50 protein-coding genes and 2 pseudogenes (1 of these 52 cut by a window edge) are annotated in these 57,671 nt (G+C 50.6%); 37 read left to right on the top strand and 15 right to left on the bottom strand.

Annotation, left to right across the window (positions count from 1 at the left end):
* The 5 genes from P3339_RS20355 to P3339_RS20335 all read left to right on the top strand — a co-directional run.
* A protein-coding gene (locus tag P3339_RS20355; protein WP_353056942.1) for a mannose-1-phosphate guanylyltransferase/mannose-6-phosphate isomerase crosses the window boundary here: on the top strand, positions 1-964 show its 3' portion. 443 nt of this gene lie to the left of the window's left edge; the window shows 964 of its 1,407 coding nt (coding positions 444-1,407); the start codon falls outside the window, past its left edge; its stop codon occupies positions 962-964.
* Positions 965-1,054: 90 nt separating this feature from the next.
* Entirely contained in the window at positions 1,055-1,927 is an 873-nt protein-coding gene (locus P3339_RS20350) for an MFS transporter (RefSeq protein ID WP_282951735.1), read from the top strand.
* Positions 1,915-2,235 (top strand): MFS transporter, encoded by a 321-nt coding sequence (locus tag P3339_RS20345; RefSeq protein WP_282951734.1) that lies wholly within the window; start codon positions 1,915-1,917, stop codon positions 2,233-2,235. The genes P3339_RS20350 and P3339_RS20345 overlap by 13 nt, the downstream gene beginning before the upstream one ends.
* Positions 2,236-2,382: 147 nt before the next feature.
* On the top strand, positions 2,383-2,991 hold the full coding sequence (gene ssb / locus P3339_RS20340; RefSeq protein WP_282951733.1) for a single-stranded DNA-binding protein: 609 nt from the start codon (positions 2,383-2,385) through the stop codon (positions 2,989-2,991).
* A 9-nt stretch (positions 2,992-3,000) separates the two neighbouring features.
* Complete coding sequence (locus P3339_RS20335) at positions 3,001-3,849, top strand: sugar nucleotide-binding protein (protein WP_282951732.1); 849 nt, start codon at positions 3,001-3,003, stop codon at positions 3,847-3,849.
* A gap of 50 nt (positions 3,850-3,899) precedes the next feature.
* On the opposite strand, the gene fabB is transcribed toward P3339_RS20335, so the two are convergent.
* Both fabB and fabA read right to left on the bottom strand, forming a co-directional pair.
* Positions 3,900-5,123: a beta-ketoacyl-ACP synthase I gene (fabB, locus tag P3339_RS20330; protein ID WP_020411422.1), complete on the bottom strand. Its 1,224-nt coding sequence runs from the start codon at positions 5,121-5,123 to the stop codon at positions 3,900-3,902.
* A 68-nt stretch (positions 5,124-5,191) separates the two neighbouring features.
* On the bottom strand, positions 5,192-5,716 hold the full coding sequence (gene fabA / locus P3339_RS20325) for a 3-hydroxyacyl-[acyl-carrier-protein] dehydratase FabA (protein WP_020411423.1): 525 nt from the start codon (positions 5,714-5,716) through the stop codon (positions 5,192-5,194).
* 274 nt (positions 5,717-5,990) lie between these two features.
* Here fabA and galU point away from each other — a divergent pair, with 274 nt between their 5' ends.
* Both galU and P3339_RS20315 read left to right on the top strand, forming a co-directional pair.
* Positions 5,991-6,839 (top strand): UTP--glucose-1-phosphate uridylyltransferase GalU, encoded by an 849-nt coding sequence (gene galU / locus P3339_RS20320; RefSeq protein ID WP_020411424.1) that lies wholly within the window; start codon positions 5,991-5,993, stop codon positions 6,837-6,839.
* Positions 6,840-8,189: a phosphohexomutase domain-containing protein gene (locus P3339_RS20315; RefSeq protein WP_282951731.1), complete on the top strand. Its 1,350-nt coding sequence runs from the start codon at positions 6,840-6,842 to the stop codon at positions 8,187-8,189.
* Between the two features lie 1,005 nt (positions 8,190-9,194).
* Here P3339_RS20315 and P3339_RS20310 read toward each other — a convergent pair.
* Positions 9,195-10,157, bottom strand: a complete 963-nt coding sequence (locus P3339_RS20310; RefSeq protein ID WP_282951730.1) for a polyprenyl synthetase family protein — start codon at positions 10,155-10,157, stop codon at positions 9,195-9,197.
* 252 nt (positions 10,158-10,409) lie between these two features.
* On the opposite strand from P3339_RS20310, the gene rplU reads away from it, so the two are divergent.
* The 4 genes from rplU (at position 10,410) to proB (ending at position 13,643) form a co-directional block, all read left to right on the top strand.
* Positions 10,410-10,721 carry a 50S ribosomal protein L21 gene (gene rplU / locus P3339_RS20305; protein WP_020411427.1) on the top strand — a complete coding sequence of 104 codons (312 nt, stop codon included), beginning with the start codon at positions 10,410-10,412 and terminating at the stop codon, positions 10,719-10,721.
* A gap of 17 nt (positions 10,722-10,738) precedes the next feature.
* A complete protein-coding gene (rpmA, locus tag P3339_RS20300) occupies positions 10,739-10,996 on the top strand; it encodes a 50S ribosomal protein L27 (protein WP_020411428.1) in 258 nt (85 codons plus the stop codon).
* A 192-nt stretch (positions 10,997-11,188) separates the two neighbouring features.
* The gene (gene cgtA, locus P3339_RS20295; RefSeq protein ID WP_282951729.1) at positions 11,189-12,394 is read left to right on the top strand and encodes an Obg family GTPase CgtA; all 1,206 of its coding nucleotides are present in this window, start codon (positions 11,189-11,191) and stop codon (positions 12,392-12,394) included.
* 112 nt (positions 12,395-12,506) lie between these two features.
* Positions 12,507-13,643, top strand: coding sequence for a glutamate 5-kinase (proB, locus tag P3339_RS20290; RefSeq protein ID WP_282951728.1), 1,137 nt, complete (start codon positions 12,507-12,509; stop codon positions 13,641-13,643).
* A gap of 65 nt (positions 13,644-13,708) precedes the next feature.
* Here the strand turns inward: proB and rpsT are convergent, their stop codons facing one another.
* From rpsT to P3339_RS20260, 6 genes are all read right to left on the bottom strand, one after another.
* Positions 13,709-13,975, bottom strand: a complete 267-nt coding sequence (gene rpsT / locus P3339_RS20285) for a 30S ribosomal protein S20 (protein WP_020411431.1) — start codon at positions 13,973-13,975, stop codon at positions 13,709-13,711.
* A 143-nt stretch (positions 13,976-14,118) separates the two neighbouring features.
* On the bottom strand, positions 14,119-15,357 hold the full coding sequence (locus P3339_RS20280) for an ATP-binding protein (protein ID WP_282951727.1): 1,239 nt from the start codon (positions 15,355-15,357) through the stop codon (positions 14,119-14,121).
* A gap of 5 nt (positions 15,358-15,362) precedes the next feature.
* Positions 15,363-16,151 (bottom strand): DOMON domain-containing protein, encoded by a 789-nt coding sequence (locus P3339_RS20275; RefSeq protein WP_282951726.1) that lies wholly within the window; start codon positions 16,149-16,151, stop codon positions 15,363-15,365.
* A gap of 41 nt (positions 16,152-16,192) precedes the next feature.
* A complete protein-coding gene (pdsR, locus tag P3339_RS20270) occupies positions 16,193-16,882 on the bottom strand; it encodes a proteobacterial dedicated sortase system response regulator (RefSeq protein ID WP_020411433.1) in 690 nt (229 codons plus the stop codon).
* 218 nt (positions 16,883-17,100) lie between these two features.
* Complete coding sequence (locus P3339_RS20265) at positions 17,101-17,787, bottom strand: OmpA family protein (protein ID WP_020411435.1); 687 nt, start codon at positions 17,785-17,787, stop codon at positions 17,101-17,103.
* Positions 17,788-17,947: 160 nt separating this feature from the next.
* Complete coding sequence (locus tag P3339_RS20260) at positions 17,948-18,085, bottom strand: hypothetical protein (RefSeq protein ID WP_157533299.1); 138 nt, start codon at positions 18,083-18,085, stop codon at positions 17,948-17,950.
* Positions 18,086-18,260: 175 nt separating this feature from the next.
* Here P3339_RS20260 and murJ point away from each other — a divergent pair, with 175 nt between their 5' ends.
* The 14 genes from murJ (at position 18,261) to P3339_RS23645 (ending at position 32,403) form a co-directional block, all read left to right on the top strand.
* Complete coding sequence (gene murJ, locus P3339_RS20255; RefSeq protein WP_020411437.1) at positions 18,261-19,871, top strand: murein biosynthesis integral membrane protein MurJ; 1,611 nt, start codon at positions 18,261-18,263, stop codon at positions 19,869-19,871.
* A 37-nt stretch (positions 19,872-19,908) separates the two neighbouring features.
* Complete coding sequence (ribF, locus tag P3339_RS20250) at positions 19,909-20,973, top strand: bifunctional riboflavin kinase/FAD synthetase (RefSeq protein WP_282951725.1); 1,065 nt, start codon at positions 19,909-19,911, stop codon at positions 20,971-20,973.
* 33 nt (positions 20,974-21,006) lie between these two features.
* Entirely contained in the window at positions 21,007-23,811 is a 2,805-nt protein-coding gene (ileS, locus tag P3339_RS20245; RefSeq protein ID WP_282951724.1) for an isoleucine--tRNA ligase, read from the top strand.
* Entirely contained in the window at positions 23,804-24,340 is a 537-nt protein-coding gene (gene lspA / locus P3339_RS20240) for a signal peptidase II (protein ID WP_282951723.1), read from the top strand. Before ileS ends, lspA begins: the two co-directional genes overlap by 8 nt.
* Positions 24,337-24,777 (top strand): FKBP-type peptidyl-prolyl cis-trans isomerase, encoded by a 441-nt coding sequence (gene fkpB / locus P3339_RS20235; protein ID WP_020411441.1) that lies wholly within the window; start codon positions 24,337-24,339, stop codon positions 24,775-24,777. The genes lspA and fkpB overlap by 4 nt, the downstream gene beginning before the upstream one ends.
* Before the next feature lie 54 nt (positions 24,778-24,831).
* Complete coding sequence (gene ispH, locus P3339_RS20230) at positions 24,832-25,821, top strand: 4-hydroxy-3-methylbut-2-enyl diphosphate reductase (RefSeq protein WP_282951722.1); 990 nt, start codon at positions 24,832-24,834, stop codon at positions 25,819-25,821.
* A gap of 266 nt (positions 25,822-26,087) precedes the next feature.
* Positions 26,088-26,624, top strand: a complete 537-nt coding sequence (locus tag P3339_RS20225; RefSeq protein WP_282951721.1) for a GspH/FimT family pseudopilin — start codon at positions 26,088-26,090, stop codon at positions 26,622-26,624.
* Positions 26,617-27,087, top strand: coding sequence for a type IV pilus modification protein PilV (pilV, locus tag P3339_RS20220; RefSeq protein ID WP_282951720.1), 471 nt, complete (start codon positions 26,617-26,619; stop codon positions 27,085-27,087). The genes P3339_RS20225 and pilV overlap by 8 nt, the downstream gene beginning before the upstream one ends.
* A 3-nt stretch (positions 27,088-27,090) precedes the next feature.
* The gene (locus P3339_RS20215) at positions 27,091-28,068 is read left to right on the top strand and encodes a PilW family protein (RefSeq protein WP_282951719.1); all 978 of its coding nucleotides are present in this window, start codon (positions 27,091-27,093) and stop codon (positions 28,066-28,068) included.
* On the top strand, positions 28,068-28,412 hold the full coding sequence (locus tag P3339_RS20210; RefSeq protein WP_282951718.1) for a PilX N-terminal domain-containing pilus assembly protein: 345 nt from the start codon (positions 28,068-28,070) through the stop codon (positions 28,410-28,412). Before P3339_RS20215 ends, P3339_RS20210 begins: the two co-directional genes overlap by 1 nt.
* Before the next feature lie 8 nt (positions 28,413-28,420).
* Entirely contained in the window at positions 28,421-28,597 is a 177-nt protein-coding gene (locus tag P3339_RS20205; protein ID WP_282951717.1) for a hypothetical protein, read from the top strand.
* Entirely contained in the window at positions 28,581-31,346 is a 2,766-nt protein-coding gene (locus P3339_RS20200) for a PilC/PilY family type IV pilus protein (RefSeq protein ID WP_282951716.1), read from the top strand. The genes P3339_RS20205 and P3339_RS20200 overlap by 17 nt, the downstream gene beginning before the upstream one ends.
* Positions 31,298-32,050: a pilus assembly protein gene (locus tag P3339_RS20195; protein WP_282951715.1), complete on the top strand. Its 753-nt coding sequence runs from the start codon at positions 31,298-31,300 to the stop codon at positions 32,048-32,050. The genes P3339_RS20200 and P3339_RS20195 overlap by 49 nt, the downstream gene beginning before the upstream one ends.
* Positions 32,051-32,121: 71 nt before the next feature.
* The gene (locus P3339_RS23645; RefSeq protein ID WP_353056852.1) at positions 32,122-32,403 is read left to right on the top strand and encodes a type IV pilin protein; all 282 of its coding nucleotides are present in this window, start codon (positions 32,122-32,124) and stop codon (positions 32,401-32,403) included.
* Between the two features lie 167 nt (positions 32,404-32,570).
* Here the strand turns inward: P3339_RS23645 and P3339_RS20185 are convergent, their stop codons facing one another.
* From P3339_RS20185 to P3339_RS20175, 3 genes and pseudogenes are all read right to left on the bottom strand, one after another.
* On the bottom strand, positions 32,571-33,167 hold the full coding sequence (locus P3339_RS20185; protein WP_020411449.1) for a GspH/FimT family pseudopilin: 597 nt from the start codon (positions 33,165-33,167) through the stop codon (positions 32,571-32,573).
* A 69-nt stretch (positions 33,168-33,236) separates the two neighbouring features.
* Positions 33,237-34,645 (bottom strand): annotated as a pseudogene (locus tag P3339_RS20180) (sigma-54-dependent transcriptional regulator).
* A gap of 131 nt (positions 34,646-34,776) precedes the next feature.
* Positions 34,777-36,357 carry a two-component system sensor histidine kinase NtrB gene (locus tag P3339_RS20175; RefSeq protein WP_020411451.1) on the bottom strand — a complete coding sequence of 527 codons (1,581 nt, stop codon included), beginning with the start codon at positions 36,355-36,357 and terminating at the stop codon, positions 34,777-34,779.
* Positions 36,358-36,449: 92 nt separating this feature from the next.
* Here P3339_RS20175 and P3339_RS20170 point away from each other — a divergent pair.
* Positions 36,450-38,075: pseudogene (locus tag P3339_RS20170) on the top strand (NAD+ synthase).
* Here P3339_RS20170 and P3339_RS20165 read toward each other — a convergent pair.
* On the bottom strand, positions 38,039-39,082 hold the full coding sequence (locus tag P3339_RS20165; RefSeq protein ID WP_282951714.1) for an outer membrane protein assembly factor BamD: 1,044 nt from the start codon (positions 39,080-39,082) through the stop codon (positions 38,039-38,041). The pseudogene P3339_RS20170 and the gene P3339_RS20165 sit on opposite strands and share 37 nt — an antisense overlap.
* Before the next feature lie 100 nt (positions 39,083-39,182).
* Between P3339_RS20165 and rluD the strand changes: the two genes are divergently transcribed.
* The 5 genes from rluD to P3339_RS20140 all read left to right on the top strand — a co-directional run bounded on the left by rluD (position 39,183) and on the right by P3339_RS20140 (position 48,335).
* A complete protein-coding gene (gene rluD, locus P3339_RS20160; RefSeq protein ID WP_020411454.1) occupies positions 39,183-40,136 on the top strand; it encodes a 23S rRNA pseudouridine(1911/1915/1917) synthase RluD in 954 nt (317 codons plus the stop codon).
* A gap of 84 nt (positions 40,137-40,220) precedes the next feature.
* On the top strand, positions 40,221-40,988 hold the full coding sequence (gene pgeF / locus P3339_RS20155) for a peptidoglycan editing factor PgeF (RefSeq protein WP_020411455.1): 768 nt from the start codon (positions 40,221-40,223) through the stop codon (positions 40,986-40,988).
* 281 nt (positions 40,989-41,269) lie between these two features.
* Positions 41,270-43,873, top strand: coding sequence for an ATP-dependent chaperone ClpB (gene clpB / locus P3339_RS20150; RefSeq protein ID WP_020411456.1), 2,604 nt, complete (start codon positions 41,270-41,272; stop codon positions 43,871-43,873).
* Between the two features lie 226 nt (positions 43,874-44,099).
* Positions 44,100-45,239, top strand: a complete 1,140-nt coding sequence (locus P3339_RS20145) for an efflux RND transporter periplasmic adaptor subunit (RefSeq protein WP_282951713.1) — start codon at positions 44,100-44,102, stop codon at positions 45,237-45,239.
* An 18-nt stretch (positions 45,240-45,257) separates the two neighbouring features.
* The gene (locus tag P3339_RS20140) at positions 45,258-48,335 is read left to right on the top strand and encodes an efflux RND transporter permease subunit (protein WP_282951712.1); all 3,078 of its coding nucleotides are present in this window, start codon (positions 45,258-45,260) and stop codon (positions 48,333-48,335) included.
* On the opposite strand, the gene P3339_RS20135 is transcribed toward P3339_RS20140, so the two are convergent.
* On the bottom strand, positions 48,325-49,413 hold the full coding sequence (locus tag P3339_RS20135) for an AraC family transcriptional regulator ligand-binding domain-containing protein (RefSeq protein WP_282951711.1): 1,089 nt from the start codon (positions 49,411-49,413) through the stop codon (positions 48,325-48,327). The two genes, P3339_RS20140 and P3339_RS20135, sit on opposite strands and share 11 nt — an antisense overlap.
* A gap of 251 nt (positions 49,414-49,664) precedes the next feature.
* Between P3339_RS20135 and P3339_RS20130 the strand changes: the two genes are divergently transcribed.
* Together P3339_RS20130 and P3339_RS20125 are read left to right on the top strand one after the other, a co-directional pair.
* The gene (locus P3339_RS20130; protein ID WP_282951710.1) at positions 49,665-50,882 is read left to right on the top strand and encodes a hypothetical protein; all 1,218 of its coding nucleotides are present in this window, start codon (positions 49,665-49,667) and stop codon (positions 50,880-50,882) included.
* A 21-nt stretch (positions 50,883-50,903) separates the two neighbouring features.
* Complete coding sequence (locus tag P3339_RS20125) at positions 50,904-51,980, top strand: hypothetical protein (protein WP_282951709.1); 1,077 nt, start codon at positions 50,904-50,906, stop codon at positions 51,978-51,980.
* Between the two features lie 19 nt (positions 51,981-51,999).
* On the opposite strand, the gene P3339_RS20120 is transcribed toward P3339_RS20125, so the two are convergent.
* A complete protein-coding gene (locus P3339_RS20120) occupies positions 52,000-52,596 on the bottom strand; it encodes a DUF4124 domain-containing protein (RefSeq protein ID WP_282951708.1) in 597 nt (198 codons plus the stop codon).
* 338 nt (positions 52,597-52,934) lie between these two features.
* Between P3339_RS20120 and P3339_RS20115 the strand changes: the two genes are divergently transcribed.
* The 4 genes from P3339_RS20115 (at position 52,935) to pssA (ending at position 57,210) form a co-directional block, all read left to right on the top strand.
* Positions 52,935-54,671: an acetolactate synthase 3 large subunit gene (locus P3339_RS20115; RefSeq protein ID WP_282951707.1), complete on the top strand. Its 1,737-nt coding sequence runs from the start codon at positions 52,935-52,937 to the stop codon at positions 54,669-54,671.
* Positions 54,672-54,682: 11 nt separating this feature from the next.
* On the top strand, positions 54,683-55,174 hold the full coding sequence (gene ilvN, locus P3339_RS20110) for an acetolactate synthase small subunit (RefSeq protein ID WP_020411464.1): 492 nt from the start codon (positions 54,683-54,685) through the stop codon (positions 55,172-55,174).
* 24 nt (positions 55,175-55,198) lie between these two features.
* Positions 55,199-56,224, top strand: a complete 1,026-nt coding sequence (gene ilvC / locus P3339_RS20105) for a ketol-acid reductoisomerase (RefSeq protein ID WP_282951706.1) — start codon at positions 55,199-55,201, stop codon at positions 56,222-56,224.
* A gap of 110 nt (positions 56,225-56,334) precedes the next feature.
* The gene (gene pssA, locus P3339_RS20100) at positions 56,335-57,210 is read left to right on the top strand and encodes a CDP-diacylglycerol--serine O-phosphatidyltransferase (RefSeq protein ID WP_020411466.1); all 876 of its coding nucleotides are present in this window, start codon (positions 56,335-56,337) and stop codon (positions 57,208-57,210) included.
* Positions 57,211-57,671 lie beyond the last annotated feature (461 nt).

Raw genomic sequence — 57,671 nt, 5'->3', positions numbered from 1 at the left:
TGAAACGGGATATGGCTATATTCGCCGTGGAGAGCTCTTGACAGCAAAGGCCTGGAAAGTGGCGGAATTTGTCGAGAAGCCTGACTCCCAGGCGGCTGAGTCTTATCTGACAGGAGGTGAGCATTGCTGGAACAGTGGCATGTTCTTATTTCGCGCTTCCCGTTACCTGGAAGAGCTGGGGCAGCACCGTGGAGATATACTCACCGCCTGCCGAGAAGCCTATAAAGGTGCTGTTAGGGATTTAGACTTTACACGTGTGAATAAAGTCGCTTTTGCTGCCTGTGCTGATGAGTCCGTGGATTATGCGGTGATGGAGCTCACTGAATCTGCCGCGGTGGTGCCAATGGATGCGGGCTGGAGCGACGTAGGTTCTTGGCTCGGACTCTGGGAACTGGCAGAACGGGATACCGATGACAATCTGCTACATGGAGATATCCTGCTGGAAGAGAGTGAGGGTTGCCTGGTGCGATCAGAGAGCCGTTTGGTAAGCCTGTTGGGAGTGAAGGATCTGATAGTTGTAGACACTGATGATGCTTTGCTGATCGCTGAAAAACAGCGGGTTCAGGAGGTTAAGAAGCTGGTTAACAGTCTCAAGCGCTCTGGCCGCAGCGAGGCCCAGCGCCATCGCAAAGTCTATCGTCCCTGGGGCTATTACGACTCTATTGATGCCGGACCGCGCTTCCAGGTCAAGCGTATTGTAGTTAAGCCGGGACAGCAGTTGTCCTTGCAGATGCACCACCACCGCGCCGAGCATTGGATCGTAGTGCGGGGTACCGCCAAGGTAACTCGTGGTGAAGAAGAGCTGTTGATCACAGAAAATCAGTCCACTTATATCCCCTTGGGGGTGGTGCACAGATTGGAAAACCCTGGAACCATTCCCCTGGAATTAATTGAAGTCCAATCCGGCAGTTATCTTGGAGAAGACGATATAGTCCGCTTTGATGATGACTATGGTCGCGGTTAGAAAAGCCCGAAAGTTGTACGCCTTCCACTACAGCCTGGCGGCTGCTCGCTGTACAATGCGCGCCCAATTTAACGCTGTTCCGGGAACTGCATGAATTCCACTGAGCGCCGGGCCCTGGGCGGGCTGGCTTCCCTTTATGTCTTTCGCATGCTCGGCCTGTTTATGGTATTGCCGGTTCTCACAATTTACGGTGAGGGTTATCGCGATAGCACACCGATGCTATTGGGATTGGCGATGGGTGCCTATGGGCTGAGCCAGGCACTGTTACAGATTCCTTTGGGCCTTCTGTCCGACCGCTGGGGACGTAAGCCGGTTATTTATACTGGCCTCGCAGTTTTTGCCTTAGGCAGTGTTATTGCCGCGCAGACAGACTCTGTTTATGGCCTGATTGTGGGTAGGATTCTACAGGGATGTGGAGCGATTGCCGCAGCAGTGATGGCGCTGGTTGCTGATCTCACCCGGGATGAGAAGCGAGGCATTGCCATGGCTATCATAGGGGCCTCTATAGGGGTGGCATTTATGCTGGCGGTAATATTGGGCCCTGCTCTCGCGGGAGCAGGGGGACTCCCGGTTATCTTCTGGGTGACAGCAGGGCTGGCAATTCTGGGGATGTTGCTGGTCTGGCGAGTGGTGCCCACTCCCCAGGTGGCAAGGCGCCCAGCGGTTTTCAGCGGTGGTTTTCGTAAGGTTTTGGTTAGTGGCCTTACCTGGAGATTGGTTTCAGGAGCGTTTTTTTCTCATCTCTTATTAACAGCTATGTTTGTCGCCCTTCCATTGGTGTTGGTCGACAGGCTTGGCTGGCCGGCGGGAGAGCATTGGAAACTATATGGCCCGCTGATGCTGGGTACTTTTATCCTGATGCTGCCTCTGATGCGGGCGGCAGAGCGCAGCGATAGAGTGGGGCTCGCTTTGAATTTTGCCTGTGTTGCCCTGGTGGGGGGAGCGCGGCATTGCTGCCTATAAATGGCCCCGTAGCTGTTGTGCTACTGCTAGGTATTTTCTTTACTGGTTTTAACCTGCTTGAAGCTCTGTTGCCAGCCCAGCTGACTCGCAAAGCACCTGAGAATGCCCGTGGCGCAGCTTCAGGGCTCTATGCCACACTGCAGTTTTTCGGCACTTTTGTAGGCGGTAGTCTGGGGGGATACCTTTTTGGCCTTGGGGGTGCCAGTGCCGTAGCATGGCTCGGTTTTTCCGTTCTGTCTGTTTGGATTCTGCTTTGGTGGTTGTTGCGGGAGCGGGAGGCAAAAGCTCGAGAGGGTAGTGCTTACTAACTGGTAGTGTCTGTTGTATGCTGCTGGATAAAAATACACTGGTCGCCAATCTGGGCGGTCGCGCATTGTTGGTGTGAGTCACCTCACATCTTAAATATTGAATGATTATTGCCTGGGTAGGACCTGGGTCGAAGAGAGGAGAGGGCCATGGCCAGGGGGATCAACAAAGTAATTCTGATTGGTAATTTGGGTAATGATCCAGAGACCAAATATATGCCGAGTGGCGGTGCGGTCACTAATGTGAGCTTGGCAACCAGTGAGAGCTGGAAGGACAAGCAGACCGGTCAGCAGCAGGAGCGCACTGAGTGGCACCGGGTGGTATTCTTTAACCGCCTGGCCGAGATTGCCGGTGAGTACCTGCGCAAAGGCTCTAAGGTGTACATTGAGGGCTCTCTGCGCACCCGCAAATGGCAAGATAAGAATACTGGTCAGGACCGTTACACTACCGAGATTGTTGCCAGTGAAATGCAGATGCTCGACGGCCGTGGGGAGCAAGGAGGTTTCGGACAGGGTATGGGTGGTGCCGGAATGGGTGCTGCTGGCATGAGCGGCCAATCTATGGGCGGTAGCCAGGGTGGCTACGAGCAACAACAGAGTGGTTTCCAGGGCGGTTATCAGCAGGGAGGTCAGGATTCCTTTGCTCAGGGGCGCACGGCGCCATCACCAATGGCACCGTCCAGCAAACCGCAGCCGCAGCCTAACCAGGGGCCAGCGGGTGGTTTCGATAACAGCTTTGAGGACGATATTCCCTTCTAAGCCCATCCAGTGTCTGATCTACATACCGGTTATAAGCCGGACACGGTAGCGGTCATTACTGCTGGTAACGATATCGACAGCGCTCTGCAGAAACGCCTGCAGCGCGCTGGCTTTCGTGTTCAACAGCTTTTACCCGCAGAGCTCGACCAGCTGCGACCAAGCTCGATTGTTATCAATGCCTCGGCCTGCGCAGACAGCCAGGGCATGCCAGAGTCTCTGCAGGTGGCTAAGCAGCTCGCGAGAGGACTCTGTCAACATGTTATTCACCTTTCCTCTTATCAGGTATTCGCTGGAGGTGAACAGCGGAGATATGATGAGGATGAAGTGGCGGATCCACAGGCTCGAAGTGGTCGCCAGTGGTTGGCTTGTGAGCGTGCCCTGAGTGGATTAGAAAACCTGACTATCCTGCGATTTGGCTGGATGGTGGATAGCAACCTGGAAGCCCTGCTTGCGCGGGTATTACGGGGCTTTATAACTGGTGAACCGCTCGAACTGGATGGTATCAATAACGGTAATCCGGTTACTGTTCTCGATTTGTCTCGTGTGACGGTAGCGATAGCACAACAGCTAGCCAGTGGTGCCTTTGCTCCAGGGGTTTATCATTACGGAAGTTCAGACAGCTGCACCGCTATAGAGTTTGCGTTAGAGGTTGTGGAGCGGGCACAGTCATTTCACGATGAAGAGCGGTTTGTGCAACTCAGTGCATTAGAGGATTCTGGTCAAAAGGATCGCAGTGTTGTGCTGGCCTGTGGAAAATTGAGGGATGTGTTTGGCATTCAGCAGCACAGCTGGCGCCAGGGGCTCACCCGACAGGTAGAGCTTTGGTTAGAACGTTTGGGTGCAGAAAAGTCTGGTTAGGTTTCTATCAGCAAAGATAAAAAAGGCGCCTATATGGCGCCTTTTTTTGTTTAGATCTTGTCGAATACTAGGCAGGCGTTAGTACCACCAAATCCAAAACTATTAGACATGGCCCGCTTGATCTCACTGTCGCGAACTTCGGTCACCAGATCCATACCCACAGCTGCAGGGTCCAGATTCTCTACATTGGCAGATGCAGCGATAAAGTTGTTTTGCATCATCAGTAGACTGTAAATCGCCTCTTGTACGCCAGCGGCGCCGAGGGAGTGGCCTGTAAGGGACTTGGTAGAGGCAAATGCTGGAACTGTGTCACCAAAGACTTCACGCATAGCCTTCAATTCAGCCACGTCTCCAACTGGGGTTGAGGTGCCGTGGGTATTAATGTAATCCACGTTACCTCTCAGTCCTTTGCCGTCCATTCCCGCTAACGCTTGTTGCATACAGCGGGTTGCACCCTCACCACTGGGGGCGACCATATCGTAACCATCAGAGGTTGCGCCGTAGCCGGTCAGCTCGGCATAGATGGTGGCTCCACGGGCTACAGCGTGCTCCATTTCTTCCAATATCAGGCAGCCGCCGCCACCGGCGATAACGAAGCCATCCCGGTCGGCATCGTAGGGACGTGAGGCCTTCGTTGGGGTATCGTTATATTTGCTCGATAGGGCGCCCATTGCATCAAAAAGGTGAGTCAAACTCCAGGCTAGCTCCTCACCACCACCTGCAAAGACAATGTCCTGCTTACCCATCTGGATCAGCTCGGCTCCATTCCCTATACAGTGCGCACTGGTGGCACAAGCGGAAGAAATGCTGTAGTTCACTCCCTTGATCTTGAATGGGGTGGCTAAACAAGCGGAAACGGTACTGTTCATTACCTGAGGCACCCGGTAGGCGCCCACGCGCCTTACGCCCTTTTCCTTGAGGGTATGGGCCGCATCAATAATTTGCTGGGTGGATGTGCCGCCTGAGCCCATCACAATACCTGTGCGCGGGTTGGATATCTGATCCTCCTGCAGGCCTGACATATCAATGGCCTCTTGCATGGCTATATATGCGTAGGCGGCTGCATCACCCATAAAGCGGAGCTGCTTTCTATCGATATGTTCCTTGAAGTCGATATCGACCTGGCCCGCTACCTGGCTGCGCAGGCCGAGCTCCCGGTACTCCTCCTGAAAGCGGATTCCGCTGCGTCCTTCTCTCAACGAGGCGGTGACTTCTTTTGTATTGGTGCCGATACAGGATGTAATACCCATTCCGGTAATGACTACCCGACGCATAGTGGTCTCCAGCATAGCTTGTCGGTAGAGGACTACATGATTTCTACCGACAATGGTTTACGGTGTGTTTAAAAATTATCGGTACGGGTAAATAAGCCTACGCGAAGATCCTTAGCTGTGTAAATTTCACGGCCGTCTACAGCAACGGTACCATCGCCAATTCCCATAACAAGCCTGCGCTCAACAATACGGCTCATCTGGATGTGATAGGTGACTTTCTTGCTGGTGGGCAAAATCTGACCGGTAAATTTGACCTCGCCACAGCCGAGTGCGCGACCGCGCCCGGGGTTACCTTTCCAGGCCAAAAAGTAGCCGAGTAGCTGCCACATTGCATCTAACCCGAGACAACCGGGCATTACCGGATCGCCTGGAAAGTGACAATCGAAAAACCAAAGGTCGGGGTGAATGTCCAGTTCCGCAATCAGTTCTCCCTTACCGAAGGCTCCGCCTTCCTTTGAGATATGTGTGATGCGATCCAGCATCAGCATATTGGGAGCGGGCAGTTGTGCATTGCCAGGGCCAAACATCTCGCCCCGGGAGCAGGTCAGTAGCTCCTCTCTGCTATAGGTGCTTTTTTGAACAAAATTACTCATTTTTTCCCCGTTGGTGGGTGGTTACGCAATCCATACTGGGCGTTTTTGTAAGAGCGGGCATTCTAAGGGCTCTGTGTCGCTTGTCTAGTCGGTCAGGGCTGTTTTTGTGACTGGCGCTGGAATTGCTTTCACAATCTTAGAGCATTCAGTAGTAGATTTTATGGTCCAATAAGGGATTTTAGCGTCATTATCTGTAAGTGAATGACCCTAACAACTATGATAAGTTGCCGGCCAAGCACTGGGTGCGCTCGTTTCAAAATTATGGGGGAGCATAATGCTCAAGAAATGTTTATTCCCGGTTGCCGGTTACGGCACCCGCTTCTTACCTGCTACGAAAGCCATGCCCAAAGAGATGCTGCCTCTGGTGAATAAGCCACTGGTGCAGTATGGCGTAGAGGAAGCGATAGAAGCCGGGCTGACGGAAATCGGCTTTGTCACTGGTCGGGGCAAGCGCGCCATCGAAGATCATTTCGACACCAATTTTGAGTTGGAACACCAGATAGCGGGTACTGGTAAGGAACGATACCTTGATTCCGTTCGCAAAGTCATTGATAGCGCCAGTTTTTCCTATACGCGCCAGGGAGAAATGCGCGGTTTGGGGGACGCAATTCTTCAGGGGCGCCGCTTGGTAGGGGACGAACCATTCGCTGTAGTGCTGGCAGATGACCTGTGCCTGAATGAGGAGTTAGGCGTACTTGCGCAGATGGTGCAGTTATACAAGCAGTTTCGCTGCAGTATTGTTGCTGTCGAAGAGGTGCCTACTGAACATATCCACAAATTTGGTGTGATTGCGGGCAATGAGATCAAGCCCGGTTTGTACCAGGTTACCGATATGGTGGAAAAGCCGACGGCCGAAGAGGCGCCAAGCAATAATGCGATTATTGGTCGCTATATTCTGACTCCAGATATCTTTGACCTGATACGCGATACTCCTCCCGGCAAGAATGGAGAGGTACAGATTACCGATGCGCTGCTAGCCCAGGCCCGTCAGGGCTGCGTTTTGGCCTACGCATTTAAGGGGCGCCGATTTGATTGTGGTTCGGTTGAAGGCTTTATCGAAGCTACGAACCATGTCTATGAGAATGTTTACCTGCCCAAGCAGGCTGCCCAGGAGAAGAAGTAAGTGGCTGAGCTTACCTGTTTTAAGGCCTATGATTTACGCGGTCGTGTGCCGGAAGAGTTAAATCCAGATGTTGCGTATCGTGTGGGGCGTGCTTTTGCCCAATTCCTCGGAGCGCGACGGGTTGTAGTTGGGCATGATATTCGTTTGACCAGCCCTGAACTGACCGATGCTCTGGCGAATGGTTTACGCGATGCCGGTGCTGACGTATTTCATATTGGCGAGTGTGGCACTGAAGAAGTTTATTTTGCCACTTCCCATGGGGATTTTGATGGCGGCATCTGTGTAACCGCGAGTCATAACCCTATGGATTACAATGGTATGAAATTTGTCCGTGCAGGAAGTAGTCCAATTAGTGGCGATACTGGTCTGTTGGATATCAAGCGATTGGCAGAGCAAAATAACTTTGCCTCAGCACCAAGGCGAGGTGATCTATATCGCTTTGAACACCGTGTCGATTTTGTAAAACATTTGCTGTCTTATATCGATAGCACGGCTTTGAAGCCACTCAAGCTAGTGGTAAATGCTGGTAATGGCGGCGCTGGTGCAGTGGTTGATGCCTTGGCACCGCATCTGCCATTTGAATTTGTACGAGTACACCATCAGCCGGATGGTAACTTCCCCAATGGTATTCCCAATCCAATTTTGCCGGAAAACCGTGCAGCGACTGCGGAAGCTGTGAGAGAGTGTGGTGCCGATTTCGGGATTGCCTGGGATGGCGATTTCGACCGCTGTTTCTTCTTCGATGAAAAAGGTGAATTTATCGAAGGTTATTATGTGGTAGGCCTGCTTGCAGAGGCATTTTTGCTCAAAAATGATGGTGCGAAAATTGTTCATGATCCACGCCTGCTGTGGAATACCGAGGACATTGTCCATGCAGCTGGCGGGGAGCCCGTGCAGAGCAAGACCGGTCATGCATTTATCAAAGAGCGCATGCGTAAAGAAGACGCTATCTATGGCGGTGAAATGAGTGCGCACCACTATTTCCGTGACTTTGCTTACTGTGACAGCGGTATGATCCCCTGGCTTTTAGTGGCAGAGCTGGTAAGTCGCAGTGGTAAATCTTTGTCTCAGTTGGTGAGTGAGCGTATGGCTGCTTTCCCCTGTTCTGGGGAAATTAATTCTAAGGTGAACGATGCCGCTGAATTACTAAAAATGGCCGAAGCAAAGTATGCTCCGGGAGCTGAGAGCGTTGAGCATGTAGATGGCTTGAGTGTGGCTTATCCCGATTGGCGCTTTAACTTGCGTATGTCCAATACCGAGCCCGTAGTACGCTTAAATGTTGAGTCCCGTGGGAATGAGGCGCTAATGCGTGAAAAAACTCAAGAGCTTCTTGATTTAATTCGCGCTTGAAAAAGATAGAGTAAATACAGTAGTTAAAATTTAAGAGACCTGTTTAAGGTCAGTCAAAAATTTGGCTGGCCTTCCCTGCCTAAATTAATAATATAATTACTAGTAAATAAAATTTCATATTTTAATCTGTTGTCCCGTAAGTCTAAAGCGGGCGGATATTTCTGGTAATAGAGTTTTGCATGGTATTTAAATATTGTGCATAAATTTTCCACCGTTCATGGACGCATGCAACAATTGCTGTCGCATAGACCAAATATTCATACTGATGCCTGTTCAATTTGAACCGTCCAAATGACCTTCTGACTTTACCAAAAAACCAAAGCTTCCTTTGTTGATTACAACTGTATCCAGTATTTTTTTGCAGCTATAGGGTCCTTAGTATACATAGAGGAATATTGTGTATTTGCAAAATTAAAAATTCCAGCTTATTGCTGCAAGGATTGTTGTCATGCAGGAATTTGTAATCCACTACGTATGATGAAGTTAATTCACCTCTAGTGATCACAAGGTTATTTTGTGGGAATATTTCAGGTGCTAATCTAAATTGATATAGGGCAGTGGATGGCCTCATAATTTTTCTTCTGGGTATTTTCCATTGGAGGAAACTTTGAAGCTGTTTTCCTTCAAACTGATGGTGCTAAAGTTTCGTTTGGTATTTATGGGCCAAAAATAATAAATGCCTAAATCTTTGATATGGCTAAGTTTTTGGTCCTGCTTATTTAATTTTTCGGATAAGTAGTGCAATAGCTTGGCTACAAATGGCGGTGTTGCATTTATAGGGAAGTAACCTGGCTCGATTTTTGTAAAACTGTGATTAAGAGTTATAGAGGCTGCAATTTGGAGGATGACTCTTTAATTCGCAACGTATTGTTACAAATATTGCCCACCTTGTAAGTGAGGGGAGTGCACTCAGGTATGGGGAGTACTTATGTTCCTGGAGGCGTATTTGAGTGATAGGGCCACTAACTAATATAGTTGGTGGCCCGGCTGCTGTAGCTAAAAGTGCTATACGCTTCTCTCTACGGCAAAGCTGGCCAGTTGTTGCAGAGCCAGCTTTTGTTCGCAGTTGGGTAGGAACTCCAGCTGCTCTTTAGCGTTGTTAACAGTGGCACGTGCACGCTCCATGGTGTAGTCCAGGGCGCCGCAGGCTTCAATCGCGTCGACTATCTCGGATAGTTTTTCCGCGCTGCGTTGCTCTATCGCTTCTTTTACCAATTGGGCCTGATCTTTGCTGCCATTGGCCATGGTATAGATTAGTGGCAGGGTTGGTTTGCCCTCCGCCAGGTCGTCACCTACATTTTTCCCAAGTTCTTCTGGGTTGCCACGATAGTCGAGAGCATCATCCACAAGTTGGAAGGCAAGGCCCAAGTGGCGGCCATAGAGTTTCAGGGCCGTTTGTTCCCCGTTGGTGCAGTTAGCCATTACGGCGGCAGTTTCACAGGCGGCTTCAAACAGGGCGCCGGTCTTTTTGTGGATAACCGTAAAGTAATTGTCCTCGCCCACCGCGGGATCACCAGCATTTACCAGCTGCTGAACCTCACCCTCAGCAATAGTATTGGTGGTGTCGGAGAGGATTGCCATGATATCCATATCCCTGAGGGCTACCATCATCTGGAAGGCGCGGGAATAGAGGAAGTCCCCCACTAGCACGCTAGGAGCATTGCCCCATTTTGCGTTAGCTGTGAGGCGGCCACGACGCATGTCGGATGTGTCCACCACATCATCGTGCAGTAATGTGGCGGTATGGATGAACTCGATGATAGTCGCGAGGTCAATGTGGCTCTCCCCCTTATAACCACAGGCACGTGCACAGAGAAGCACCAGAAGAGGGCGCAAGCGCTTGCCGCCGGCTTCGACCAGATAGTGCCCTATGTTTTCCACCAGAGGAACGTCCGAGTGCAGTTGATCGAGAATGCGCTGGTTGACCGCGGCAAAGTCTTCGGCGGCGACCCGGTGAAAAGGCAGCATGTGAGAGTTCCTTATACGACTAGACTGGCGCCCCCCGGGGCCCGGGCAGCAAAGGGGCGCTATTGTATCAACCCGACGAATTGATTAGAATCTGCGCCCCGTCAATTGCGGGCTTCATGTGGCTATTCAGCTACTTTGGGGTCGTTTGGCGAATATAGATGTTAAACAACACGGCGCAAGCTCCCGAAATGCGGAGCAGTGACTCAATAGTCCTCCCGCTGCTTCGTGTCGTCCATATCGGAGCATAGAAATATGTACGCTGTTTTTGAGAGCGGTGGTAAGCAACACCGTGTAGAAGAGGGCGAAGTTCTTCGCCTGGAAAAGCTGGAAGTAGCTACCGGCGAAACCATTGATTTCGACAAAGTGCTGATGGTCGTTAATGGCGACAAGATTAACATCGGCGCCCCCGTTGTAGAGGGCGCTAAAGTATCGGCTGAAGTAGTGAGCCACGGCCGCGGCGAGAAGGTGAAAATCATCAAATTCCGTCGTCGCAAGCACTCCATGAAGCGCCAAGGCCACCGTCAGTGGTATACCGAAGTCAAAATCACTGGCATTAAGGCATAACAGAGGAGTAACGACTCATGGCACATAAGAAAGCTGGCGGTAGTACGCGAAATGGTCGCGATTCCGAGAGTAAACGCCTGGGCGTGAAGCGCTTTGGCGGCCAGTCTGTAGCAGCAGGCAATATCATCGTTCGTCAGCGTGGCACCAAATTCCACGCAGGTATTAACGTTGGTATGGGCAAAGACCACACCCTGTTCGCCACTGCGGACGGCGTTGTGAAGTTTGAAGTTAAGGGCCCCAACAACCGCAAGTTTGTTTCTATCGAAACTGCTTAAGCGGTCATTAGCCCAAGCTTCATAAAAAGCCCCGCTATTGCGGGGCTTTTTTGTTGGAAAAGTCGCAGAAAAGCGGCGACGGGAAGTTAGGGTGGCAGGTGCCCACAGGGGGCGGCTTGTCGGCTGGTATGATGATAGGGGTGCGCGGATGCGCGTACCGGATAAGGCAACCGCTATAGCGGTGGAGAGATTATGAAGTTTGTCGATGAGGCGCCCATCGTTGTCCAGGCAGGTAAAGGCGGTAACGGTTGCTTGAGCTTCCGTCGGGAGAAGTTTGTAGAAAAAGGAGGCCCGGATGGCGGTGATGGCGGCGATGGCGGTTCCGTTTACCTGGAAGCCGATGATTCCCTCAATACCCTGGTAGATTACCGCTATCAACCTCGCTATGCAGCTGAAAGTGGACAGCCGGGCCGCGGGCGCAACTGTACGGGGGCCAAGGGAGAAGACCTAGTGCTGAAAGTCCCCGTGGGAACCACTGTGATTGATGTGGATAGTGGCGAAGCGGTCGGCGACATGACTGAGGCCGGCGAGCGCCTTCTGGTTGCCCAGGGCGGCTTTCACGGTCTGGGTAATACTCGCTTTAAGTCCAGTACCAACCGCGCTCCCAGGCAGACAACAAATGGTACTGAAGGGGAGGTGTGCAGTCTCAAGCTGGAGCTGAAGGTTCTCGCCGATGTAGGCATGCTTGGACTCCCCAATGCGGGTAAATCCACCTTTATTCGTGCAGTTTCCGCAGCCAAGCCCAAAGTGGCCAACTATCCCTTTACTACCCTGGTGCCTAACCTCGGTGTGGTACAGGTGCAGAAGCACCGAAGCTTCGTGATTGCCGATATTCCCGGCCTGATTGAGGGGGCAGCAGAGGGGGCGGGTCTTGGAATTCGCTTCCTCAAGCACTTGACCCGCTGTCGTGTGCTGTTGCACTTGGTGGATTTGGCACCATTTGATGGTTCTGATCCGGTGGAAAATGCCCGAGCTATTGAGCATGAGCTCTCCAGCTTCAGTAAGACACTGGCTGGACGTGAACGCTGGTTAGTACTGAACAAAACTGACTTGGTACCGGCGATAGAACTGGAGGAGCGTTGCCAGGCAATTGTAGATGCGCTGGGTTGGACCGGTCCTGTTTTCCGTGTGGCAGCAATCCGCAAAGAGGGCACTGATATCCTCAGTGGTCGTCTAATGGATTACCTCGAGGAGCGTCAGGAAGATGAGGACCGTGACCCTGAGTTGGCGCAGGCAGAACTGGAGTCTCAGCGCCAGATGCAGCGTGAGGCCCGTGAGCGTATTGAGGAGTTGCGTGAGAGCCATAGGGCTAAGCGCAAGGCAGCCAGGGAGCATGTGGATGATGATGAGGATTGGGATGACGATGAACACGATGTCGATATTGAGTATCGCCCCTGAGTTATCTCATTTGGCAAAGTCCCTCCTGAGCTGCCCCAGGTTCTAATTATTGTGGGCTTCTGAATAATAAAAATGGTTTAAATGACCCTTAGGGGCGATATCCAGGGGGAGCATGGGCTCTAATTCAGATTCCCGTCGTGAGCTGGCGAATAGCCAGCGCTGGGTTGTCAAGATTGGTAGTGCCCTTTTGACCGATAACGGTCGAGGTGTAAATAGCGTGGCTATCTCTGCCTGGGTTGAGCAGATAGCCGAACTGCGACAGCGTGGTATTGAGGTGGTACTTGTATCTTCTGGCGCCGTCGCTGCAGGTATGGATCGTTTAGGTTGGGGGCGAAGACCGGAGTCTATTCATCAGTTGCAGGCCGCTGCGGCGGTGGGGCAAAGCCATTTGGTGCAGGTTTATGAGCAGGCTTTTGGGCGCTTTGATTTACGCAGTGCACAGATTCTGCTGGACCATGATGACCTTTCCAACCGTACCCGCTACCTCAATGCACGTAGCACCCTGAAAACCCTGCTTTCTTTGGGTGCCGTGCCCATTGTCAACGAAAACGATACGGTCGTCACCGATGAGATTCGTTTTGGTGATAACGATACGCTTGCTGCACTAGTCGCCAATCTAGTGGAGGCTGATACGCTGCTGATTCTGACGGATGCGGATGGGCTGTTTACTGAGGACCCCCGTGATAATCCCCAGGCGGAATTAATCGAGAAGGCCTCTGCCCTGGATCCTAGCTTGCTGGCTATGGCGGGGGGTTCGCGCAGTGGGCTTGGGCGCGGTGGCATGACTACCAAGGTGCGCGCTGCGCAATTGGCGGCTCGCTCCGGTGCCTGTACCGTGATAGCTGGTGGGGCACAGGAAAAAGTAATCATGCGTACATGGGCAGGGGAGTCTCTGGGTACCCTATTGTTGCCAGACGCTGATCCTTTAACAGCTCGCAAACGCTGGCTCGCCGGCCAACTGCAGGTGCGCGGTACCCTGGTGCTCGACAGCGGGGCGGAAAAAGCTCTTTGTGAGAGTGGCGGCAGCTTACTGGCGGTGGGGGTGACTGAAGTGGAAGGGCGTTTCCAGCGGGGGGATCTGGTTTCCTGTCGCAGTGGTGAAGGGCGGGAAGTTGCCCGCGGGCTGGTCAATTACGATAGCAGTGAGAGTGCCAGGATTCTTGGTCGCGCATCGGAGAAGTTTGTTGAGTTGCTCGGTTACCGCGATGATGATGAGTTAATTCACCGGGATAATCTGATCTTGCTTTAGAGTTAAATGACAGATACAAAAAAGCCCCACAATGCGGGGCTTTTTTGTATCTGTTGCCTAAAGAATTAGGCTGCCAGAGCTTTAACCTGTGCGTTCAGGCGGCTCTTATGGCGAGCGGCTTTATTCTTGTGAATAATGCCTTTGTCTGCCATGCGGTCGATAACAGGCACCGCTTCTGCATATGCAGTTTTTGCTTTTTCAGCGTCGCCTGCATCGATGGCCGCAACTACCTTCTTGATGTAGGTGCGCACCATGGAGCGCAGACTGGCGTTATGCATGCGGCGCTTGTCGTTTTGGCGCGCGCGTTTCTTCGCTTGAGGTGAGTTGGCCACCGGTTGCTCCTGTCTGGAATCTGTAAATCTGTAACTAACAGGCCCTGGGGCCCGATCGGGACGCGACATTATCCCCACAGTTGGTTGTTTGTCAACCATAGCCGGTTGCGTCTTGTGGATATGGCTAGAAACTCTGGTATGTGTCAGCGGTTTGGTAGCTTAAGGCTGAACTCTACGCCGCTGTTATCGGTGCGGTTGCGAGCCTGCAAGCGACCGCAATGATAGTCAGCGATTAGCTTGGCGATATGTAATCCGAGACCAAGGTGGCCTGCATTATCACCATCCTTGCGCACAGACACGAGGGAATCGAATAGTTTGTGCGCATAGCCGCTGGGTAGCAGTGGGCCATCATTGCTCACCGTGATCAGATAACTGTCATCATATGTGTGAGCGGACAAGTGGATATCACTGCCTTCCGGGGCGAAGCTACAGGCATTGTCTACCAGTTTGTCCAGTAGTTGCGCAAGTAACTCCGGGGCGCCGTGACAGTGTAACTCTCCCGGGGGCTTATCCAGCGTGAAGTGGTGTTTAGGGTGAGCATCGCCATAACACTGGACCATAACTTCAAGGAGGTCGGCGAGATCAAACGTTTCGCGCTCAGCTTGATGGATACTGGCCTCGAGGTTGCTCGCGGCAGAGAGGCTGTTGAGGATGCTGGAAAGGCGTTCACTGCCGTCTAATGCGCGCTCAGCGTAGCGGCGGCTGTGGGAATCCAGTTCGCCAGCAGTAAGGTTATCCAGGGAAGAGCGAACTACAGCCAGGGGTGTGCGCAGCTCATGTGAGAGCTTGCTGGCTAATGTGCGCAGGTACTGATGATATTGGTCCAGTTCACCGAGCAGGCTGGCAAAGGCGCGATTTAGGGCGCCCAGCTCATCGCTGGCCTTTGAATGAGGGAAGTTACCGCGCAACTTGCCGCTTGCGTCTACGGCGTGGCGTGCGGCGCGGTTCAGTTTGCGTATACGCCAGGATAGCCAGCTGGCATAGCCAAGTAGAAACATCAATGCAGTGGCTGCGGCAGCACAGCTAATCAGCCAAAGCCGGTGGGCAGCGCCCTCTGTCATGGACTGTATGGCTTCGCCGGATTGAAGCACCAATACCCGACCTAGCATTGGCCGCTCGATTACTTCGTCGGCTCGAGTGACAACCGGGACGCTGACAACACCAATGCGTGACTGTAGGGGACCGCCAAACCACTGCTCTTCGGTATCGCGGTTAGGTGCATGACTCAATGGCAACCTATCCACAGGTAGTGGCGGTAAAGTTTCCCGCGCCAATAACTTGCGGTAAATCCAGCTGCGCAACCAGGGAGTGGTGGTTACCTTCTCGGAGGGCTCTGGCTGCAGCTGCCCGCTGCTTGCGAGAAGGAATCCTTCGTTATCCACTACGGCTAGGCGCAGACTCGGGCGGGCAAAATGATCCAGCTCGGCCTGTAGTTGAGGCAGGGGGCTGTCAGGCGACCGGGCTGTCCATCGGAGGGCAATGTGCTGGAACTGCGAACAGGCGCTACACCGTCACTGCGGTTGCGATCCAGGATGCGAATTGAAAGGCCTCCCTGAGTTAGATCGTAGGGAAGGGTTAATTCGAGCTGGTAGCCATCAGGAGAGGAGGTCCAGCGTCCGCGCAGGCGCAGCTCACGTTCGTATCGCCCCTCTCTTGGATTATGCCACATGGCGCTTGTGGTGCCCCGGCTTGCCACTGGCAATATGTAATGCCGGCCACCAGTGAATAGTTCGACAGTATCACCACCGGCCAGCAGGCCGGTTCGGGGGTCGCGGTAAGCCGGCGTGGAGTCACTGACAGTCAGAAGCATGAAAACCTGTTCGCTATATTGCCCGAAGGTTACCTGTGCCAGCGGGTTAAGCTTTTCGTCGAGTAGCTCTCTGGGTTTCAGGCCCAAGGGGCGCCAGTCATCGCCATAGCCATCGACCATAGGGGGCTGTGAAAGCGGGTTTAGGTAGAGTTGAGCGCCAGGAGGGCGAGCGTGGCGCAGGGGATCAGGGGCAATCAACTGCGGTGCACTGGCTAAACGGGCGGCAATTGCCGCGGCGGTCGCTTCTAGTGCCTGTAACTGTCCCTGCGCCAGGGCCGCATCCACTTGGCGCAGATACTGGCAGCCGGCCCATGGAAGGGCCAGGGCGACAAGGCTGACAAGCAGGAGTTGGCGGCGAAGCTTCATGGGCGGTGCTCTTTAAATCTTATGCGCCGAGGCCAAAATTATTAAAGTTGCCAGCGATAACCCATACCGTAGGCAGTGCCAATGGAGTTGAACTCTCCGTCCAGGGTCTGGAACTTGCGGCGAATACGCTTCACATGAGACGTGATGGTGTTGTCATCCAGAACCACTCGCGCAGCTTCCATAAGTTGGTTGCGCGACTTGACGTGCCCGGGTCTCTTAGCCAGTGCATGGACTATCCAGAATTCAGTAACGGTCAGGTCTACTGGCTGTCCATCCCAGTGGCAGTGAAGCCTGGATATATCCAGATCCAATTTACCTTGGGTCAGGCTCTCCCCTTGATCACCTTGGTCTCGCAGAACACTCACCCGGCGTAGCAGCGCGTTGATGCGTGCCTGCATGTGCGGCAGAGAAATATCCTTGGTCAGGTAATCGTCGGCACCGAGGCGCAGCCCGGAGATAATATCCAGCTCCGAATCTCTGGCTGTAAGAAACAGGATTGGCAGGCTAGGTGCCATGGCTCGTAACTCGCGGCACAGTTCGAACCCACCCTCCACTTCGCTGCCTAGGCCGACATCGATCACAGCGAGGTCCGGCAAACGCTGGCGAAAGGCATCCATAGCCTCAGCTCTCGCACTATAGAGATCGACCCGATAACCGCTGCGGCGCAGAGCGTCGCGATAATTTTCGGCGATAACGCGTTCGTCTTCGACAATGGCGATAGTTGCACTCATGGCTGATTCCGGCTGCTTCCTTTTTATGGTTGAGAATCATGCACGAAATTGCGGGTTATTGGCAAAAAGGCGGGCGCAGATCGCCCGCAAACACAACAGGGTTTCTTTGGAGGGGGGCAGGTGAGCGTATTTGTAATCCGCCCACCTGATACCAGTGCATTTTATATCTTGACTTACGATAGCGGATTTACAGTCCGCTAGGGCCCGCCGATGCAGGTTCAGAAACTGCCGGCAACAGATTCCGGCATAGAGAAACGGATGTCTACCCGGCGTTCCATCGCATAGGCATCTACATCGCCGCGAGTCGCCTGGGAATAAGTGGAACCCATAGCGCGGCGATTTATACGGGAGGCGTCGATACCCAGAGATACCAGAGCCTGTTCCACACTCAGGGCGCGCTGGTCTGACAGCACGTTGTTGTAGCCATCACTACCCCGAGGGTCGGCATGGCCCTCCAGTTGAATTTGCAGGTGCGGGTGGCGCTTGAGGAAATCGGCCATGGCACCCAATTGTTGGAGTTGGCCCTCCTGAAGCTCGTCTTCTCCGGTGGTAAACAGCATTTGGAATTGGAGGGAATCCAGTGCCAGTTGGCTGGCATCGTTCGCGGACAGTCGAGCCGCATCCAATTGCTGTGCCAGGTTGCTGAGCCCTGCACGGCTCTCTGTCAGTTGTGTTGCCAGCATATCTGCCTCGTCTGCTTGCTTGATCTGCTCGCCGAGCCAAGCCCCGCCGAGTGCTCCAGCGATAAATCCAACCGGTCCACCAACGGCTGCGCCGGCAACCGCTGCTGAAGTAAAGACCGTGGCCTGTTTGGCCGGGGTCAGATTTGATTCATTGTGTTCCTTTGCCTGGGCACCGGAAGCGATCAGGGAAGTCAGGGCTGCTACCAATAACGCTTTTTTCATTGCTTTTCTCCTTGGGGGCTTTTTTCTTACTCGTTGGGGTCGGGGTGTTCCCGGCCCGTTTGAGTGTTATTAAAAAGCCTCATGGAGGCGCTGGCGTGGCGCTGCAGTGGCAAACTGCAGAGCAAATATGGCGAAATGTGGCAGGTGGCCAAATGGCCAGTTACAGCAGGCGACGGTAGCGCCGGTCGCGAGGTGAATCCACTCGAACTCGGACTCGCCGGGGACGGGGACCGCGCATCACTGCTATATAGAGCACAATCGCCAGTGCCAGAGCAATAATTAAAGCGTTAATGGTCATCCTTTATCTCCCCGCGCCACCTGATCCGTGGGACGCGTGACTAGCTCATTGCTAGTATAGGCTCGCAGGCACTATGTCGTAGGGCCGCGGACTCCTCCTGATCTTCCAAAGTTACTGTTGAATTGCGGTAGACTTGCCGTCCAAATGATCCTACCTATTGCCAGGAGTTGAAGTTTTGTCCCAGCAGCCCCCTGTTCAGCAGCAACCCGTTGAAAAATCTGGCGCCTCGCGGCTGCTGCGTGGTAGCTCAGTGGTTGGCGCTGCGACAATGCTGTCACGGATTGCCGGTCTGGCGCGGGATATGGCTCTGGCCCGCTTTGCTGGGGCGGGAGATGCCGCCGATGCCTTCTTTGTCGCTTTCAAAATTCCCAACTTCTTTCGTCGCCTGTTTGCTGAGGGGGCATTTGCCCAGGCGTTTGTGCCAGTACTAGCTGAATACCGCCAAAAAGGGGGAGTAGCGGCGGCAAGGGAGCTGAACGATAGGGTTGCCGGTGCTCTGGGTGGAGTGCTGCTGCTAGTGACCCTGTTTGGGGTGCTGTTCGCGCCAATAGTGACGGGTATTTTTGCTTTTGGTTGGTGGTGGGACGGCAGTGAACGGGAGAAGTTCGATCTAGCTGCAGATATGTTACAGATTACTTTTCCCTACCTGATGCTGATTTCCCTCGCCGGATTTACCGGCGCAATCCTGAATACCTTTGACCGTTTTGCGATTCCAGCACTGACTCCGGTAATGTTGAATTTGGTATTGATCGGGGCTGCGACGGTGGCCACTTCCTGGTTTGATCCGCAAATCTTGGCGCTTGCCTGGGGGGTGTTTGTGGCTGGAGTTGTGCAACTACTGTTCCAGTTGCCTTTCTTGGCCCGAGAGGGTTTGCTGCCAAGACCCAAATGGGATTGGAGTCATCCCGGGGTGCGCAAGGTCCTGCGCCTAATGGCTCCGGCCATATTTGGGGTTTCGGTTACCCAGATCAGTTTGGTTTTGGATACACTGCTCGCGTCATTCCTTCCCAGCGGCAGTGTATCCTGGTTGTACTTTTCTGACCGCCTTACAGAATTGCCTCTGGGAGTATTTGGGGTTGCCGTGGCCACGGTGATACTGCCGAATCTCTCGCGTCAGCACAGTGATGGGGACCCTCGCCGTTTTCGACACACCCTCGACTGGGCATTACGCAGCGTCACTCTGATCTCCCTGCCTGCGGCAGTGGCCCTGATTGTACTGGCTGAGCCCTTGCTGACCACGCTGTTCCAATACGGAGAGATGCAACCGCGAGATATGCAGATGGCGGCTTGGTCCCTGCGCGCCTATGCCATGGGGCTCTTGGCCTTTATGTTGATCAAAGTTTTGGCACCCGGCTACTTTGCACGCCAGGATACTTATACTCCAGTTCGTTTTGGGTTAATTGCGATTTCGGCCAAGATGGTTTTGAGCCTCTTATTTGTCATTCCGCTGAATCACTATTTCAAGCTGGGTCATATGGGGCTGGCCCTTGCCACTGCCTGCCAGGCGGCTATTAATGCTTGGCTATTGTACAAGGGGCTGCGCAGGGATGACGTCTATACCCCTGAAGCCGGTTGGGTGGGTTATTTGTTGCGCCTTGTAGTAGCGAATCTGCTCATGGTGGCAGTATTGCTCGGGGTGCTGCATTTCTGGAGCGGTTGGAGTGAGTGGGGTTGGTTTACTAGGGCTTGGCGTATGGGCCTGTTGGTTGCGGCTGGAGGCCTGACTTACCTCCTGGTGCTGCTTGCATCGGGCTTGCGCCCGCGCCATTTCCGCGCGACGAGTTAAGGTCTTCAGGCGTAGATGTCTTTGTCCGGCGGTAAATATGAGCGACCACTGGCCGCCCAGTGGGAATCCGCTATACTGTGCGGCTCGATTTTGTGAGGATGGGAAGATCGTTTTGGCCCAGGAGCGCGAACTAATCCGCGGGTTGCACAACCTGCGCCCCCGCCACCGGGGAAGCGTGGCGACGATCGGCTCGTTCGACGGTGTGCATCTCGGTCACCAGGCAATAATTTCGCAGTTAGGGCAGCGTGCGCTGGAACAAGGTCTGCCCTCAGTGGCGATTATTTTCGAGCCTCAACCCCACGAATTTTTTTCTAGCGATAAAGCCCCCGCGCGACTGATGCGTTTTAAGGAAAAAGTGCTGGCGCTATTCGAGGCTGGTGTCGACCGAGTTCTGTGTCTTCAGTTTAATGAAACCCTGCGCAACCTCAGCGCCGAGGCATTTGTCCGGCGTATACTGCTCGACGGACTGGACATTCGCCACCTGGTAGTTGGCGATGATTTCCGTTTTGGCTGCGATCGCAGTGGCGATTATGTTCTGTTACAAAAAATGGGGGAGCAGCACGGGTTTACCGTTGAAGATACGGCAACCTTGGAAATACGTGGGGCCCGGGTTAGCAGCACCCGCATCCGTGAGGCCCTGCAGCGGGGGGATTTTGAGCTGGCACAGGCACTACTGGGCAAACCCTACCGGATTACCGGCCGGGTTGCCCCAGGTCGCGCCCTGGGACGTCAGTTGGGCGCGCCTACAGCCAATGTCCGCTTGCGCCGCTACCGCTCCCCATTGGTGGGAGTTTATACGGTTCGTACCACTGCCACTGACGGTAGAGATATGGCTTGTGGATATGCGGAACTGGATGGCGTAGCGAACGTAGGCTTCCGCCCGACAGTCGAAGGTGAAGGTGCCAGGCCGCTACTGGAGGTTAACCTGTTCGACTTTAGTGGCGATCTATATGGTCGTGAATTGGCGGTAGAGTTCTGCCATAAATTGCGCGATGAGGAAAAATTTGCCTCTCTGGATATCCTCAAGGCCCGCATTGCCGAGGATATTGATAATGCCAAGTGTTGGTTCGAGCAAAACCCCCGAAAAACTGACAAGAAATAATTTATTTTCTACTAGAGCTGAAGTAGACACCCAATGACTGATTATAAAGCGACCCTGAATTTGCCTGAGACCGACTTTCCCATGCGTGGCAACCTGCCGCAGCGTGAGCCGGCAATTCTGAAAAAATGGCAGGACAATAAGCTCTATGAAAAAATTCGCGAGGCACGTGCCGGGCGTGAACAGTTTATTCTGCACGATGGCCCTCCCTATGCGAATGGTGACATCCATATTGGTCACTCAGTCAACAAAATTCTCAAAGACATTATTATCAAGTCGAAAACCTTGAGTGGTTTTGATGCTCCCTATGTTCCGGGGTGGGATTGTCACGGCCTGCCGATCGAGCACAGGGTAGAGAAAAAAATTGGTAAGGCCGGCACCAAGGTAGACTTTAAGACTTTCCGCCAAAAGTGCCGCGAGTACGCTGCCAAACAGGTGGAAGGGCAGAGGAAAGATTTCATTCGCCTGGGGGTGTTCGGCGAGTGGGATAACCCCTACCGCACTATGGATTTTCAATTTGAGGGCGATATTATCCGCGCCCTCGGACGTGTGGTGAAGAACGGCCATCTGGCACGCGGCTTCAAACCTGTCTACTGGAGTGTTGTGGGTGGCTCAGCCCTGGCAGAAGCGGAAGTGGAATACCAGGATAAAACTTCCTACTCCATTGATGTTTGCTACCCAGTGAGTGAAGAGGCCGCCCTGGCTATTGCGGACGCCGCCGGTGGCCATGCCGGTGACGGTCCATTATCTGTGGTTATCTGGACAACGACACCTTGGACCCTGCCTTCGAGCCAGGCTGTTTCTGTGAATGGTGAGCTGGAATACGTGGTTGTTCAGACTGGCGATCGCCGTCTGCTGGTTGCTGAAGCCCTTCAGGAAACTGTACTGAGCCGTGCCGGTTTGAAGGGTGAGGTGGTTGGTCGTATCCGCGGTGCGGCTCTGGAGCACTTGAAAGTACATCACCCCTTTTACGATAAGTTACTGCCGATCGTCCTTGGTGATCATGTTACAACGGATGCCGGTACCGGCTGTGTACACACGGCACCGGATCACGGGCCGGACGACTTCCAGGTGGGTAAGCGCTATGGTATCGAGACTCTCAATTACATCGATAATAACGGTGTATATCGCGATAGTGTGCCGTTGTTTGCCGGTGAGCATGTCTACAAGGTTGACGATAAAATTGTCGCCCTTCTAAAGGAGCGTGGTGTACTACTACACCAGGATAAATTGGAGCACAGCTATCCGCACTGTTGGCGTACCAAGACCCCACTGATCTACCGCGCGACGCCCCAGTGGTTTATCAGTATGCAGCAAAACGATCTACTGGAGCAGGCACAAAAAGCGGCTGATGACGTGCAGTGGATACCCGGTTGGGGTAAAGCCCGTATAGACGCCATGCTGGACGGTAGCCCGGATTGGTGTATTTCCCGCCAGCGCACCTGGGGTGTGCCGATCGCGTTGTTTGTGAATAAAGAAACCCATGAGCTGCACCCAGATACCCCAGCACTAATGGACAAAGTCGCTGAGAAGGTAGATGTGGCAGGTATGGATGTCTGGTTTGACCTGGATCCCAGTGAACTGCTGGGTGATGACGCCGATCAATATGAGAAAGTGACAGACACTCTCGATGTGTGGTTCGATTCAGGTGTAACTCACTACGCTGTTTTGGAGCGCCGTGAAGGACTGCGTTTCCCTGCTGATCTGTATCTGGAGGGCTCTGACCAGCATCGCGGATGGTTCCAGTCCTCCCTCAAGACCTCTATCGCGATCAACGATTGCGCCCCCTACAAGCAGGTGTTGACTCATGGTTTCACCGTGGATGCCCAGGGACGCAAAATGTCAAAATCTATTGGCAATACCGTTGCGCCCCTGGATGTGATTAACAAGCTGGGTGCTGATGTTCTACGACTGTGGGTGTCGGCCACGGATTTTAGTGGTGAAATGGCTGTCTCCGATGAGATTTTAAAACGCACAGCTGATTCTTATCGCCGTTTGCGCAATACGGCGCGCTTTTTCCTATCCAATCTGGCAGGTTTTGATCCGGCAAAAGATTTACTCCCTGAGGATGAGCTATTGGCTCTGGACCGCTGGGCTCTCGACAAGGCAGCGCGCCTGCAGGATGAGATCCTGGTTGCCTATGACAACTACCAGTTCCACCAGATTTATCAGAAGTTGCATAACTTCTGCGTAGTGGATATGGGCGGTTTCTATCTGGATATCATCAAGGATCGCCAGTACACCACCAAGGAAGACAGTGCCGCGCGCCGCTCTGCTCAAACAGCCCTTTATCATATTGTGCAGGCTTTTGTACGTTGGATAGCCCCTATCCTTAGCTTTACTGCAGAAGAGCTTTGGCAATTCATTCCTGGTGCCAATGCCGATAGCGTATTTATCGAAGAGTGGTACCCATTGCCTAAACTGCCGGCTGAGGCAGGTAAGGGGGCGGATTATTGGGCTGCTATTGCCGAGGTAAAAACAGCGGTTAACAAGGTGCTGGAGGAACAGCGTGGGGCTGGCGCCATAGGTGGGTCCCTGCAGGCAGCGGTGACCCTCTATGCGAGTGATGACCTGCGCGAGAAATTACTGGAGTTGGAGAATGAGCTGCGTTTTGTGCTGATTTGTTCCTCTACTTCGGTTCAGCCTCTCAGTGATGCGGCCGGTGCTGAAGCCACCGAAATGGAGGGTTTAAAGGTTAGCGTAAGTAAGGTTGATCACCCCAAGTGTGCGCGCTGCTGGCATTACCGTGCTGATGTGGGCGGAAACAGTGATTACCCGGATATTTGTGGGCGCTGCGTGGAAAACGTAGCTGGCGAAGGTGAGGTGAGGCACTATGCCTAAGTCCAATCTTCTTCTAGGGCACCCCTGGCGTTGGTATTGGCTGGCGCTGGTGGTGGTGGCTCTGGATGTGGTTACTAAAGTATGGGCTGTGGATATGTTTATGCACGGCCCGGCGATGCAGATAATCCCGGGCTTACTGCAATTTACCTATGCAGAAAACTACGGTGCAGCTTTCAGTTTATTGGCTGACGCTGGAGGTTGGCAACGCTGGTTCTTTGGCATTATCGCTTTGGGCTTTAGTGTTGTGGTTACTATCTGGTTATGGCGACTGCCCTCTAGGAAACGTTGGGAACCCTGTGCCCTGGCGCTGATCCTTGGCGGTGCTCTGGGTAATTTGTGGGACCGTATTTTATTGGGCTATGTGCGAGACTTTATTTCCGTTTATTACGGCAACTGGCACTTCCCAGTATTTAATGTAGCGGATATGGGTATCAGTATCGGCGCGGCCATGCTGGTTATCGAGCTGCTTTTTTTGCGGAAAAAGACAGCGATAAAGCAAAAAATAATGCGGAAATTTAATAAACTATGAGCAATAGCGTTATCGGCGAACATAGCCGGGTAACCCTACATTTCAGCCTGAAGCTGGATGATGGCACCGAAGTGGACTCTACGTTTAAAGGCGATCCTGCTTCCTTTAGCGTTGGGGATGGCAGTCTTCTACCGGGTTTTGAGAAAGCCCTATTTGGCCTCAAGGAAGGCGATGAAGCTGAAATTGAGATTCCACCCGAGTTAGGGTTTGGCCAGCGTAACCCCGCGAATATGCAAAAGGTGCGTCGTGATAGCTTTTCCCCAGATATTGAGCTTGAAGCGGGTTTGGTTGTGTCTTTTGACAATGGCAGTGGTGAACTCCCCGGCGTTATTCGTGAGATTGGTGAAGACGAAGTGACAGTTGATTTTAATCATCCACTGGCAGGACAGACCCTTAATTTCCACGTGAAAATTATTGCGGTGGACTCAATCCAATAAATATTGGGCCGGGTTTCACGCTGAGCTGATTATCTAGAGAGTATTGAAGTAAAGATGCAAATCCGACTGGCTAATCCCCGCGGTTTCTGTGCCGGAGTCGATCGTGCGATAGATATCGTCAATCGAGCCCTGGATGTTTTTGGTGCGCCCATTTATGTTCGCCATGAAGTCGTACATAACAAGTTTGTGGTTGAAAGCCTGCGCGAGCGCGGTGCCGTGTTTGTGGATGAGCTGTCGGAAGTACCGGACGATGTTATCGTTATCTTCAGTGCCCATGGAGTATCCAAAGCGGTGCAGGGGGAAGCGGAAAGCCGTGGACTTCGCGTCTTTGACGCCACCTGCCCACTGGTTACTAAGGTGCATATTGAAGTCAGCAAGTTCAGCAGTGACGGTGCTGAGTGCATATTGATTGGCCATGCCGGACACCCGGAAGTTGAGGGCACCATGGGCCAGTATGATAATACGACCGGGGGTGCAATTTATTTGGTCGAAGATGAAGAGGATGTGGCCAGATTGCAGGTTAAAGATGAAAACAATCTTACCTATGTTACCCAAACAACACTCTCGATGGACGATACCGCAAGAGTAATTAACGCCCTGAGACTACGCTTCCCCAACATTCGTGGCCCACGTAAAGACGATATTTGCTATGCAACACAGAACCGCCAGGATGCAGTCAAACAACTGGCTCTGGAAAGTGACTTGGTGCTGGTGGTAGGAAGTCCCAACAGTTCTAATTCTAATCGCTTGCGTGAATTGGCTGAGCGATGTGGTGCTAGTGCTAAGTTGATTGATGGAGCGGCAGATGTCGATGCCAATTGGCTTGTTGGTAAGCAATCCATTGGTATCACTGCCGGCGCCTCCGCTCCAGAGGTATTGGTACAAGAAGTGATCACGAGGCTGCAAGAACTTGGGGCTAATCTGCCCGAAGAGATGGATGGGTGCGAAGAGAACATCCGTTTTTCCTTCCCAAAGAGCTGCGTTAATACGCAGCTCTTCCATTTCTCAGCCCTCTTGTTTTTAACTGCCCGCCCGTCGCTTTAGTGAAGCCGCCTGTCGGCAACTGACCAAACCCTCGACCCCATCGCTCAATGCATAATGATAAATTGATATACATACGTTATAGATAGCGTTTAGCGATATTGATATCTGGCCGTCTAGCTTCTAAGCACCCCGTAAGGTAATACATGCCTAGAGTGGTGTAGCCGTGTGTAGTCGATGCGGTTTGTCTTTATTAATTGAAGCGAGCTACTGGTATTGAAATTATCGATTCTACTGGGCCACAAGCCTGTTTTTAAAGGTAAAGCAGCATGAATAATCCTGAAGGAATGCAGGGTTTCACCCTGATTGAGCTGATGGTTGTAGTTACTGTGCTAGGCATAATTGTCGCCGTTGGAGTTCCGTCCTTTAGCACGCTTATAGATAACAATCGTATGTCAACAATGACAAATGACTTGAGCAGCACTTTGCAATATGCACGTTCTGAAGCTGTGCGGCATAGAGGTGCAGTTCAGGTATCGGCAATTGATGGTGATGTAAAAGGTGGCCTCAGAGTCTGGATTGATGTTGATGGGAATGGTGCTTTTGGCAGCGGTGACACGGAGTTGCGGGTTTTGGAAGTTGATCCAGCAATGATAACGCTTGCCGCAGAGTTAAATAGCGGTGCGTTGAAAAATGTAGCTTTTTCATTTAATGCCCGAGGTGAGAGTAGCTTGGTAAGCCCATTAATGCTTAATCTTTGTGATGATCGAAAAGGAGATTATGGTCGCCGATTGGAGCTATTAGCTTCTGGGGCATTACGACTAATAAAGTCTGCTGACTGCAGCGGAGGGTCTGCCAATGCATAAACAAAGCGGCGCAACATTAATTGAAGTTCTGGTATCTGTTTTAGTTCTCGCAATTGGTTTGTTGGGATTAGCCTCGACCCAAATGATGAGTCTAAAAAATGGTAATGGTTCGCATCATCGTTATATGGCAGCTCTGGCAGCACAGGAAATTATTGAGCGGATGAGAGCTAATCCCACCGGCTTTAAGTCGGGGGATTATGATAGTTCCGATATAGGTTCGAGTGTTGGTAGTTCCCCAGATTGCAGTAGTGGCTGTCAACCCTCACAGCTGGCAGGCTTGGATTTATATGAGTGGGGACTATTACTTTCCAATAACCTACCCAGCGCGACAGGGGAAATTGTAAGTAACGGGGGGCAAGTTACGGTAACTATCAATTGGAAGGAACAGCATACAGGGGAAGATTATGCTGGTAGTAAAGCTGATTTAGATGATGCGATTTTTGAAATGAGCGTGGAGCTGTAAATTATGAATTTATTTATATCGCAGCGAGGTCTTTCATTGATTGAGCTGATGATTGGTATTTTATTAGGCTCTTTATTACTACTTGGTGTCCTGCAGATCTTCCAGAGCAACAGCGATACATTGCGTATGCAGAATGGCTTTTCAAGAGTGCAGGAAAGTGGGCGTTTTGCAGTTGATATGCTCAGCAAAGAAATTCGCCAAGCCGACTTTTGGGGATGTGCTGAAAATAAAAATATAGAAAATTTGTCTGCTTCTGCAGATAAATTTTATTCAAGTATTGGTGGGGATGATATTGGCGTGGCTGGTCAGGACAATGTTGCCACTAATACTAAGGTTGAAAATATCGCAGTTATCGAGGGAACAGACATTTTGACCCTTAGTGGCGCTGAAGATGCATGTGCTGGAGAAGGGCGAATGCTAAATGGTACAGATAAAGGGGATATTGTTGTTAGTGATAGTTGCCCAATTAAAAATAACGATATCGTCATAGTGTCAAACTGTAAATCTGGAAGTGTATTTACTGTTTTGAGTACTACTGAAACAGCTGGCCATAAAAAACTGAATTATCCAGCTGGAATAGTTTTCAAAGAGGAGTATGGGGTTGATTCAAAAATTCTTACCCCTTATGAAAAAGTGTTTTTTATCGCCTCAGGTGCTCAGGATACTAATTCTTTATTTATGAAGGATGAGGCTCGAAATGTTCAGGAGCTCGTCCCCGGAATAGATGATATGCAGGTATCATATGGTGTAGATACGAATGGTAACGGTATCGTTAATCAGTGGCAGACTGCTAATGATGTTATAAGCATGGCTGAAGTAACTGCAATAAAAATAGAGTTATTGGTATCCAGTGATAGTGTCGCTGGGGTCGATAAGCAGACTATTACACGCCTGGATGGTAGTAAAAAAGAATACGATGATGGTCTGCTGCGCAAATTGTATGTTGCTACGGTCAAGGTGCGTAATAGAGGAAGCATGTAATGGGGATAATAAAGAATCAGCAAGGTGCAGTGCTGATGGTCAGCCTGATTATTCTTTTGGTTTTAACGTTAATTGGCATTTCTGGGGCTCGTGGGGTTTTGATGGGGGAGCGAATGACCTCGGCTTCACGAGATGCGAAAGTCGCTCTGGAAGTTGCCGAATCCATGGCTCGTTTTGGCGAGCAAGAAATAAACGCGCTTGGTAAAAGTAGCGATTTTGGGGCAGCCGCCTGGCAGCATAATGAGGGTGAGGGCCCTGAAGATATATTTGCAGAGGAAACCTGGGAAAACAGTAATTCCATTGCCAGAGAAGTTTACATGCTTGATTCCAATGGAAAAAAATGAAAGGGCGGATGTATATCGAAAGGTTCGGGTTGGCCTCAAGTGATAACGTTGGTGATATTAATATTGGTGTGGGGCAAACCGGTGGTGAGGAAACCATTGTCGAAGTATTTAAGATCGTCAGTCGCGGGGTAGGTAACAGCGGTACCGAGAGGATTATTGTTACTTTATATGGAAAAGAGTTTTGAGGACTTTGCTGTGAAAATAAAAAATCAAAAAAAACAATATTTCCCATTGCGTTCATTAAGTGCCGCCTTTTTTATGATATTGGCAACACATTCATCTGCTGCGCCAGGGGAGCTATCTGATGTGCCTTTATACTCGCGGGGGTCGGCTGAGCCCAATATTATGTTTGTGCTGGATTCCTCGGGATCTATGGAAGAAATGGTTCTTCCTGCAGATGGTTACAGCACCAGTAACCCTTCAAGTTTTAATTGTAATAATCCTGTCTCAACAGAATATACATATCGGCATAGTAATGGAAGTTATTCCACTCGACATTATGATGAGGTTGAATATCGTGTAAATGTAAGCAGTGGTAATGTTCAGTTTCGATTAGTAGAGCGATATAACGGTTCTGTAATCGCAACGGGTGATTGGCGTACGTGGGATACTAATGGCGATTGCTTTGATGAAGATGAGCAGTATACCGCATGGCTATATGCAGCTGGAGGAGGAAATAATAGTACTTATTTCAGTGTTGGTGTAGATGCTGCTGACTATAAGATTCCAAATGGGTTTAATAAAGATTATGCGAGTGGCCATTTTTTAAACTGGTTTTTTTCTGAAGACAGAGAAACTGGCGGTTTTACAGCTGCAAAATTTATCACTGATGATGGTGAGGCTAGACGGTCTAAATTAGATATACGCCGTACTGACATAATGAAGACTGCTGCTCAGAATCTAATTTCTGGGTTGGAAGGCGTGCGTATAGGTTTAATGCAGTTTAATGGAAACCATGGTGGAAAATTATTAATGGGGCTGACAAGCCTCACCGACGATAATAGCCAAGATATTCTTGATGTTGTGGCAGATGTTGGGGCGAGTGGGAATACACCTCTTGCCGAGACTTTTACGGGTGTGGGGCGATATTTTATATCTGGTTACGAAGGATCTGAATTATCTTATGAAGCTTCACCTGGTAATGCGAAGACAGCGTCGGCCTCAGATATTTTTTCTGGATCAACAAGTAATAATGGGAACACGAGTACGATTATAAACTGGAATGGAGTGGATAAACCTACTAATCAAGTAGAGAGTTCTGCTATCCAATACTATTGTCAAAAAAGTTTTATGGTCGCCCTTACTGATGGGGCACCGACTTCAGACAATAGTATTAGCTCTCATTTAAAAGATTATGATACAACTTGTACAGCTGAGACTTGTACAACATCGCAGCAAATGGATGACGTGGTCAAAGCCCTCTATGATATTGATCTGCGTCCGGATTTGATAAAGCCTGATGGCAAACCAGAGATAAATAATATCACAAGTTACTTGATAGGGTTTGCTAACCAAGGCTTGGATGACTCCAAAGAAATGATTAATTCAGGAAAATTAGGGAAAGGAGGGAAAGGAAAAGTCTACTCTGCAGATAATGCCGCCGAATTGCAACTTACATTTAACCAAATATTTAAAGATGTCCGCTCTATAGTTGGTAGCTCAAGTGCAGTAGCTTTGAATTCCACAGTTATTGAAAGTGGGTCCGCAGTATTTGGGGCTAAATATAATAGTGGAAAATGGAATGGAGAACTATCAGCCTGGGATATAGATACTTCTGGTAACTTATCAGATGATCCTATTTGGGAAGCCAGTTCCATTCTCGATTCGATTTCAGATATTAATACTAGAGTAATACTGACATACCGAGACAACAAGGGTGTGCCTTTTACTGCTGCGGGAGTTGGCACCTCTGGTACAGATCACGCACTGGATCTAACCCTCAATAGTTACATTAGTGATGCTGTGGATGATGGCAGAGTCTCAGATAGAATTGATTACCTGCGTGGAGACCGTTCTAAGGAAGGTGTTGGGGAAGGAGACTTTAGAGAGCGTGATAGCCGCCTGGGGGATATTGTGAATTCCACCCCGGTTTATGTAGGGGCTCCTGATGGAAAGTGGTCCTATGCATCCTTCCCCGGAAAATCGGCTTATTCAGCATTTATTGCGGCCCATAAAAATCGTACACCAGTGGTATATGTAGGCGCTAATGATGGCTTTCTCCATGGCTTCAATGCTAGTGTGGATACTGTGAATATACCGGATGCAGGCAAGGAACTTATTGCATATTCTCCGTCAATTTTATTGAGTACAGATGATAATGAGGGCCTTCATCCGCTGACCTCTCAATATTATAACCACCGGTTTTATGTAGATGGCACTCCGACTGTTTCGGATGTATATATCAGTGACGGCGCTAGTGAGAGTTGGCAGACGGTCCTAGTAGGGGGCCTAGGCGCCGGTGGCAAAGGTTATTATGCGCTAAATGTAACTGACCCAAGTGCTTTCACAGAGCAAAATGCTGAGAAAATAGTGATGTGGGAGTTCTCAGATGAGGATGATAGTAATCTTGGCTATACCTATAGCCGTGCTCAAATAGGCAGGATGCCTAACGGTGAGTGGGCAGCTATATTTGGTAATGGTTACAATAGTGCGACAGGAGATGCGGGAATCTTTATTGTTTACCTTGATGGCCTAGATGGCCCTGGTAGCACAACCAGTAAATATGCTTACCTTTCTACGGGCTCAGGCTCAGTATCCGATATAAATGGTATGTCTACTCCAGCAATAATAGACACAAATTTGGACGGTACTGTAGACCGAATTTATGCCGGTGATCTACATGGGAATCTGTGGGCTTTTGACGTTTCAAGTTCAAATGAAAATTCGTGGTCAGTAGAAAAGGAGGGGGAACACCAAAGCCACTATTTAGTGTAGCCCCTAGTACTAATGATCAACGAGAGGCGATAACCACTACACCGGTTGTGGCTAGAAACATCAAAGATGAGACAGGACCGGGATTACTGGTGGCATTCGGCACAGGACAATATTTGGTGGATACCGATACTGCTGACATTAATCCGGGTGGTTTTTATGCGGTGTCGGACAATGGTAAATATGGTCTTACCAAGTCAAATTTAATTGATCGTACTCTAAAAGAAGAGACTTTTGGTGGTATTCGTCAGCGTAAGATAGTTGGCGATGAAATTGACTGGGATAAAACATCAGGCTGGTACATTTCACTTGAGACTGGAAATAGTTTAGAAGGCGGGGAGCGAGTAATTGCCCAGCCCGCATTGCTGGGGCATGTAATCTTTTTCAATACGATGATTCCCAGCGGCCAAGTTTGTGCGGCGGGTGGTAGTGGCTGGTTGATGTCGGTTGACCTCTGGGGAGGCTTGGTCCCCCCTGAGGCGGTTTACGATGCTAATAATGATGGCGTTATTGACAAGAATGATTATGGGTACGCTGGTGAGTTCAGATCTAATGCGGCTCCTAATACATCTAGCTACATCCCAACTGGCGATGGGGTCCTTGAAATTACTCCGGATAGTAATGGTGACAATTATGTCCGACCAGTTGTGGCCTTGGGTGGTGGCCGCATTGGACGCTTGTCCTGGGAAGAAGTTACTCCCTTTTAAGGCTAATGACCAATTATGAGTGCGCCCCAGTACTGCCGGGAAAATTTAAATTATTATGGTAACTTGAAACTATGAAGAGACAGTCAGGGTTTACTCTTATTGAGTTGATGATTGTAGTGGCGATAATCGCGATATTAGCTGGAATTGCCTGGCCTTCTTATGTCGACCATGTTCGCACGGCCAGCAGGGCAGATGCGCAGGGTGCATTGATGGGGTTGGCACAGGCGATGGAGAAACACTATACCCAGAATGGAAGTTATGCCGGAGCTGCAAATGGTGGAGGAGACGATGGTACTCCAGGGATATTTCCCGCACAGGTACCTTTGGATGGGGGAGCCCAAAGTATAACCTGACAATTACAGTTGGGACTGATCCGAGTACTTATATCCTTACGGCCACTCCCATATCTGGTCAAGCCGATGATGGAGTTCTATTGCTTAGCTCAAGTGGTCAAAGGACTTGGGATCGAGATAATGATGGGATTGACTCGAAAGATTCATGCTGGAGCAAAACCTGCTGATCAGTTTTGAGGGCAGGTCAGATTTTTCCTACTGCCATTTTCCACTATGCCATCGCCGTCCCTATCTTTTGCAAAATAGGGGCGGCCGATAGTATTGAGGATAATGATCCATCCATATTCTGCTCCACCGATGGCGGGGCAATAGGAGAAGTTTCCACTTTGAGAGGGTGTTTCGCCATTTGGTTTAAAGATTAGGTAGCCTTTATTGTTAAAGGCATTCCAGTTGAGCGAAGCTCCATTTTCTATAGGCTCATATCTCCTTTCAATGCTTTCCCCCTGATCTATGGAGCCATTGCCATTATGATCAGGAAACAATAACGCACCATTAGACCAATTATCGCCACATTCTTTACTTTGCCCAAGTGGGCAGAGCGTGTAGCTGATTTTCTCATAGTAGGCTTTAGAGCGCATTAATATCAATAGTTCAAATAATTCAAATTGTTTGGTTTTACTTTTATAGCGTTTTATAAAATCAGTAAATGAGGGGAGCGCCATTGTGGTAACAATAGCTAATATAGTCAGGGTAATGAGTAACTCTGAGAGGGTAAATCCCGCGGCCTTTTTCATGGTGCAAGCTTCTCGCTCTTGAGCTTGCATTAGAATACCGCGGAATAGATAAAAACCAATTACATTTGATTACAGCACGGCCATTTAACTATTGAGAATTTAACTTTCAAGTCCGAGCTTTTTTAAACGATAGCGTAGGGATCTAAAGCTAATACCGAGTTTTTTTGCAGCAGCAGTCCGGTTCCAGCGAGTTTTCATCAAAGCTGTTTCAATAGCCTCTTTTTCAATGTTTTGAAGAAACTCATCTAGAGATGAGTAAAGACTAGGATTAAAGTATCCTGCGTTTTGAGGGGGGCTGAGTTTTTAGGCGTCTCTAAATTGGCAGTGAAACCTTCATCTTTAGAGGCTTTTTTATCGTGTTCTAGGAATAAGTCACGGCTACAGATTTCCTGTTCATCACATAGTGCAAAAGCCCGCTCCAAGATATTTTCCAGTTGACGAACATTCCCAGGGAAGGTGTAACTCTGTAATAAAGCTATTGCTTCAGGGGCTACTTTTGGTTGGCGGATTCCAGAATCACTAGCAATGCGCTGCATTGTTACGTCTACTAGTAGCGGGATATCTTCTAAATGTTCTCTCAGGGGTGGTGTTGAGATTTCAATTACATTGATGCGATAGTATAAGTCGTTACGAAATCTTCCTTCATTGACTTCTTTGCCAAGGTCTTTATGAGTTGCACTGAGAATACGTACATCAATGGGAACTTCCTGGTTTGCACCAATAGGTCGAATGCGCTTTTCTTGTATCGCGCGCAATAGTTTGACCTGCATTTCAAGTGGTAAGTCTGCAACCTCATCTAAAAACAAAGTACCACCTTGAGCACTTTGTAGTAGACCTAATTTATCTTTATGGGCTCCGGTGAAGCTGCCCTTCTTATGACCGAAAAACTCGCTCTCCATCAATTCTTTAGGTACAGCGCCACAGTTGATGGGTACAAACGGCTTATCTGCTCGAGCTCCTTGGGCATGAATTGCACGAGCAACCAGCTCTTTACCAGAACCAGATTCGCCACTGATGTAGACCGGTGCATCGCTACGAGCTACTTTAGCGATTTGCTCTCGTAGTCTACGCATATTCTCAGCTTCACCCAAAAGCAAGTGCTCGCTGACGTTATTTTGATTGGTGTTTCGTACCTGGTCCTGATTCAGTCGTAGGGCCAGTTGGGCGAGGTTACGCAGTCGTTCAAGGTCTACGGGCTTACTGACAAAGTCGAATGCCCCGAGTTTTAGTGCCTTGATTGCAGTATCCATGTTGCCATGTGCGGTGATAACGGCTACGGGCAATTCGCAGTGTATCCCAGTTTGAATATGCTCAACCAACTGTAGACCGTCACCGTCAGGTAGGCGAAGGTCTGTAAGGCAAAAATCGTAACGATTTTCTGTAAGTAATTTCTTTGCTTGCACGAGATTGGCTGCGGTATGGCAGTCCACGTTCATGCGCTGCAAAGTGAGGGTGAGCAGCTTGCAAATATCCGGTTCGTCATCGACAACCAGGGCCAGAGGTAGCATCAATTCCCTGTCTTTTCTTGTTTTGTTGATATTAGAGGCAAGGGCGCCGGTTCTGATTATGGCAGAAATTCTTTGCGAATAATCGTCGAAACTTTGGGAAAAAATTCTGAGTAAGATCAAGTCACACTTATTTAGTGAGCAAATTCAACTCTAAAGCAGCTCTTGTCGTCATCGCTGCGGCAATGATACAAGCTCGCCTTATTTGTCTCACACAGTTCTTTCGCAATATATAGTCCCAGTCCACTACCACCACTACCGTTGGTGAAGAATGGCTCGTAAATCTTTGATTTATGTTCTTCGGGCACACCTGGGCCACTGTCCTTAACATCTATTTGGGTACAGGCACGTTCTTGGTTGTATTGAGCACTGACTACTGCGAATCGCTTGCCGGTGGCTATTTGGGAGTGGTGAAGGGCATTATCTGTGAGGTTGGTCATCACCTGAGTAAGTTGAGCCGCGTCAAACCGCGCTGAAAGTGCTTGCTCAGGAAGCTCCAGCTGTACTTGGTCTCCACTTTTGGTACCGGCACTAAAGTCCTGGATAAACTGTTGCAACCAGGTAGCCAAGTTATGTTCTTGCGGTGCCCCTGCTTGCCTGCGTGATAGCTGCATTACATTTTCGATGATTTGGTTTACTCGCTGACTTTGCCGGCAAATGATGTCGGTCAGATAATGGTCCTCTTCGCGCAATTGTGGGGACTCTGATAGCAACTGTGCTGCATGGCTGATGGCGGAGAGGGGGTTGCGCACCTCGTGAGCGATAGAAGCTGTAAGGTGTCCTAGAGAAGCGAGTTTGAGTTTTTGGGCAGCCTCGGCCAATTTGCGGTTGTCTTCAACGAATACCAGCGTACTGCAACCGCTGTCATGCTGAAGGTTGGTAAAATTGAGTTGTACTTCATTACCAGTTTCTGACTGCAGTAAAGTGCTACTGGTACTGCCATTGTTACGCCAGTCTCGGATCGCTTGGCGTAATGCATCAGATTTTTCCTTCTCTGAATGTAGGTGGCAGCCCAAAAGTTGACGTGCAGCCCTGTTAATAAGTTCGGGTTGGCTGGTGGGGCCCATCACCAGCACCCCTGTCCCCATGCGTTCGATAATCTGTTGTGCCAGCCGTTGCAGGTGTGCTGCTTGTCGGCTTTGCTGATCAGCGCGCAGATTGGCACTGCGTATGCGCGCGGAGAGATATTGGAGTGCGCTAACAGTCGCAAAAAGCAGTATGCCGAGGCCTCCCGCGGCGACAATATCTTTGGTTGTGCCTTGCCCGGACATTAGGTTGTAGAGTTGTAAACCCAATACCCCTAGGCTGGCGATTGCGGCGAAGAAGGCGCTCATTCGGCGGTCGAGAAGAATAGAGCCGATGGAGCAATTAACGAGTAGTAGATAACCGAGACCGGAGCTGAGACCGCCACTGGCCTCGATGAGCAACAAAAATACCAGGATATCGCAGCCAAGGATCATCTCAATCTGACCGACCCCTACTTGATAGGCTTTCTGACGTAAGAAGACCAGCCAGCTGAAGTTGAGAAGGGTGTAGATCGCTATTGTGTAAAGAAATAGGCCTGGCAGATGAGCACCCAGCGCTCCGGCGCCAATATCAGAGTAGAAAACCCCCAGCAGCACAAGTGCAATTGCCAGGCGATAAATAGCGCAGATACGCAATAGCTCATGGTGCTGGAGGGTGAGAGTATTGCTGACGGAGGAGGGACTACTCAAAGTGATTTCCCGGTATTGTTGTTGTGTTGAGCCGCTGCTGTTGCTCCGCTACAGAGGTTACAATGGCGGCCTGTATTGTCCGAGGTTTAATAATGTCTACTTTGCAGCTAGTGCTGGCACAAATCAATTCTCTCGTAGGGGATATTCCCGGCAACACCGCAAATGTGATTGAGGTGGCACGTAAGGCTCATCGAGAGCTTGGGGCCGATCTGGTCCTATTTCCGGAGCTGACCTTATGCGGCTATTCACCAGAGGATTTACTTCTGCGCCCCAGCATGCAGATACGCATTGAGGCTGCGCTGGAACAACTGAAAACGGCCCAGCTGCCCTGTGCCATCTTGGTAGGTTATCCGCGATACCGGGATGGAAAGATATTTAATATGGCGGGCCTGGTTAGTCAGGGCGAAATTGTTGCGGAATATGCCAAGCAAAAGTTACCCAACTACCAAGTATTTGATGAGAAACGCTATTTCACCAAGGGCGATAAGCCATGTGTCGTTGAAATTGAGGGTATACCTGTTGGGGTCAGTATCTGTGAGGATATTTGGCACCCTGAACCGATTCAGCAGGCTGTTGAGGCAGGTGCAAAAGTGATGCTGAATATCAATGCGTCTCCTTTTCATCGTGGCAAAGCCCAGCAACGCTTGGAGTTGCTTTCCAAACAGGCGCGTGTGGCGCAGGTCCCAATCGTATACGTGAACTGGTGCGGTGGCCAGGATGAACTGGTGTTTGATGGTGGCTCAATAGCTATAGATTGTCGGGGAGAAGTCTGCGCCAGGGCTGAGGAGTTTGCGGAGCAGCTATTGCCGGTGTCGGTCTCCGAACAAAGTGGAAGGGTTACATTACTACCAGGAGATAATGCCCCCCCTGGATGATCTGGCAGCAGTCTATCAGGCCTTGGTACTTGGAGTGCGGGATTACGTCAATAAAAATGGCTTTAATGGCGTGGTACTGGGGCTCTCGGGGGGATTGATTCAGCGCTGACTCTGGCGGTGGCAGTGGATGCCTTAGGTAAAGAGCGAGTGGAAGCGGTTATGATGCCTTTCCATTACACTTCTGATCTCAGTAAGAATGATGCTGCCGATCAGGCCCAGCGCCTTGGGGTGCATTACCGAGAGATCGGTATTGAGCCTATTTTCGACGCGTTTATGGGGGCTTTATCGGAAGAGTTTGCCGGTAGTGAGAGAGATACCACGGAGGAAAACCTGCAGGCTCGCTCCCGCGGTGTGCTGCTGATGGCCATTTCCAATAAGAAGGGAGCCATGGTGCTGACTACCGGCAATAAGAGTGAGATGGCCGTTGGGTATGCGACGCTGTATGGCGATATGGTTGGGGGCTTTAATGCTCTGAAAGACGTGCCCAAGGTGCTGGTATTTGAGCTTTCTCGCTATCGAAATACGGTATCAGAGGTGATACCAGAGACAGTGATCACGCGCCCACCCAGTGCAGAGCTGGCACCAGATCAGATAGACTCAGACAGCCTACCTCCTTATGAAGTCCTGGATCAGATTCTCAATCTGTATGTCGATCAGGATTTCAGTGCTGAGGAAATCATCCGTCGTGGTTTCCAACGGAGTGAAGTTGAGCGGGTTGTGCGCCTTGTAGCACGCAATGAGTACAAGCGCCGTCAGGCTGCTGTGGGGGTACGGATCTCGGAGCGAGGCTTTGGGCGGGATCGTCGCTATCCAATCACGAATGGCTGGAAGGCCGGCGAATAACTTGTTTTAGAAAGTAAAACGGCGCCGATTGGCGCCGTTCTTAGTTGTGGAGCATACCTACAGCAGCTCTGGAGGTAGGGGGCCTCTCCACGATTGTATTCGGGGTTGTACATTTCGCGGCTATCAAAGCCCTCTGGGTCTGATTTCTCGAAAAGGCCCAGGGTTACCCGATGCACCAAGCTACGGCCACTAGCACCCTTGTAGAAGTTGTAGTTAAAGGAGCCATCTTCATTAAAGGCTGGGTGATCTGGGTAGTTGTTGCGCATAACGCTCAAGGCGTTGGCCTCTAACTCCGGCATCTCCATGAGGTTATACCCCTGTACCATCACCGCAAGGGCGTCCGGTACCGCAGGGGTCTGCTGGAAGTTTTCCACTACATAGCGGCCGCGGTTGGCGGCTGCGAGGTAGGCTCCACGCTTGAAATAATAGTTGGCTACATGGATTTCATAGCGAGCCAGCAGATTGCGCAGATGAATCATGCGTTTTTGCGCATCTGCGGCGTAGCGGCTCTCCGGATAACGGGCCATCAGCTGTGAGAAATAGGCGAAGGACTCACGTGCAGAGCCGGGGTCGCGGTTGGTCAGGTCTGTCGGCATAAAGCGCTCGAACAGTCCGGTGCCCTCGGTAAAGGAAGATAGCCCCTTCATATAGTAGGCGTAATCGACATTGCGATGCTGGGGATGAAGGCGGATAAAGCGATCTGCGGCGGCGATAGCCGCATCGTTCTCATAATTGCGGTAGTAGGCGTAGATTAGCTCCAACTGGGCCTGTTCCGCATAGTTGCCGAAAGGGAAGTTATCTTCCAGGGCGCGCAGGTTCTTGATCGCCAGGTCCCACTGGCTGGTGCGCAGCTGCCGTTGCGCTGCCTCGTAGAAGGCCTGCTCTGTACGGTTGCCGCTAGGCAAGCCCTCTTCTGAGTCGTCAGTGCTGGCGCAGGCAACCAATATTGCGGACACCAAGGCCAGCCACAGCATTTTCCAGGTCTGCATAGCCCTTCGCTCTATCATTCTTACACTCTACCTTATTAAACTACCCGCCAAGATTAATCTGGCGCGTCGGACATTTAACCACAGTCGCGGTGCTGCCCAAAGTATTTGCAATTGTTTAATGAATGACCACCTAAACCTCGATATTGAAGTTCCGGCCAATTTGGCTGGTCGAAGATTAGACCAGATAGCAGCCGAATTAATTCCCGATTACTCCCGTGCGCGTTTGCAATCTTGGATTAAGGGCGGTCAACTCACCGTAAATGGTGCCCCTGCCAAGCCCAAGGATAAGCTATTTGGCGGTGAGCGGCTTAGTCTTCACGCTGAACTTGAGGTTCAAGGCGCCTGGAGCGCCGAACCCATGGATCTGAGCATTGTTTATGAAGATGACAGCCTTATGGTCATCAATAAGCCTGCAGGGATGGTAGTACATCCGGCTGCCGGAAATCCCGATGGCACCCTGTTAAACGGTCTTTTGCATCACTGTCCCTCTCAGGAGAGGATTCCCCGGGCGGGGATCGTGCATCGTCTCGACAAGGACACTAGTGGCTTGATGGTCGTGGCCAAGACCCTGTTGGCGCAAGCTAGCCTTGTAGACCAGCTAAAACAAAGAACGGTCAGTCGTCAATATGATGCTTTGGTGCAAGGAATAATTACCGGTGCGGGGCGTGTCGATGCTGCAATAGGACGCCACCGGCAAAACCGCCTGAAAATGGCTGTGCTGGACTTTGGTGGCAAGGAGGCCATTACCCATTACCAAATTCAGCAACGTTTCCGGGTGCATACACTATTGCGTTGCAAGCTGGAAACTGGACGCACCCATCAAATCCGGGTGCATATGGCTCATATTCGTCACCCACTGGTGGGTGACCCGCTATATGGGGGTAGGCCAAAGTTGCCACCAGAGGCGCCCACTGAGCTGATTGGCGCCTTACAGGGCTTTCCCCGACAGGCCCTGCACGCGGCGGAGCTCGCACTCATCCATCCCCAGTCGGGTGAGGAAATGCACTGGCGCGCCTCTATGCCTGAGGATATGCTGGCCCTACTCGACCTACTTGAACAGAATACTTACTAGGTCAGTAGCAGCACAAACTTCCACTAGAACAGGAGTCGGGGCCTTAGAGTTCGGCTCCTATTGCCCAGGCAGAGCAGATATACCATGTCCAGTGATCATTACCTGAGTCCAGTATGGCCGGCCCCTGCCAGGGTGAGAGCATTCTCTACCTTGCGATCAGGTGGGTATAGTTCGGGGCCCCATACCTCTTTTAATCTTGCAGCGCATGTTGGTGACAGTGAGTCAGCAGTTTTGGCTAACCGCGGGCTACTGTGTGATCAGCTGGAGTTGCCGGGTGAACCACAATGGCTTGAACAAATCCACAGCGACAGGGTGGTAGATGCTCAGGGGGATGGGCTTGTGCGGACTGCCGATGCCAGCTTTAGCCTGAAAAGTGAAATTGTTTGTGCGGTGCTCACCGCCGACTGCCTTCCCGTACTTATCTGTGACAAAGCAGGCACCCGAGTGGCAGCGGCCCATGCAGGTTGGCGCGGGCTGGCTGGAGGCATTTTACGCAATACGATAACTGCCTTGGATTGCGACCCCGCAGAGCTATTGGTGTGGCTGGGGCCTGCGATTGGTCCTGAGGCCTTTGAGACTGGGGTGGATGTCCTGGAGGCCTTTTTTGAAAATGCCCAGGGTGGTGAGCATACCGAGGCTATTGCCCGCTGCTTTCAACCTCATGTAAAAAAGCCATTACATTTTCTTGCGGATATTTATGGTTTGGCTCGGGCTGAGCTAAAGGGGCTTGGTGTCGGGCATATCTACGGTGGTGAGCGCTGCACGGTGAAAGAACCTGAATACTTCTATTCCTATCGTAGGGAGAAGACTACCGGGCGTATGGCCTCACTAATCTGGCTGGCGGATAATTAATGCTGCTCATAACCTAAGGTGCAGCTAATTATTGGGCTGGCTAATATGAGGGTGCGCTAGGTTCTTTTCAAGGGGTACCGACTGACAAATGCCGAGTTTACAAAGAAATAATTACTCCCCCTTAGGAAGTTAATCGAAACTTCTTGCTGTTTGATTTAAATCATTGAAAACCTTTCCCTCGCCCCTATTTTAATAGCCAACACTACACTGAATGCGTAACGCCAACCGGGTGTTATTGACGCAAAGCTATATAAGATCCCTAAGTAGGAGAGGTTGTATTCATGCGAATTGATCGGATGACAAACCCACTGCAAGCAGCTTTTGCTGATGCACAATCCATGGCTGTGGGACGGGACCACAACCAGATTTATCCGGAACATTTAATTCTTGCACTACTCAACCAGAATAATGGCAGTGTCCCGGCATTTTTATCCCAGGCCGGTTTTAACTTAAATGGCCTGCGCAATGACTTGGCCAAGAGACTGGATAATCTGCCAACTATCAGCTCCCCAACTGGGGATGTGGGCATGTCTCAGGAACTGATGCGCCTGATGAACCTAACCGATAAAAAGGCGCAACAAAATGGCGATACATTTATATCCAGTGAAACGGTCTTACTTGCAGCTTTCGACTCCGCTGCAGGGGAAATTTCTAAAATTCTCAATGCTAATGGCGACAAGAAACAGTTAGAGGCGGCGATTCAGAAAGTGCGTGGCGATGAAAAAGTGGATGATCCCAATGCGGAGGAGGCGCGCCAAGCGCTGGATAAATATACTCTCGACCTGACGGAGCGTGCACTGGCTGGCAAGCTTGACCCAGTAATTGGGCGCGATGATGAAATTCGTCGAACTATCCAGGTGTTACAGCGCCGCACCAAGAACAACCCGGTATTGATTGGTGAGCCTGGAGTAGGGAAAACGGCCATTGTGGAGGGGCTTGCACAGCGTATTGTAAATGGCGAAGTACCTGAGGGCCTGAAGGACAAGCGCCTGCTTTCCCTGGACTTGGGTGCACTGCTTGCGGGAGCCAAATTTCGCGGGGAGTTTGAGGAACGCCTCAAGGCCGTCCTGAATGAGCTATCCAAGCAGGAAGGGCGTATTATTTTATTTATTGATGAGTTGCACACCATGGTTGGCGCTGGAAAGGCAGAGGGCGCCATGGATGCCGGTAATATGCTCAAGCCGGCACTGGCTCGTGGTGAGCTGCATTGTGTCGGCGCCACCACCCTGGATGAATACCGTCAATACATTGAAAAAGATGCGGCGCTTGAGCGCCGTTTCCAGAAAGTATTGGTGGATGAGCCTACAGAGGAAGATACCATTGCAATTCTTCGTGGCCTGAAAGAACGCTATGAGGTGCATCATGGTGTCGATATTACTGACTCTGCAATTATTGCCGCGACCAAATTATCCCAGCGCTATATCACCGATCGCCAGTTACCAGACAAGGCGATCGATTTAATAGATGAAGCGGCAAGTCGTATACGTATGGAAATTGATTCCAAGCCGGAGGCGATGGATAAGCTTGAGCGCCGTCTGATCCAGCTTAAGATCGAGCGTGAGGCGGTCAAAAAAGACAAGGGCGATGAGGCCACTAAAAAGCGCCTGGCAAAGCTGGAGGAAGAAATTCTTCAACTGGAGAAAGAATACTCCGACTTGGAGGAGGTGTGGAAAGCGGAAAAAGCCCAGCTCGCAGGTAGTCACGACCTTAAGGAAAAGCTAGAGCAGGCCAAGCTGGATATGGAGTCTGCACGACGTGCCGGTGATTTAACGCGTATGTCGGAATTGCAGTACGGCGTGATTCCACAACTTGAACAACAGCTAAAGTCTGCTGCTACCCATGAGGCAGCAGAAGAGCCGCGCCTGCTACGCAACCGGGTTACCGATGAAGAAGTGGCTGAAGTGGTTTCACGCTGGACAGGTATTCCAGTTTCGAAAATGCTGGAGGGCGAACGGGAAAAACTGTTGCGCATGGAGGATGCGCTGCATAAACGGGTTATTGGACAAGCTGAAGCGGTAGATGCTGTCGCCAATGCGGTTCGCCGATCCCGCGCGGGCTTGGCGGATCCCAATCGCCCGAATGGTTCCTTCTTGTTCTTAGGGCCTACCGGGGTGGGTAAAACCGAACTCTGTAAAGCGCTGGCGCAATTTCTATTCGATACAGAGGATGCGATGGTGCGGATTGATATGTCGGAGTTTATGGAGAAACACTCCGTCGCACGCTTGATTGGTGCGCCTCCAGGTTATGTTGGTTATGAAGAGGGCGGATATTTAACCGAGGCGGTGCGTCGCAAGCCTTATTCGGTGGTTCTGCTAGACGAGGTGGAGAAGGCTCATCCGGATGTATTTAATATTCTTCTTCAGGTCCTTGATGATGGTCGCCTGACCGATGGTCAGGGCCGCACTGTGGATTTTCGCAACACTGTGGTGGTGATGACCTCCAACCTGGGTTCTGACCTAATACAGAAGTATGCAACGGCTGAAAATGGCGACGACCTGGATGCGGAGATTCGCTATCGCCAGATGAAAAATGCAGTGATGGAGGTGGTTAGCAATCATTTCCGTCCAGAGTTCATCAACCGTATCGATGAGGTTGTGGTTTTCCACCCTCTCGACAAAGGGGAAGTACGTTCTATTGCGGAGATTCAGCTGAGGCAACTATGTCGCCGCCTCAGCGAGCGTGACTTGAAGCTGGAGGTATCCGAGGCGCTACTGGATAAACTGGCGGAAGTTGGTTTTGACCCGGTTTACGGTGCGCGTCCACTCAAGCGAGCTATCCAGATGTGGCTGGAAAATCCCCTGGCACAGGATGTATTGGCTGGAAAATTTGCGCCCGGTGCTACCATTCACGCTGATGTTGAGGGTGATAAGGCCGTCTTTCATTAGTTATTTGATCGCGATGGCGCCAGCGATAGCTGGCGCCACATACTTACCGTGCAGCCTGACGTCTTTTCTCCTCTTTAAATTCTCTTAGGCTGTTTTCGCGTGCCATGAGGCGAGGGCCTAGGGGCACTTATCGTATTTTCTTTATAAACTAAACTTTGTGGTCCGATAAAGATCGGGGTTGTTCTCGCCTGAATTCTCCTGACTCATCGATCTATGGCATTTTCTGTTGAGTGATCGGGGGTACATTATCAGTAAACGCATGGTATTAATGCTGCTGGGATGCTTACTATTGTTTGGCGGTATTTTTGCTTATAAGTTTTTTGGCCGCTACATGATGAATCAGTTTCTCGACACCATGTCTCTACCGGTGGCTACCGTCACCTCCGCCACTGCACAAATCCAGAACTGGCGTGAGGATCTGAGTGGAGTTGGAACAGTTCGCGCGGTAAATGGCGTCGAAGTCACTACTGAGGCTGAGGGTGTCGTCAGCGCCATTCATTTTAAGTCAGGACAATTTGTGCATGGTGGAGATCTTCTGGTAGAAATTTTTGCTGAACCGGAAAAAGCTCAGTTACAGGTGCTGGATGCAGAGTTACGTCTTGCACGGCGCAATTATGTCCGTATTAAAACCTTAACCAAGCGTGGAGTTACTACTGAAGCAGATCTGGATAGTGCTCAGAGTACTTTGGATCAGGTAATTGCCAATATTCAAGTACAGCGAGCTAGGGTTGATCAGCGCCGTGTGGTGGCACCTTTCAGTGGTGTGCTCGGTATTCGCCGTATTGACTTGGGTGAAAATGTCAGCCCCGGTGAGGCGGTAGTTTCCCTGCAACAGCTGAATCCTATCTTTGTGGACTTTTCTCTGCCTGAGCAAAAATATTCAATGGTTAAGGCAGGGTTGCCGATTTACCTGACTACAGATGCATTCCCCGGTAATACCTATCGTGGGAAAATCACCGCTGTTGACCCTCGCGTAGATAATGCCAGCCGTAATTTCCTTATTCAGGCAACCCTAGACAATCCAAGAAAACACTTGCGCCCGGGTATGTTTGCCCAAGTCTCAGTAGAAATTGATGCGAGTCGACGGGTTTTGGCCGTACCGCGAACATCTTTGGTTTTTGCACCTTATGGGGTGTCAGTTTTTGTTTTGGAAAAAGATGATGCAAGCGGAGAGTTAATCGCGAATAAGCGCTTTGTGAAGACGGGTGAGGAGCGCGGAGATATGGTGGAAATTGTGCAGGGACTTCAAGAGGGAGATATTATCGCTAGTAGTGGTTTGCTAAAACTTCGCAATGGTAAACGGGCCAATATTAACAACGAAAATAAACCGCCGGAAAATTTACATCCAAAACCTGGCAACAGTTGATTCCCTCCGAGAGCAGCGGTGAATTTTACTGAGATTTTTATTCGTAAACCGGTACTGGCTTGTGTGGTCAGTCTTTTTATTTTTCTGTTGGGGTTGCGTTCAATTGCCGAGTTGAATGTGCGCCAATACCCCAAACTGGAAAATGCGGTCATCACAGTGACTACCGTATATGTGGGTGCTGATTCCGACCTAGTCCAGGGGTTTATCACCACGCCCTTGGAACAGGAAATTGCCACTGCAGATGGCATTGACTATATGGTGTCTACCAGTGTGCAGGGACTTTCTACCATCAATGCCTATGTGCGCTTTGATTTTGACCCTAATGAGGTTTTGACCCAGATAGTTGCCAAGGTGAACAAACTGCGTAGCGATCTCCCTGATGAGTCGGAAGACTCCAGTGTGGAGATGCAGCAGGGGGAAACTACGGCGGCAATGTATCTGTCATTTTCCTCAAATATTCTTGCCAATAACCAGATCACCGATTATTTGACTCGGGTAGTGCAGCCAAAGCTGGCCACTATTGCCGGGGTGCAGCGTGCTAGATTACTCGGTGATAGCACTTTTGCCATGCGCGCCTGGCTAAAACCCAGGGAAATGGCAGCACTTGAGGTAACCCCGGCAGATATTGCCAATGCCTTGCGGGATAACAATGTTCTCTCTGCAGTGGGTGCGACTAAGGGTTCGCGGGTTGCCATGGAAATTCGAGCGGATACGGATATAGCCAAACAAATAGACTTTCGTCAGTTGGTGGTACGTGCATCCGGTGACCAGCTGGTGCGCCTTGGGGACGTGGCAGAAATAGAATTAGGTGCAGAATCCTATGACAGTTCGGTGACCTTTAACGGGCAGTCGGCCACCTTTATTGCAGTGGAGGTTGCGCCCAATGCAAACACTCTTGATGTTATTAAGCGAGTTAGAAAGAAGCTTGAAGGTGAGATTTTTCCGCAACTGCCGGAGGGGATGCTAGGAGAAATTCCCTATGACAGCACGGAGTATATTCAGGATTCGATTACTGAAGTGGTGGAGACCATCATTGAGGCTGTCATCATTGTTATCGTGGTGATCTATTTGTTTCTTGGTTCCTTACGCAGTGTTTTGATTCCAGCAGTGGCTCTGCCCCTATCTTTGGTAGGAGCAATGTTTCTCATGTTGTTGATGGGTTTTTCCATCAACTTATTGACGCTTCTCAGTATGGTTCTGGCTATAGGAATAGTGGTGGATGATGCCATTATCGTTCTAGAAAATGTCCACCGGCATATAGAGGAGGGATTATCGCCAAGGGAGGCGGCTATCGTTGGCGCACGTGAACTGGCCTGGCCAGTAGTTGCTATGACCACCACACTGATTGCTGTTTATATCCCTATAGGTTTTCTTGGAGGGCTGACTGGCACTCTATTTATTGAATTTGCTTTTTCCCTTGCCGGTGCCGTGCTTTTGTCTGGAGTTGTGGCACTCACACTATCACCAATGATGGCTTCGAGAATATTAAAGCCCAGGGATGGAGGTGGGACTCGCTTGGAAGCTTGGTTAGAGCGACAATTTGGGCATTTACAAAAAGGATTTGAAAAGCGTTTGCATAACTCTCTGGAAGAACGCGGAGTGATTTTGGTATTTGGCTTAATTGTTTTGGCAAGCTGTTACTTTCTATTCGTTACTTCACCGCGAGAATTGGAGCCAACAGAGGATCGTGGTCTTGTGCTCACTATTTCCACTGCCGATGCCTATGCAACTCTGGATTATGTAGAGCAATTCAGTGGGGAATTGGTGGATATTGCCGAGAGTTACAGTGAGGTCGAGAATATTTTTCTGCTTAATGGGGCCGGCACTTTTAGTAGCGGAGTCAATAATGCCACTGCAGGTTTTGTACTTGGTTCATGGGAAAAGCGCGATAAAGATACTGAGCAAATGCAGGAACTGATTAGTAAGGATGTAGCGCAAATTGCGGGCTTGAAAGTTGCTGTTGTAGTGCCGCCGAGCTTGCCCACTGCGGGGGGACAATTACCGGTGGAATTCGTGATCGGTGCCACTGAGCCAATGGAAAACCTTGCGTCTGTTGCCAGTGAAATAATGACGCAAGCTCTCGAAAGCAGAAAATTTATTTTTCTCGATTCAGACCTGAAGATAGATAAACCAAAGATTGTGGTTGAAATAGACAGGGATAAGGCTGCCACTATGGGTGTAGAAATGGTGGACCTTGGGCGCGATCTGGGGGCCATGTTATCAGGTGCCTATATCAATCGCTTTTCCTTGGATAATCGCAGTTATAAAGTAATTCCTCAGGTGGAGCGGATTGATCGTCTCACTGCAGAACAGCTGGGGCAGTATTATATCCGGGCGGTTAATGGTGACCTGGTTCCGGTTAGTACACTGGTCCGCCTTAAGGAAACAGTAGAGCCACAGCAGCTAAAACGTTTTCAGCAGCTCAATGCTGTGACTATTTCCGGAGTGCCACGCCCGGGGGTCACCCTGGGGGAGGCTTTATCGGTTTTGGATAACGCTGCTCAGGAAATATTACCAGAGGAGTATTCGGTGGATTACTCGGGCCAGTCCCGTCAATTTAAGACAGAGGGCTCGGACTTAGTAGTGACTTTTTTCTTTGCACTCGTTGTTATTTATCTGGTATTGGCAGCACAATTTGAGTCCTGGCGTGACCCACTGATTATGTTGGTTACTGTGCCTATGAGTGTTTGTGGGGCAATGATCTTTGTCAGCCTGGGACTTACTACATTGAATATTTATACCCAGGTGGGCTTGGTCACTTTGATCGGGGTTATTTCCAAGCACGGTATATTAATTGTGGAATTTGCCAATAAATTACAGATGGAGGGGATGGACAAGCGTACGGCTATTGAAGAGGCTACCTCTATTCGACTGCGGCCGGTATTGATGACTACGGCATCATTGGTTCTAGCTATGGTTCCCCTATTAATTGCTTCAGGCCCAGGTGGAGGAGCCCGCTTTGCAATGGGGTTAGTAGTCGCGACCGGAATGACTATCGGTACTCTATTTACCCTATTTGTGGTACCAGCCATGTACCTTTATCTGGGGCGGGATTATCGAGCAAAGGCGGAGGCTGTTGGAGTTATTAAAGGGTAGCTCGATAAATGGTTTCACGCATTAAGCGTGTCCCCTGAAGTATTACTGCGCCTGAATTCGCTGGGAGTAACACCTTCGTGCTTTTTAAAAACCGGGTAAATACTGCACGTTCGGCAAAGTGCAGTTTAACCGCAATGCTCTCTACTGATTCGCTGCTGGATAACAACAGGCGCTTGGTGAGAGCTAGGGTGACACTATCTTTTAGCTGTTGAAAAGTTACCCCCTGTTCACGCAATCTCCGCTGCAGGGTACGACCGCTGGTACGGAAATGGGCGGCTGCTTGCTTGATCGTGATCTCTTCGCTCAGCAGGTGTTTTTCCAGCCAGGAACGCAGGCTCGCAGCTAGGTTGTAGCTCGACAAAGTACTGTGTAATACGGTTTTCAAAATATTGCGGCTCTGGCTGCGTAGTAGCTTGTGGTAGCTGGGAATAGGAAAGTCCAGGGTTTGTGGTCCCAGGATAATGGAGTTTTCCCTGCTGCCGAATTCGACCGGGCATTGGAAAATACGGGTATAGATAGTGTCGTCTTCTGGTTTTGTCCTGCGCAGTTTTGCACCGCGAACTTCAGCGAACTGGGGGTTCAAGGTGCGTAATAACTCCACAGCGCGGGTCATCAACATTTCTGCGATAAATGCATTTACAGAATCACTGAATAACTCTTGGCGCCAGTTCAGGGTAAGAATTTCTGAATCTGTTTCTGTTCGTGTTTCAAAACGCAGTAGGGGGGCCAGGGTTTGTGACAGCACAATTTCGGCGGGACGCAGAATTTCCCGCGGGCGCCGTAGAGATGGCTGTGCCTCAATGATGGTTTCCTCAAGCCACAGAATGATTGGAAATCGGCTAAAGCTGAGTCCCGGTGAGGAGACTGGAGAAAGCGCTACCAGGTTATTCACTAGGGCATTGAATTCGCTATAGCTGAGCCGCTCGCTTTCGCGAGGATTCCAACTGAATGCAAATGGCAGGCGCTTGATCAGGGTCTCGGTTGGAATTCCGAGCCTGGCGGCAGCGACTACAAAGTAGGGGGCAAATATTTTGGGCACGCCGGCATGGCCGGACTTATTTTTATTTTGGTCTCTCATGACTCTTTGCCGTCCGGGTGGCGTTGGCAGGATCATAGCAAAGGCGTCCTAAACAACGAAAATAAAAATGCGGAATATGACGAGTCGGTCGCGTCAGGTGGCGTGCTTGGTCATCTTCTGGCGCCATTAATCCTATTACCAGCCCAGCGTCTGCGGCTAACGTGCAGGGGTCTGCAGCGAAAAGTAGAGAAAAATTCACGAAACCCTGCAGTCATAAATTTCTACTTATAAAACTATAAAGGCTAATAACAATGACACTGTCTAAACGACTGGGCGCAGGCCTGTCTGTTTTTTTCGCTGCGATGATGGGCGCTTCTTCAGCGGTAGCTGAGAACTGCTATATCCTGGTCCACGGACATGGAGTTGAAGGGCACACAACCAGCGTCAAAGCTGATGGGAGTTTAGTGCAGCCAGCACTGGACTATTGGAGTGAAACCTACTTTGACGAGTATAAAAACAGCAGTTTTATAGACCAGCTGGTAGCGAATGGCGGTAATTACGGTGTGGTAGGCTACAACTCCACCGATGAAGGTGAATTGCCTTATTGGCACGATCAGACTTCCGGGGAAATTGCCCGTCAAATTATTCAGATACGTAATGGGGAAGGTGATCGCTTCGAGCACGGTAACCAATGTGCTGCCAATGATACTTTCTGGATTGTTTCCCATAGCCAGGGCGCTGCACAAATGATGTATATAGCCGGGAATGCTGTGGTGGGCTCTCCTTACTATAATCGTGCTTATAAGCAGTACGATACCAACACTGAGATGCAAGAGGTTAAAAAATGCTCGACCACCTGGTATGGCAGCACCAGCTGTAAAAAGGTGACTGAAGAAGTACGAGTGGCCGGACTCAGTGATAGTAATGCGATTGAAGTTGATTTCGACACTGCGATTAGTGGTGTAGCGGCGATTTTCACCACCGGAGGTGCGATCACCGGCACTGAGGGTGTGGATCGTATTTGTAATGGCTCCTGGTATGACGATGTTATCAATGATCTTTTCCTAGGCAGGGAGTGTTCTGCAGTACGCTATATGCAGACCAATGACATCTATACAGTGCGTAACTACGTGGGCACTAATCTGGGAGCACCTGTTTATACGATTGGTGGCTACGCCACTTTCCCAGGCGTAGAGAGTGCTTCCTCAGCCCTGCTGAATGGTGAAGATGATGGTTATATTAACCTTGCTTCGCAGATGAACTGCGCTGGCTCTGGTAAACGTAATCTCTGGTCCAACCTGAAGCAATACGACACCTTTATGGGTATTGCCTATGGTAGTGCGACTTTCTCATGCAATAACGACAACAAAGGTACTGCGCGCTCCTATAACCTCGCCAGCATTCATGTTGACCATGACGCCCAGCGCAATGGCGGTATCATGTCTCCAGGCTACGATGGTATCCCCGATGGCCTGGATTGTGGTGTGGGTAAAAATAGTGCCGGTCGTATCGCAGCTTGTACTCAATAAATATTTGTCAGGAGCGAGTAGATGTCCGTCAGCAGTAAACAACGTAACAAGAGGCGTACAGCCTTAGTTGTCAGTGTCCTATTTATTGCCGCTGCCATTTTTTTCTGGCGAGTGGGGAATAGTGGGGACCTGCCCACCGCGGTTGCTGCTGAAGCTAAAACAGTTTTTCCGTCCCTTCCTAAACAGGTGGAGATAAAAGAGTCTCAGGTGGAAAAGGAAGAGCTGGTTGATGATGAGTCCATCAAAGTTTGGCAAGAAATTCAGGCGCGTCCAGTAAAAACTGAATTACATCAGTCCCTGCTATCTGATCTAGCAAAGTTCCACCGTTACCCACCGGAGAACCGCGCTATCAAGAACCCCTCTCAGGATCCAATCACCCAGACCCATGCGCCAGATCAGCGCACCACTCATAGTGACAATGGTGATGCATTAACACTGTGGACTGAAAGAAAATTCTATTCCTATGGTGAAGTGCTGAGAGCTTATGCCTTTCAGACTGACAGCGACGGGGCTAAGGTGCCCGCAGATCTGACCGCGCTAATGGTTCTGGACGATCAGCAGGTAGTGGGAACCCTGACATTTAGCGATACAAATGGTGATTTAATTTACGAGGTGGAAATGGAGGCTGGCTCCTATCAGGGGCAGCCTCTGCCAGCTGGCATCTACAAAATCATTGTGGATACGGATATTGACGGTCTGCGTGATGCAGCCGCTTTTACTCTGTCGGAGGATACCGGGAGCTATACCGGGAACCTAAGGGATTCATTGACCTCCGAGGGCAATCTGCTTATCGAGGCTGAGGTGGAAATCCTTGAGCAGGGCCGCTTTTATTTCCGCGCCTCCCTTTATAATGATGAGCAGTCATCTATTGGCACAACCCAGAACGCCCTGCAGCTTCCTCCAGGACGCCACTGGATACCCTTCGACTTTTATGGCCTCATGATCCGCGATGCCGATCAGGATGGCCCCTACCTCGTGAAGCAGTTAAGTATTTCCAGAGTCACAGTGCCTCGAACGGAAAGGCTTTTCGAGCCAGGATACTACACCGAACGCTACAGCCTGGAGCAGTTCAACGATACTCCCTATAAAGAGCTGTAGCGGCAATTATTCGCGGGAATTAGCAGTTCTCGCGAATGCTCTTTTGTTCTTGGTTAATACGTTGCTGCCTCTCATCCTCACCGAGCACGCGGTGATTGCCGTTCTCGTCGACTTCCCTAACGCGTGCATGGCTGGTCAGCGCCTTTAAGTTATCCTGCGAATTTTGACAGCGTTGCGCGCGTGCGGCTGCTTGGGCACGGGCAACCTGCTCGTCTACTTCTGAAGGTTGTTGAGGAGTGGGCTGGCCTTGAGGCTGAGTTTCAATTGCAGGTTTGGTGGTTTTTGCTTCTTTCGCAGCTCGGGTCGCTTGTTGCTCCGCTTCCCACTGCTTGTAACGCTCTGATTTAGGTTTCTTGATTACCTCTACTTCGGTACTGCTAGGTGGCTGCTCGCCGAAATGCACGACCCCATTTTCGTCCACCCATTTGTAGATGCCGCTGGCCTGTGCTGTTAGCGCCAGGCTGGAAATTAGCATTGCGAGAGCGATGCGCATTGGAGTACCCCTCTTGGTCTTATCTTTCCTTACTGGCCACATTGTAACTGCGTCAGGGGTTTTTCCTGCAACCCTCTTAACACTTTCAGTCACGCCTATTGACAGCAAGGGAGCAGTTGGCACAATCGAAAGTTTCCTCGGCGAGTAGTAGTCACCGCAGACTCGCGGTCCAGACGCTGATTTTCAGGTGGATTACCCTTCCATCACATTTCCGTCGAGAGGCTCTCCCTACCCCTGGAGGCCTGCTAGCCTGCAACTTGGACACGGTTGTGTCTGGTTTCGGCTGGGTGTTTTGCTGTGCGCGATGATTTCATCCTAAAAATCGGCATGCAAACACGCAACAGGCTGATATTTGTCACCATTTTCTTTTATAATCGCCATTTAGCATTCTCGTTATATGGTGGATTCATGGCTTCTTGGTGATGTCTGTCCTACCAAGCAAGAAAACTGAGGAGACTCAAGTGGAATTACTTTCCGGCGGCGATATGTTGGTTCGCGCGCTGCAGGATGAAGGGGTAGATCTGATTTTCGGCTACCCAGGCGGCTCGGCACTGCATATATATGATGCTATTTTCAGGCAGAAGTCGATAAAGCACATTCTGGTGCGCCACGAGCAGGGTGCGACTCATGCCGCGGATGGCTACGCCCGCTCGACAGGCAAGGTGGGTGTGGTACTTGTGACTTCTGGTCCGGGTGCAACCAATGCGATCACCGGGATTGCGACCGCCTATATGGATTCAATTCCCATGGTGGTGATTTCAGGTCAGGTTACATCTGACAAGATCGGCGAAGATGCGTTTCAGGAAACTGATATGGTCGGCTGTTCGCGTCCGATTGTGAAACATAGTTTCCTGGTTAAGAACGCTGAAAACATTCCCGAAATTATCAAGAAGGCCTTTTATATTGCCAATACAGGTCGCCCTGGCCCCGTCGTGGTTGATGTGCCCAAGGATGTGACTAACCCGGCAGAACGATACCCTTATCAGTATCCTGAAAAGTTGCGCATGCGCTCCTATACCCCGGCAGGCAAAGGACATGGTGGGCAGATACGCAAAGCGGTGGCGCTGCTGTTGTCGGCGCGTCGACCGGTGATCTATGCCGGTGGTGGCGTAGTTCAGGGCGGAGGTTCGGAGCTGCTTACTGAATTGGCCCGTCGATTGAATTTTCCCGTGACCAACACATTGATGGGGCTGGGAGCTTACCCAGGTAGTGATAAGCGCTTCCTGGGCATGCTGGGAATGCACGGCACTTTTGAAGCCAATACCGCTATGCACCATGCAGATGTGATCCTGGCGGTGGGAGCGCGCTTCGATGATCGCGTCACCAATACCCCGAGTAAATTCTGCCCCGGTGCCAAGATTATTCATATCGATGTTGATCCGGCCTCCATTTCAAAGACCATCGTTGCCGATATTCCTATTGTTGGCACTGTGCAATCGGTGCTGTCCGAGATGCTGGACACCCTTAAATCTGGCGATGAGCAACCGGACCAGTCGGCAATAGTGGACTGGTGGCGCCAGATCGACGATTGGCGTGAGCGTCACGGTCTCTACACGGCGCCGCGTTACCAAACCGACGGTGCACTGATTATGCCGCAAGACGTAATTCGCGCGGTATACGATATTACCGAGGGCGATGCTTACGTTACCTCGGATGTAGGCCAGCACCAGATGTTTGCTGCCCAGTATTATCACTTCGATAAGCCGCGCCGATGGATTAATTCCGGTGGTCTCGGCACCATGGGTTTTGGTTTGCCCGCAGCTCTGGGGGTGAAAATTGCCCACCCGGATAAAGAGGTAGTGTGCGTAACAGGGGAGGGCAGTATCCAGATGTGTATCCAGGAGCTGTCCACCGCTACTCAATACCATTTACCGGTCAAAATCCTCTGCCTTAACAACCAGGCCCTCGGCATGGTGAAGCAGTGGCAGGAAATGCAGTACGAGGGACGCCTCTCCAACAGCGTCTACGAGGAATCTCTTCCGGACTTTGTAAAGCTTGCCGAAGCTTACGGTCACCTCGGGGTCAAGATTGAGCACCGAGATGAACTGCATGGAAAACTGCAGGAAGCTTTTGCAGAAAAAAATCGCACGGTATTTATCGATGTCTATGTCGACCCATCTGAGCACGTGTACCCGATGCAGGTCATGCCAAACGGCTCTATGCGTGACATGTGGCTGAGCAAAACCGAGCGGACCTAGGGGGCAGGGCAATGCGAAGAATTATTTCGGTACTGATGGAAAATGAACCGGGCGCCTTGTCTCGTGTAGTAGGGCTGTTTTCCCAACGTGGCTACAACATTGAAAGCCTAACGGTGGCACCGACAGAAGATGCCACCCTATCGCGCCTTACCATGGTGACCATTGGTGATGATCACAAGATTGAGCAGATAACCAAAAACCTGAACAAGTTGATTGATGTGGTGAAACTGGTGGACCTGACGGAGGGGTCTCACATTGAGCGTGAATTACTGATGGTGAAGGTGCGTGCGAATGGCGCCCAGCGCGATGAGGTAAAGCGCAGTGTGGATATCTTCCGCGGCCAGATTGTGGACGTCACCAGCAATATGTACACCGTACAGGTGGCCGGTACCAGTGAAAAGCTCGATGCATTTCTTCAGGCACTCGGCGAGCACACGATTATGGAAGTTGTCCGCTCAGGAGTATCCGGAATCGCCCGGGGTGAAAAAGTTTTAAGTGTATAGATGGCAGGAAACAGGAATTTAGCAATGCATGTTTATTACGATAAAGATTGTGATCTCTCTTTAATTCGCGAAAAAAATGTAGCGATTATCGGTTATGGTTCCCAGGGCCACGCTCACGCCAATAATCTTCAGGATTCCGGCGTGACCAATGTAGTTGTAGGTCTGCGTGCGGGTTCCGGTTCTTGGGCTAAGGCAGAAAGTGCCGGGCTGCGTGTAGCTGAAGTGGCAGATGCGGTTAGAGATGCAGACGTGGTTATGATTCTGGCACCGGATGAGTACCAGGCCAACATCTATAAAGAGCAAGTGGCTCCAAACCTTAAGTCGGGTGCCGCTCTCGCTTTTGCGCATGGTTTTAATGTGCATTTTGAACTCATTGAACCGCCGGCGGATGTCGATGTAATTATGGTTGCCCCCAAGGGCCCGGGCCACACCGTGCGTTCTACCTATCTTGAAGGCGGCGGCGTTCCGACCTTAATTGCTGTATATCAGGATGCATCGGGTAAAGCCAAAGAGCTCGCCCTTTCCTATGCGTCTGCAAATGGTGGTGGCCGCTCAGGGATTATTGAAACCAACTTCCGCGAGGAGACCGAAACGGATCTGTTTGGTGAACAGGCTGTGCTCTGTGGAGGTGTTTCTGCTTTGGTAACTGCAGGTTTTGAAACTCTGGTTGAAGCGGGTTATGCGCCTGAAATGGCCTATTTTGAATGCCTGCATGAACTCAAGTTGATCGTTGACCTGATGTATCAGGGCGGAATAGCGGACATGCGCTATTCTATTTCGAATACCGCTGAGTATGGTGATTATGTAACTGGTCCACGCATCGTAACTGACGAAACCAAGGCTGAAATGAAGCGTGTGCTGAAAGATATTCAGACCGGCAAGTTTGCTAAAGACTTTATGCTTGAATCTCTAGCTGGGCAGCCACGACTGAAAGCTGAGCGCCGAATTGGTTCTGAACATGAAATTGAACAGGTAGGTGCCAAATTGCGTGCAATGATGCCCTGGATTAAGGCAAACAAGATTATCGATCGGACTGAAGGCAATAACTGATCGATACATCACAGAAAAAACGGCGGGGATACCCGCCGTTTTTTTGCCCTGTGCGCGCACTTGGCAATGGCGTACACTCGCTGGCTGCAAAATGCATTAACGGAGAATCTATGAGCCTTCAAGGGGATGAAAAGAAACCCGCGGACTCAATGAATGCAGCGGGCGAAGAAATTCGTCTACCTGTCGATGAGCATATTGAGGAAGAGGTTGCGGCAAACGGTAAAAAAGTTCGTGCCCGTGGCGTTTATCTGCTACCTAACCTGATTACCACCGGTGCACTTTTTAGTGGCTTTTACGCAATTGTCGCTGGAATGGATGGTAATTTTGAAGCTGCGGCCATCGCCATTTTTGTCGCTATGGTACTTGACGGCCTGGATGGGCGTGTAGCGCGCCTAACTGATACCCAGAGCGCCTTTGGTGTGCAATACGACTCCCTTTCCGACATGGTGTCTTTTGGTTTGGCGCCGGCACTGGTTGCGTTTAGCTGGGCGTTGAAAACCCTGGGGAAGTTTGGCTGGGCAATTGCTTTTTTATACGCGGCTTGTGCCGCCCTGCGTCTGGCCCGCTTTAATACCCAGGTGGATACCGTAGATAAAGGGGTATTTATTGGCCTTGCCAGCCCCACCGCCGCAGCTATCGTAGCCAGTATGGTCTGGTCTGGTCACGATGTTGAGGTCGGCCCTGCGCTGGCAATTATTGCGGCGCTTGTGACTGCAGCTGCCGGTTTGTTGATGGTCTCCAATTTCCACTACACGAGCTTTAAGGGGCTCGATTTCAAGGGCAGGGTGCCTTTTGTAATGATGTTGGCTGTAATTCTTATTTTCAGCCTGGTGACTATTGACCCTGCTGGAGTATTGCTGACCCTGGCTGTGCTCTACACCTTATCGGGTCCGTCTATGTGGTTATGGGGCCTTCTTCATCCCAAGCCGGCAAGTGGGGCGGTAGAAAGTGACAGCGTGAAAGCGAAAGATAAGGAGCAGCGCTAGTCTCAAATAATTCCGCTTGGGATTCTCCTCGCTGACCTTAGTATTGTTATGCGGGAGTGCGAACTAACACGGAGTGTGATCGTCGGGAGGTCGGATGCGGCCTCATAACTCCCCCAAAAAAGAGGGCTGTGCAACAGCCGAAAAAAAGTCTTGCACAGAAGCACAGTAATCCGTATAGTTCGCGCCCTCGCTGCTTGAGACAGCAGTGAGGGGTCAGCTCCAAGTAATTGATTTTCTTAAGAAAATTTCTTCAAAAAGAGCTTGCCAAGCACGGAGAGGTCGCTATAATGCGCACCACTTCAAGCAAGGGCGGAAACAACCTTGCCGGGATTTGAAAAGCACTTTGAGCAGTTCAAATCACCGAAAAAAGCTGCAAAAAATCACTTGATTCAGCAGCCTGGATGTGTAGAATACGCGTCCCGCAGTTAGAGCCGAGCGCTCAACTGAGTTGTTTAAAAATT

It is taken from the genome of Microbulbifer sp. MLAF003, from assembly GCF_030012965.1.
GTDB lineage: Bacteria > Pseudomonadota > Gammaproteobacteria > Pseudomonadales > Cellvibrionaceae > Microbulbifer > Microbulbifer variabilis.
The sequence above is the reverse complement of the archived record's forward strand: the minus strand, read 5'-3'. Positions and strand labels throughout refer to the sequence as shown.

What these genes read in the sequence shown, in the direction of transcription:
- P3339_RS20350 (WP_282951735.1), top strand. Translation starts at nt 1,055, where the DNA reads ATGAATTCCACTGAGCGCCGGGCCCTGGGCGGGCTGGCTTCCCTTTAT.
- ssb (WP_282951733.1), top strand. Translation starts at nt 2,383, where the DNA reads ATGGCCAGGGGGATCAACAAAGTAATTCTGATTGGTAATTTGGGTAAT.
- fabB (WP_020411422.1), bottom strand. Translation starts at nt 5,123, where the DNA reads ATGCGTCGGGTAGTCATTACCGGAATGGGTATTACATCCTGTATCGGC.
- fabA (WP_020411423.1), bottom strand. Translation starts at nt 5,716, where the DNA reads ATGAGTAATTTTGTTCAAAAAAGCACCTATAGCAGAGAGGAGCTACTG.
- galU (WP_020411424.1), top strand. Translation starts at nt 5,991, where the DNA reads ATGCTCAAGAAATGTTTATTCCCGGTTGCCGGTTACGGCACCCGCTTC.
- P3339_RS20310 (WP_282951730.1), bottom strand. Translation starts at nt 10,157, where the DNA reads ATGCTGCCTTTTCACCGGGTCGCCGCCGAAGACTTTGCCGCGGTCAAC.
- rplU (WP_020411427.1), top strand. Translation starts at nt 10,410, where the DNA reads ATGTACGCTGTTTTTGAGAGCGGTGGTAAGCAACACCGTGTAGAAGAG.
- rpmA (WP_020411428.1), top strand. Translation starts at nt 10,739, where the DNA reads ATGGCACATAAGAAAGCTGGCGGTAGTACGCGAAATGGTCGCGATTCC.
- cgtA (WP_282951729.1), top strand. Translation starts at nt 11,189, where the DNA reads ATGAAGTTTGTCGATGAGGCGCCCATCGTTGTCCAGGCAGGTAAAGGC.
- proB (WP_282951728.1), top strand. Translation starts at nt 12,507, where the DNA reads ATGGGCTCTAATTCAGATTCCCGTCGTGAGCTGGCGAATAGCCAGCGC.
- P3339_RS20275 (WP_282951726.1), bottom strand. Translation starts at nt 16,151, where the DNA reads ATGAAGCTTCGCCGCCAACTCCTGCTTGTCAGCCTTGTCGCCCTGGCC.
- pdsR (WP_020411433.1), bottom strand. Translation starts at nt 16,882, where the DNA reads ATGAGTGCAACTATCGCCATTGTCGAAGACGAACGCGTTATCGCCGAA.
- P3339_RS20265 (WP_020411435.1), bottom strand. Translation starts at nt 17,787, where the DNA reads ATGAAAAAAGCGTTATTGGTAGCAGCCCTGACTTCCCTGATCGCTTCC.
- P3339_RS20260 (WP_157533299.1), bottom strand. Translation starts at nt 18,085, where the DNA reads ATGACCATTAACGCTTTAATTATTGCTCTGGCACTGGCGATTGTGCTC.
- ribF (WP_282951725.1), top strand. Translation starts at nt 19,909, where the DNA reads ATGAGCGACCACTGGCCGCCCAGTGGGAATCCGCTATACTGTGCGGCT.
- ileS (WP_282951724.1), top strand. Translation starts at nt 21,007, where the DNA reads ATGACTGATTATAAAGCGACCCTGAATTTGCCTGAGACCGACTTTCCC.
- lspA (WP_282951723.1), top strand. Translation starts at nt 23,804, where the DNA reads ATGCCTAAGTCCAATCTTCTTCTAGGGCACCCCTGGCGTTGGTATTGG.
- fkpB (WP_020411441.1), top strand. Translation starts at nt 24,337, where the DNA reads ATGAGCAATAGCGTTATCGGCGAACATAGCCGGGTAACCCTACATTTC.
- ispH (WP_282951722.1), top strand. Translation starts at nt 24,832, where the DNA reads ATGCAAATCCGACTGGCTAATCCCCGCGGTTTCTGTGCCGGAGTCGAT.
- P3339_RS20225 (WP_282951721.1), top strand. Translation starts at nt 26,088, where the DNA reads ATGAATAATCCTGAAGGAATGCAGGGTTTCACCCTGATTGAGCTGATG.
- pilV (WP_282951720.1), top strand. Translation starts at nt 26,617, where the DNA reads ATGCATAAACAAAGCGGCGCAACATTAATTGAAGTTCTGGTATCTGTT.
- P3339_RS20215 (WP_282951719.1), top strand. Translation starts at nt 27,091, where the DNA reads ATGAATTTATTTATATCGCAGCGAGGTCTTTCATTGATTGAGCTGATG.
- P3339_RS20210 (WP_282951718.1), top strand. Translation starts at nt 28,068, where the DNA reads ATGGGGATAATAAAGAATCAGCAAGGTGCAGTGCTGATGGTCAGCCTG.
- P3339_RS20205 (WP_282951717.1), top strand. Translation starts at nt 28,421, where the DNA reads ATGTATATCGAAAGGTTCGGGTTGGCCTCAAGTGATAACGTTGGTGAT.
- P3339_RS20200 (WP_282951716.1), top strand. Translation starts at nt 28,581, where the DNA reads ATGGAAAAGAGTTTTGAGGACTTTGCTGTGAAAATAAAAAATCAAAAA.
- P3339_RS23645 (WP_353056852.1), top strand. Translation starts at nt 32,122, where the DNA reads ATGAAGAGACAGTCAGGGTTTACTCTTATTGAGTTGATGATTGTAGTG.
- P3339_RS20185 (WP_020411449.1), bottom strand. Translation starts at nt 33,167, where the DNA reads ATGCAAGCTCAAGAGCGAGAAGCTTGCACCATGAAAAAGGCCGCGGGA.
- P3339_RS20165 (WP_282951714.1), bottom strand. Translation starts at nt 39,082, where the DNA reads ATGATAGAGCGAAGGGCTATGCAGACCTGGAAAATGCTGTGGCTGGCC.
- rluD (WP_020411454.1), top strand. Translation starts at nt 39,183, where the DNA reads ATGAATGACCACCTAAACCTCGATATTGAAGTTCCGGCCAATTTGGCT.
- pgeF (WP_020411455.1), top strand. Translation starts at nt 40,221, where the DNA reads ATGTCCAGTGATCATTACCTGAGTCCAGTATGGCCGGCCCCTGCCAGG.
- clpB (WP_020411456.1), top strand. Translation starts at nt 41,270, where the DNA reads ATGCGAATTGATCGGATGACAAACCCACTGCAAGCAGCTTTTGCTGAT.
- P3339_RS20135 (WP_282951711.1), bottom strand. Translation starts at nt 49,413, where the DNA reads ATGAGAGACCAAAATAAAAATAAGTCCGGCCATGCCGGCGTGCCCAAA.
- P3339_RS20130 (WP_282951710.1), top strand. Translation starts at nt 49,665, where the DNA reads ATGACACTGTCTAAACGACTGGGCGCAGGCCTGTCTGTTTTTTTCGCT.
- P3339_RS20125 (WP_282951709.1), top strand. Translation starts at nt 50,904, where the DNA reads ATGTCCGTCAGCAGTAAACAACGTAACAAGAGGCGTACAGCCTTAGTT.
- ilvN (WP_020411464.1), top strand. Translation starts at nt 54,683, where the DNA reads ATGCGAAGAATTATTTCGGTACTGATGGAAAATGAACCGGGCGCCTTG.
- ilvC (WP_282951706.1), top strand. Translation starts at nt 55,199, where the DNA reads ATGCATGTTTATTACGATAAAGATTGTGATCTCTCTTTAATTCGCGAA.
- pssA (WP_020411466.1), top strand. Translation starts at nt 56,335, where the DNA reads ATGAGCCTTCAAGGGGATGAAAAGAAACCCGCGGACTCAATGAATGCA.